53 protein-coding genes, 1 tRNA gene and 1 pseudogene (2 of these 55 cut by a window edge) are annotated in these 55,118 nt (G+C 72.8%); 31 read left to right on the top strand and 24 right to left on the bottom strand.

All coding sequences use genetic code 11. The annotated features are described in order from the left end of the window. On the top strand, positions 1-670 hold the 3' portion of the coding sequence (locus TAE01_RS20895; protein WP_246111308.1) for an SGNH/GDSL hydrolase family protein. Its footprint begins 224 nt before the window's first position; only the last 670 of its 894 coding nucleotides appear in the window; the start codon falls outside the window, past its left edge; its stop codon occupies positions 668-670. Positions 671-723: 53 nt separating this feature from the next. On the opposite strand, the pseudogene TAE01_RS12450 reads toward TAE01_RS20895, so the two are convergent. Next, positions 724-4,545: pseudogene (locus tag TAE01_RS12450) on the bottom strand (Pls/PosA family non-ribosomal peptide synthetase); the annotation flags it as partial. Between the two features lie 448 nt (positions 4,546-4,993). On the opposite strand from TAE01_RS12450, the gene ectB reads away from it, so the two are divergent. Together ectB and TAE01_RS20540 are read left to right on the top strand one after the other, a co-directional pair. Then, positions 4,994-6,346 carry a diaminobutyrate--2-oxoglutarate transaminase gene (gene ectB, locus TAE01_RS12445; RefSeq protein ID WP_147066885.1) on the top strand — a complete coding sequence of 451 codons (1,353 nt, stop codon included), beginning with the start codon at positions 4,994-4,996 and terminating at the stop codon, positions 6,344-6,346. Beyond that, the gene (locus TAE01_RS20540; RefSeq protein ID WP_186815182.1) at positions 6,339-6,479 is read left to right on the top strand and encodes a hypothetical protein; all 141 of its coding nucleotides are present in this window, start codon (positions 6,339-6,341) and stop codon (positions 6,477-6,479) included. The genes ectB and TAE01_RS20540 overlap by 8 nt, the downstream gene beginning before the upstream one ends. A gap of 75 nt (positions 6,480-6,554) precedes the next feature. Here the strand turns inward: TAE01_RS20540 and TAE01_RS12440 are convergent, their stop codons facing one another. From TAE01_RS12440 to TAE01_RS12430, 3 genes are all read right to left on the bottom strand, one after another. After that, entirely contained in the window at positions 6,555-6,761 is a 207-nt protein-coding gene (locus TAE01_RS12440) for a hypothetical protein (RefSeq protein ID WP_147066883.1), read from the bottom strand. Positions 6,762-7,061: 300 nt separating this feature from the next. After that, complete coding sequence (locus TAE01_RS12435; protein WP_147066881.1) at positions 7,062-8,108, bottom strand: hypothetical protein; 1,047 nt, start codon at positions 8,106-8,108, stop codon at positions 7,062-7,064. Positions 8,109-8,234: 126 nt separating this feature from the next. After that, positions 8,235-8,870 carry an antitoxin gene (locus tag TAE01_RS12430; protein ID WP_222594121.1) on the bottom strand — a complete coding sequence of 212 codons (636 nt, stop codon included), beginning with the start codon at positions 8,868-8,870 and terminating at the stop codon, positions 8,235-8,237. Positions 8,871-9,053: 183 nt separating this feature from the next. Here TAE01_RS12430 and TAE01_RS12425 point away from each other — a divergent pair, with 183 nt between their 5' ends. The 3 genes from TAE01_RS12425 (at position 9,054) to TAE01_RS20535 (ending at position 11,194) form a co-directional block, all read left to right on the top strand. Next, a complete protein-coding gene (locus TAE01_RS12425) occupies positions 9,054-9,572 on the top strand; it encodes a peptidylprolyl isomerase (RefSeq protein WP_147066877.1) in 519 nt (172 codons plus the stop codon). A gap of 80 nt (positions 9,573-9,652) precedes the next feature. After that, positions 9,653-10,603: a rhomboid family intramembrane serine protease gene (locus TAE01_RS12420; RefSeq protein WP_186815181.1), complete on the top strand. Its 951-nt coding sequence runs from the start codon at positions 9,653-9,655 to the stop codon at positions 10,601-10,603. 6 nt (positions 10,604-10,609) lie between these two features. Continuing rightward, positions 10,610-11,194 carry a DEAD/DEAH box helicase family protein gene (locus tag TAE01_RS20535; protein ID WP_186815180.1) on the top strand — a complete coding sequence of 195 codons (585 nt, stop codon included), beginning with the start codon at positions 10,610-10,612 and terminating at the stop codon, positions 11,192-11,194. 336 nt (positions 11,195-11,530) lie between these two features. Here TAE01_RS20535 and TAE01_RS12410 read toward each other — a convergent pair whose 3' ends face one another. Beyond that, positions 11,531-11,782 (bottom strand): cell division protein CrgA, encoded by a 252-nt coding sequence (locus TAE01_RS12410; RefSeq protein WP_147066875.1) that lies wholly within the window; start codon positions 11,780-11,782, stop codon positions 11,531-11,533. Positions 11,783-12,184: 402 nt separating this feature from the next. Here TAE01_RS12410 and TAE01_RS12405 point away from each other — a divergent pair, with 402 nt between their 5' ends. The 3 genes from TAE01_RS12405 to TAE01_RS12395 are packed head-to-tail and all read left to right on the top strand — an operon-like array spanning position 12,185 to position 14,541. Then, entirely contained in the window at positions 12,185-13,021 is an 837-nt protein-coding gene (locus TAE01_RS12405; protein ID WP_147066872.1) for a helix-turn-helix transcriptional regulator, read from the top strand. Between the two features lie 52 nt (positions 13,022-13,073). Continuing rightward, on the top strand, positions 13,074-13,871 hold the full coding sequence (locus TAE01_RS12400; protein WP_147066870.1) for a DUF881 domain-containing protein: 798 nt from the start codon (positions 13,074-13,076) through the stop codon (positions 13,869-13,871). Between the two features lie 40 nt (positions 13,872-13,911). Beyond that, entirely contained in the window at positions 13,912-14,541 is a 630-nt protein-coding gene (locus TAE01_RS12395; protein ID WP_147066868.1) for an aminodeoxychorismate/anthranilate synthase component II, read from the top strand. Positions 14,542-14,625: 84 nt separating this feature from the next. Here TAE01_RS12395 and pknB read toward each other — a convergent pair whose 3' ends face one another. From pknB to TAE01_RS12360, 7 genes are all read right to left on the bottom strand, one after another. Continuing rightward, positions 14,626-16,479: a Stk1 family PASTA domain-containing Ser/Thr kinase gene (pknB, locus tag TAE01_RS12390; protein WP_147066866.1), complete on the bottom strand. Its 1,854-nt coding sequence runs from the start codon at positions 16,477-16,479 to the stop codon at positions 14,626-14,628. Positions 16,480-16,585: 106 nt separating this feature from the next. Then, positions 16,586-17,941: a serine/threonine-protein kinase gene (locus TAE01_RS12385; protein ID WP_147066864.1), complete on the bottom strand. Its 1,356-nt coding sequence runs from the start codon at positions 17,939-17,941 to the stop codon at positions 16,586-16,588. Beyond that, positions 17,938-19,398 carry a peptidoglycan D,D-transpeptidase FtsI family protein gene (locus TAE01_RS12380; protein ID WP_147066862.1) on the bottom strand — a complete coding sequence of 487 codons (1,461 nt, stop codon included), beginning with the start codon at positions 19,396-19,398 and terminating at the stop codon, positions 17,938-17,940. The genes TAE01_RS12385 and TAE01_RS12380 overlap by 4 nt, the downstream gene beginning before the upstream one ends. After that, positions 19,395-20,792 carry an FtsW/RodA/SpoVE family cell cycle protein gene (locus TAE01_RS12375; protein ID WP_147066947.1) on the bottom strand — a complete coding sequence of 466 codons (1,398 nt, stop codon included), beginning with the start codon at positions 20,790-20,792 and terminating at the stop codon, positions 19,395-19,397. The genes TAE01_RS12380 and TAE01_RS12375 overlap by 4 nt, the downstream gene beginning before the upstream one ends. After that, complete coding sequence (locus TAE01_RS12370; protein ID WP_147066860.1) at positions 20,789-22,213, bottom strand: PP2C family protein-serine/threonine phosphatase; 1,425 nt, start codon at positions 22,211-22,213, stop codon at positions 20,789-20,791. Before TAE01_RS12370 ends, TAE01_RS12375 begins: the two co-directional genes overlap by 4 nt. A 4-nt stretch (positions 22,214-22,217) precedes the next feature. Then, positions 22,218-22,793, bottom strand: a complete 576-nt coding sequence (locus tag TAE01_RS12365; protein WP_147066858.1) for an FHA domain-containing protein FhaB/FipA — start codon at positions 22,791-22,793, stop codon at positions 22,218-22,220. A gap of 94 nt (positions 22,794-22,887) precedes the next feature. Next, positions 22,888-23,658, bottom strand: a complete 771-nt coding sequence (locus TAE01_RS12360; RefSeq protein WP_147066856.1) for an FHA domain-containing protein — start codon at positions 23,656-23,658, stop codon at positions 22,888-22,890. A 243-nt stretch (positions 23,659-23,901) separates the two neighbouring features. Between TAE01_RS12360 and TAE01_RS12355 the strand changes: the two genes are divergently transcribed. Both TAE01_RS12355 and TAE01_RS12350 read left to right on the top strand, forming a co-directional pair. Beyond that, complete coding sequence (locus TAE01_RS12355; protein WP_147066854.1) at positions 23,902-25,443, top strand: P-loop NTPase family protein; 1,542 nt, start codon at positions 23,902-23,904, stop codon at positions 25,441-25,443. Between the two features lie 46 nt (positions 25,444-25,489). Then, positions 25,490-26,314: an NAD-dependent epimerase/dehydratase family protein gene (locus TAE01_RS12350; RefSeq protein ID WP_147066852.1), complete on the top strand. Its 825-nt coding sequence runs from the start codon at positions 25,490-25,492 to the stop codon at positions 26,312-26,314. A 12-nt stretch (positions 26,315-26,326) separates the two neighbouring features. Here the strand turns inward: TAE01_RS12350 and TAE01_RS12345 are convergent, their stop codons facing one another. Continuing rightward, positions 26,327-26,809, bottom strand: coding sequence for a MarR family winged helix-turn-helix transcriptional regulator (locus TAE01_RS12345; RefSeq protein ID WP_186815179.1), 483 nt, complete (start codon positions 26,807-26,809; stop codon positions 26,327-26,329). Positions 26,810-26,864: 55 nt separating this feature from the next. Between TAE01_RS12345 and TAE01_RS12340 the strand changes: the two genes are divergently transcribed. The 4 genes from TAE01_RS12340 (at position 26,865) to TAE01_RS12325 (ending at position 30,735) form a co-directional block, all read left to right on the top strand. Further along, positions 26,865-28,568 (top strand): DHA2 family efflux MFS transporter permease subunit, encoded by a 1,704-nt coding sequence (locus TAE01_RS12340; RefSeq protein WP_147066847.1) that lies wholly within the window; start codon positions 26,865-26,867, stop codon positions 28,566-28,568. 94 nt (positions 28,569-28,662) lie between these two features. Next, positions 28,663-28,745 (top strand) — tRNA-Leu (locus TAE01_RS12335). Positions 28,746-29,023: 278 nt separating this feature from the next. Beyond that, positions 29,024-30,025, top strand: a complete 1,002-nt coding sequence (locus TAE01_RS12330) for a serine/threonine-protein kinase (RefSeq protein ID WP_147066845.1) — start codon at positions 29,024-29,026, stop codon at positions 30,023-30,025. A 59-nt stretch (positions 30,026-30,084) separates the two neighbouring features. Beyond that, entirely contained in the window at positions 30,085-30,735 is a 651-nt protein-coding gene (locus TAE01_RS12325; protein WP_147066843.1) for an LON peptidase substrate-binding domain-containing protein, read from the top strand. A gap of 214 nt (positions 30,736-30,949) precedes the next feature. Here TAE01_RS12325 and TAE01_RS12320 read toward each other — a convergent pair whose 3' ends face one another. Both TAE01_RS12320 and TAE01_RS12315 read right to left on the bottom strand, forming a co-directional pair. Beyond that, complete coding sequence (locus tag TAE01_RS12320) at positions 30,950-31,657, bottom strand: M50 family metallopeptidase (RefSeq protein ID WP_147066841.1); 708 nt, start codon at positions 31,655-31,657, stop codon at positions 30,950-30,952. 11 nt (positions 31,658-31,668) lie between these two features. Then, positions 31,669-32,640 carry a 2-dehydropantoate 2-reductase gene (locus TAE01_RS12315; RefSeq protein ID WP_147066839.1) on the bottom strand — a complete coding sequence of 324 codons (972 nt, stop codon included), beginning with the start codon at positions 32,638-32,640 and terminating at the stop codon, positions 31,669-31,671. 142 nt (positions 32,641-32,782) lie between these two features. Here TAE01_RS12315 and TAE01_RS12310 point away from each other — a divergent pair, with 142 nt between their 5' ends. The 3 genes from TAE01_RS12310 to TAE01_RS12300 are packed head-to-tail and all read left to right on the top strand — an operon-like array spanning position 32,783 to position 36,806. After that, entirely contained in the window at positions 32,783-35,380 is a 2,598-nt protein-coding gene (locus TAE01_RS12310) for a molybdopterin-dependent oxidoreductase (RefSeq protein ID WP_147066837.1), read from the top strand. After that, positions 35,377-36,315 (top strand): FAD binding domain-containing protein, encoded by a 939-nt coding sequence (locus tag TAE01_RS12305; RefSeq protein WP_147066835.1) that lies wholly within the window; start codon positions 35,377-35,379, stop codon positions 36,313-36,315. The genes TAE01_RS12310 and TAE01_RS12305 overlap by 4 nt, the downstream gene beginning before the upstream one ends. Then, positions 36,312-36,806 carry a metallophosphoesterase family protein gene (locus tag TAE01_RS12300; protein WP_147066833.1) on the top strand — a complete coding sequence of 165 codons (495 nt, stop codon included), beginning with the start codon at positions 36,312-36,314 and terminating at the stop codon, positions 36,804-36,806. Before TAE01_RS12305 ends, TAE01_RS12300 begins: the two co-directional genes overlap by 4 nt. An 18-nt stretch (positions 36,807-36,824) precedes the next feature. Here TAE01_RS12300 and TAE01_RS12295 read toward each other — a convergent pair whose 3' ends face one another. From TAE01_RS12295 to TAE01_RS12285, 3 genes are all read right to left on the bottom strand, one after another. Then, positions 36,825-37,322 (bottom strand): DUF427 domain-containing protein, encoded by a 498-nt coding sequence (locus tag TAE01_RS12295; protein ID WP_147066831.1) that lies wholly within the window; start codon positions 37,320-37,322, stop codon positions 36,825-36,827. Beyond that, entirely contained in the window at positions 37,319-38,542 is a 1,224-nt protein-coding gene (locus tag TAE01_RS12290) for a cysteine desulfurase-like protein (protein WP_147066829.1), read from the bottom strand. Before TAE01_RS12290 ends, TAE01_RS12295 begins: the two co-directional genes overlap by 4 nt. Positions 38,543-38,628: 86 nt before the next feature. After that, complete coding sequence (locus tag TAE01_RS12285; RefSeq protein ID WP_147066827.1) at positions 38,629-40,044, bottom strand: FAD-binding oxidoreductase; 1,416 nt, start codon at positions 40,042-40,044, stop codon at positions 38,629-38,631. A gap of 217 nt (positions 40,045-40,261) precedes the next feature. On the opposite strand from TAE01_RS12285, the gene TAE01_RS12280 reads away from it, so the two are divergent. Beyond that, a complete protein-coding gene (locus tag TAE01_RS12280; protein WP_147066825.1) occupies positions 40,262-40,783 on the top strand; it encodes a mycothiol transferase in 522 nt (173 codons plus the stop codon). Between the two features lie 92 nt (positions 40,784-40,875). Continuing rightward, positions 40,876-41,703, top strand: a complete 828-nt coding sequence (locus tag TAE01_RS12275; RefSeq protein WP_246111307.1) for a CPBP family intramembrane glutamic endopeptidase — start codon at positions 40,876-40,878, stop codon at positions 41,701-41,703. A gap of 56 nt (positions 41,704-41,759) precedes the next feature. Here TAE01_RS12275 and TAE01_RS12270 read toward each other — a convergent pair whose 3' ends face one another. The 3 genes from TAE01_RS12270 to TAE01_RS12260 all read right to left on the bottom strand — a co-directional run bounded on the left by TAE01_RS12270 (position 41,760) and on the right by TAE01_RS12260 (position 44,186). Next, on the bottom strand, positions 41,760-42,338 hold the full coding sequence (locus TAE01_RS12270; protein ID WP_147066823.1) for an SOUL family heme-binding protein: 579 nt from the start codon (positions 42,336-42,338) through the stop codon (positions 41,760-41,762). Between the two features lie 65 nt (positions 42,339-42,403). Next, positions 42,404-42,697 (bottom strand): hypothetical protein, encoded by a 294-nt coding sequence (locus TAE01_RS12265; protein WP_147066821.1) that lies wholly within the window; start codon positions 42,695-42,697, stop codon positions 42,404-42,406. A 169-nt stretch (positions 42,698-42,866) separates the two neighbouring features. Continuing rightward, positions 42,867-44,186: a S53 family peptidase gene (locus TAE01_RS12260; protein ID WP_147066819.1), complete on the bottom strand. Its 1,320-nt coding sequence runs from the start codon at positions 44,184-44,186 to the stop codon at positions 42,867-42,869. 216 nt (positions 44,187-44,402) lie between these two features. Between TAE01_RS12260 and TAE01_RS12255 the strand changes: the two genes are divergently transcribed. Further along, the gene (locus TAE01_RS12255) at positions 44,403-44,948 is read left to right on the top strand and encodes a GNAT family N-acetyltransferase (protein ID WP_147066817.1); all 546 of its coding nucleotides are present in this window, start codon (positions 44,403-44,405) and stop codon (positions 44,946-44,948) included. Here the strand turns inward: TAE01_RS12255 and TAE01_RS12250 are convergent. Next, entirely contained in the window at positions 44,885-45,742 is an 858-nt protein-coding gene (locus tag TAE01_RS12250) for a hypothetical protein (RefSeq protein WP_147066814.1), read from the bottom strand. The genes TAE01_RS12255 and TAE01_RS12250 overlap by 64 nt on opposite strands. 201 nt (positions 45,743-45,943) lie before the next feature. Between TAE01_RS12250 and TAE01_RS12245 the strand changes: the two genes are divergently transcribed. Further along, the gene (locus TAE01_RS12245) at positions 45,944-46,291 is read left to right on the top strand and encodes an MmcQ/YjbR family DNA-binding protein (RefSeq protein ID WP_147066812.1); all 348 of its coding nucleotides are present in this window, start codon (positions 45,944-45,946) and stop codon (positions 46,289-46,291) included. A gap of 76 nt (positions 46,292-46,367) precedes the next feature. Here TAE01_RS12245 and TAE01_RS12240 read toward each other — a convergent pair whose 3' ends face one another. Further along, positions 46,368-46,775 (bottom strand): VOC family protein, encoded by a 408-nt coding sequence (locus tag TAE01_RS12240; protein ID WP_147066810.1) that lies wholly within the window; start codon positions 46,773-46,775, stop codon positions 46,368-46,370. A gap of 109 nt (positions 46,776-46,884) precedes the next feature. Between TAE01_RS12240 and TAE01_RS12235 the strand changes: the two genes are divergently transcribed. From TAE01_RS12235 to TAE01_RS12195, 9 genes are all read left to right on the top strand, one after another. Then, positions 46,885-47,871, top strand: a complete 987-nt coding sequence (locus tag TAE01_RS12235) for a carbon-nitrogen hydrolase family protein (RefSeq protein ID WP_147066808.1) — start codon at positions 46,885-46,887, stop codon at positions 47,869-47,871. After that, positions 47,828-48,385 carry a hypothetical protein gene (locus tag TAE01_RS12230; protein WP_186815178.1) on the top strand — a complete coding sequence of 186 codons (558 nt, stop codon included), beginning with the start codon at positions 47,828-47,830 and terminating at the stop codon, positions 48,383-48,385. The genes TAE01_RS12235 and TAE01_RS12230 overlap by 44 nt, the downstream gene beginning before the upstream one ends. A 97-nt stretch (positions 48,386-48,482) precedes the next feature. Further along, the gene (locus tag TAE01_RS12225) at positions 48,483-48,770 is read left to right on the top strand and encodes a hypothetical protein (protein WP_147066803.1); all 288 of its coding nucleotides are present in this window, start codon (positions 48,483-48,485) and stop codon (positions 48,768-48,770) included. Next, the gene (locus TAE01_RS12220) at positions 48,770-49,714 is read left to right on the top strand and encodes an FAD:protein FMN transferase (RefSeq protein ID WP_147066802.1); all 945 of its coding nucleotides are present in this window, start codon (positions 48,770-48,772) and stop codon (positions 49,712-49,714) included. Before TAE01_RS12225 ends, TAE01_RS12220 begins: the two co-directional genes overlap by 1 nt. Further along, complete coding sequence (locus TAE01_RS12215) at positions 49,714-50,277, top strand: ferric reductase-like transmembrane domain-containing protein (protein WP_147066800.1); 564 nt, start codon at positions 49,714-49,716, stop codon at positions 50,275-50,277. The genes TAE01_RS12220 and TAE01_RS12215 overlap by 1 nt, the downstream gene beginning before the upstream one ends. Beyond that, positions 50,274-51,662 carry an NADH-quinone oxidoreductase subunit NuoF family protein gene (locus TAE01_RS12210; protein WP_147066798.1) on the top strand — a complete coding sequence of 463 codons (1,389 nt, stop codon included), beginning with the start codon at positions 50,274-50,276 and terminating at the stop codon, positions 51,660-51,662. The genes TAE01_RS12215 and TAE01_RS12210 overlap by 4 nt, the downstream gene beginning before the upstream one ends. A gap of 172 nt (positions 51,663-51,834) precedes the next feature. Beyond that, positions 51,835-52,740, top strand: a complete 906-nt coding sequence (locus TAE01_RS12205) for an ROK family protein (protein WP_246111313.1) — start codon at positions 51,835-51,837, stop codon at positions 52,738-52,740. After that, positions 52,737-53,693 carry a 1-phosphofructokinase family hexose kinase gene (locus TAE01_RS12200; protein ID WP_147066794.1) on the top strand — a complete coding sequence of 319 codons (957 nt, stop codon included), beginning with the start codon at positions 52,737-52,739 and terminating at the stop codon, positions 53,691-53,693. The genes TAE01_RS12205 and TAE01_RS12200 overlap by 4 nt, the downstream gene beginning before the upstream one ends. Beyond that, positions 53,690-54,523, top strand: coding sequence for a class II fructose-bisphosphate aldolase (locus TAE01_RS12195; protein ID WP_147066792.1), 834 nt, complete (start codon positions 53,690-53,692; stop codon positions 54,521-54,523). The genes TAE01_RS12200 and TAE01_RS12195 overlap by 4 nt, the downstream gene beginning before the upstream one ends. Before the next feature lie 5 nt (positions 54,524-54,528). Here TAE01_RS12195 and TAE01_RS12190 read toward each other — a convergent pair whose 3' ends face one another. Beyond that, positions 54,529-55,118, bottom strand: partial view of an SIS domain-containing protein gene (locus tag TAE01_RS12190; RefSeq protein ID WP_147066790.1) — the 3' portion only. Its footprint extends 310 nt past the window's final position; 590 of the gene's 900 nt are visible here — the last part of the coding sequence; the start codon falls outside the window, past its right edge; the stop codon is at positions 54,529-54,531.

The following is a 55,118-nucleotide window of genomic DNA, read 5'->3' as shown; positions in this document are numbered from 1 at the left end:
CGCCCACGACATCGCCGCGATGACGAAGCCGTCGTCGTTCACCGACGTCACGTGCAGCGGCGCCAGGACGTCGGACTTCTTCTCCTCGCAGGCACCGGGCGTCGCCCCGCAGCTCGACGCGGTCACCAAGGACACTCGCCTCGTCACCATGACCATCGGCGGCAACGACGAGGGAGTCTTCGTCAACTCGTTCTTCGGCTGCGCCACCGTCTCGGCGTCCGACGTCACGGGCAACCCGTGCCAGCAGAGGTACGGCACGACGTTCACCGACCAGATCACGAACCAGACCTACCCCCACCTCGTCGCGGCGCTGACCGCGGTGCGCAAGAAGGCCCCGGCCGCGACGGTCGTCATCGTCGGCTACCCACGGATCCTGCCCTCCACCGGTGTGCTGTCCTGCTACCCCTCCATGCCGATCGCCATGGGGGACGTCCCGTGGCTGGCCCACGAGGAGGACGTGCTCAACGATGCCGTCCGCCGCGCGGCGAGCAAGACGGGCGCGCGGTTCATCGACATGTCGGCCAGCTCCCTCGGGCACGACGCCTGTGCGCCGGTCGGGCAGCGGTGGATCGAGCCGGCGGTGGGGCCGATCAACGCCTTCCCCGTGCACCCGAACGCCATGGGTGAGGCCGCCATGGCCGCGCAGACCCTGCTGCAGCTCGGCCACTGAGCCCGGCCGCCCACCCGCACGCCCTCGAGCTTGAAGGCGCCGTCCTCCATCGAGTGGCACTGGATGATGCTGCCCGGGTTGAACGTGCACCCGTCGCCGATCGTCACGATGGTCTTCTCCGGCACGGCGAGCCCGTCGTCGAAGACCCGTCGGCCCATGCGCACGCCTTGGACCCGCCACAGCAGCGGCCGGAAGGGGGTGCCGTTGAGCGCGGGCGGCGGTGCCCCGAGGAACTTCCAGTAGCGCTCGTGCCGCCAGAACTGCCGGTCGTAGATGGAGCAGAAGCGCGGGACGAGGCGGCGGAAGCCCAGTGCCGTCCACTCCCACAGCAGCATGAGCAGCAGGCGCAGCAGGGCGAAGCCGAGCAGCGCGGCGAGGAGCACGGCCGCGCTTCCGCTGCTGAGGGCAGGGGCGGCATACGACGCGAAGACCAGACCGCACAGGACGAGGAACCAGCGACTCGTCATGAACAGCGCGATGGTGACCCCGTTGTGGACGTTCTTGTGGTGCAGGCGATCTCGGAAGACGACCGGGTCGCGCTGGTCGTCGAAGACGGCGTCGCGCTCGACCGACCGGGGGATCTCGAAGGGCGGGGAGCCGAGGAGCCCGACGTTCTCGCGGACGGGCCCGTCGACCGGGACCATGGTCTTGGTGCCGAAGAGGACGTTCTCCCCCGTGCGGCCGCCGGCCGGGTAGGCGACGCCGTTGCCGAAGAAGTTGTTGCCCCCGATCGTGACCGGGGAGATGCGGAACGACGTGCTCGAGTAGTCGGCGTCGACGATCGACAGCCCGTCGGACACCATCGTCCCGGAGCCGACCGTGACGGCGAAGGGCGTGTCGTGCTTGAGCGCGACGCCGAAGTTGGAGCCCGTCTGGACGAGGCCGGGCTGGCGGTAGCCGAGCAGCCGGAGGTAGTGCACGATCAGCGAGCTGTCGCCCGTGAGGGTGAAGAACACCTTGAGGTTGGTCAGTCGCGTGATGGTGCGGTGCACCCCGTAGGGGAAGCCGTAGAGCGGGTAGGTGCGCCCGACCGCGAGGAAGCGGTGGAGCACCCTCGGCAGGACCAGCACCGTCGCCAGGCCGGCGAGCAACCCGCCGAGGTAGAGCACGAGGGACACCACGACGACGTCGCGGTAGAAGAGCGGGTTGCCGTGGTCGAGGTGCCCGCTGCCGAGGTACGTCGGCAGTGCCAGGGCGAGGAGCGTGATCCCCGCCGGCCCGACGAGCACGAGGCGGCCCAGGAGCACGAGGATGCTGTAGGTGACGCGGCGGCGCCGGCCGCAGTCGGCCTCGGGCACCGTGCGGTAGTCGGCCTCGGTCGGTCGCGCCGGTGAGCCGTGCCACCGGCTCCCGGGCGGCACCTCCTGTCCCGTCTGGAGGGAGGACGCGTGGCCGAGCTGCGCCCCGTCCCCCATCGAGGTCCCGATGTCGAGCACCGACGTCTCCCCCACGAGGACGTCGGAGCCGAGGGTGACCGGCCCGGTCTGGATGCGCCCGTCGTAGGCGCGGTAGCACGCGTACCGCGTGTCCTTGCGGATGGCGGTGCCCGCGCCGATGGTCAGCAGGTCGGTGCACACGGGCACCGAGGTGGAGAAGATCGACACCCCCGGGCCGATCCGCGCGCCGAGCGCCCGGAGGTACACGACGTAGATCGGCGTACCGACGAAGAGCCGAAGCGGGTTGGTGTTGACGAGCGCGTGGACGAACCAGAAGCGCAGGTAGGCGAGCCCCCAGACGGGGAACTCGGTCTGTGTCCACCGACCGACGAGCACCCACTTGAGCAGGACGGGGACGGTGCTGAGGAGCACGAACGTCCCCACCCCGAAGGCGATCGAGCGCCCCCAGACGAGCAAGGGTGCGGTGACGGCGGTGGCCCACCGGTAGCCGACGAGCGTGACGGCAAGCATGAGGTAGGAGTAGCCGAGGAAGATCAGCACCTGCAGCAGGCCGCAGAGGGCGACCTGGGCTCCGTTGGCCTCGCCGCGTCTGACCCCCTGGCCGGATGTCGCGGGCGGGCGTGGCGCCCAGGTCTCGGTGTCGGTGATCGAACGGTGCCGGCTCACGGCCGCCGCCAGCTCCCGAACCGTGGGGTGCGTGTACATCTCCTGCATGGCCAGCGGTGGCAGGTCGGTGTCCCTGCGCACCCAAGCGGACAGCTGCGCGAGCAGGAGCGAGTTGGCCCCGAGGTCGTCGAAGAAGTGTGCGGTGGCCGACACCTGCGGCACGCCGAGCACCGACTCGAGGGCGCGGGCCAGCGCCCGCTCGGTGTCGGTGGCGGGTTCGGCGTGGGGTGCCGTCGACGCCGGCCCGAGCCGGTGGGTCGGCGCGGGAAGGCGTTTGCGGTCGGCCTTGTCGCTCGGCAGCATCGGGATGGCGTCGAGGTGCTCGTAGTACGCCGGGACCATGTATGCCGGGAGGTGTCGTCTCAGACGCTCGTGCACGACGCGGTCGGTGACGTCACCGACCCCGGGCCGCAGCGTGTAGTAGGCGACGAGCTCCTGGGTGGTGCCCCCGACCGGCTCGTGCACGTCGACGACGGCCTGCGCGACTCCGGGCACCTCGAGCACGACGGACTCGATCTCGGTCAGCTCGATGCGGTAGCCCCGGATCTTGACCTGGGTGTCGATGCGTCCGGCGTACTCGATGAGCCCGTCCGGGGTGAACCGGCCGAGGTCGCCGGTGCGGTAGATCCGGCCACCGGGGTTGTGCTCGATGCCGACGAAGTCCGGGATGAAGGCGGCCGCGGTCTGCTCCGGGCGGTTGACGTACTCGCGCGCGAGGCCGACGCCGGCGATGCCGATCTCGCCGAGCTCTCCGACCGGCACGGTGCGCGGCTCGTCCGGGTCGAGGATCACGGCGGCATACGTCGGCAGCGGGACGCCCAGCGTGACGGGCTTGTCGGGGTGCACGACGTCCCAGCTCGCGGTGACCGTGGCCTCGGTGGGGCCGTAGACGTTGAGGAAGCGCAGGCCCGGCCGGTGCCAGCGGCTGACGAGGTCCTTCTGGCAGGCCTCGCCCGAGACGAGCAGGAAGCGGAGGTCGGCCAGCTCCGGGTCGAGCGTCGCCAGCAGCGTCGGGACGCAGCACAGGGCGCTGACCCGGTGGCGTTCGAGGTAGTCGGCGAGCTCCCGGCCGAGCAGGCTCGTCCGGGGTGGCTTGGGGACGAGGGTCGCCCCGGCCGCCCAGGGCACCCACATCTCCTCGACGGAGAAGTCGAAGGCCGTGGTCATGCCCTGGTAGACGCGGTCGTCGGGACGGTAGCCGTAGACCTCACCGGCCACCCGCACGAAGTTGCAGATGCTGGCGTGCTCGACGGCCACGCCCTTGGGCCGGCCGGTCGAGCCGGAGGTGTAGATGACGTAGGCGAGGTCGTCACCGGGGTCGGGCTCGGGCAGACGGGAACCGTCCTGCCGGTCGACCGCGCCGTCGTCCCCGTCGAGCCGCAGGACGGGGACGGTGACCTCCGCGAGCGGCTCGACGAGGTGCTGCAACGACAGCACCGCGCCGACGCCGGCGTCCTGGACGATGTAGCCGATGCGGTCGGCCGGGAAGGCCGGGTCCATGGGCACGTAGGCCGCGCCCAGCTTGAGGACCGCGAGGATGGCCGCGTAGGACCACACCGGGTCATCGAGCACGAGACCGACGCGGTCGCCGGCCGAGAGTCCCCTGGCCCGCAGGTGCCGGGCCAGGCGGTTGGCACGCTGGTCGAGCTCGGGGTAGGTGAGGCGCACCGACCCGTTGTCGACGGCGAGGTGGCCCGGATCGTCACGGCGCAGCACGTCGCACCGCTGCTCGAAGACGTGCTCGAGCCGCTCCCCCGGGCGCCAGCGCACGCGCTGGTCCCGCGCCGCGAGCACCGGCCCGGGGCGCAGCATGGCATCGGGGGCCGCCCCCGGTGTGACGGGCCGGTTGTCGGGCGGGGTGCTGGGTGAGCGGTGAAACGTCACGGGGCCGCGCCCCCTTCACGATGAAAGACGTCGATATTCACCGACATAAACCCCGTCGGGCCGTCGGCCGTCCTTTTCACTATGCGCGGCGGTCATCCAGTCGTCCTGCGAATGCAGCACTTTCCGTGTGAACGTGCTGTGATCTCACATTGCGCTGACGCAATCTTCGGACGGGGTTAGCGTTTTAGAGGAAGTAGGGGTCTTCCGGGTCGGAAGTCGTGGCCCGATTCCCGCATTCTGCTGGCCGTCTCGACGTCCGCCCGATGCCGCGCCGAGTGCAGGACCTTCACCTCCACCACCTCCCGTGGAGCGGTTTGGATCGGGTTCGATCAGGGGGCATCGGAGCCGCCCGCACGGGTCCGTGACGGGAGCGGACATGTCCACAGCAGAGACGACGGCGCAGGCGGGCGGCCCGGCCCAGGAGTGCCATCTCGGTGACGTCTTCGACACGCAGGAGTCCCGGGTCCGCAGCTACTGCCGCTCGCTCGACGCCGTCCTGACCACGGCCCTCGGCAGCGTCGTCAGGGACAGCCGGGGCCGCGAGTACATCGACTTCCTCGCCGGTGCCGGATCGCTGAACTACGGCCACAACGACCCCGATCTCAAGCGGGCGCTGCTGGCCTACATCAGCAGGGACGGCATCACGCACAGCCTGGACCTGCACACCACGGCCAAGCGGGACTTCCTCGAGTCCTTCGAGGCCCTCGTCCTGGCCCCGTGCGGTCTGGAGCACCGGGTGCAGTTCACCGGTCCCACCGGCACGAACGCCGTCGAGGCCGCGCTCAAGCTCGCCCGGAAGGTCACCGGCCGTCGCAACGTCATCGCGTTCACGCACGGCTTCCACGGGGTGTCGCTCGGTGCGTTGGCGGCGACCGCCAACGGCCACCACCGCATGGCGGCCACGACCTCCCTGCCCGACGTGACGCGGATGCCCTACGACGGCTGCTTCGGCGAGGGCGTCGACACGGCAGAGCTGCTCGCGCAGCTGCTCGACGACCCCTGCAGCGGCATCGACCCGCCGGCCGCCATCCTGCTCGAGACCGTCCAGGGCGAAGGCGGCCTCGACGTGGCCTCGCCCCGGTGGTTGCGACGGGTCGCGGCCATCGCCAGGCGCCACGGCTCCCTCCTGATCGTCGACGACATCCAGGCAGGGTGTGGTCGCACCGGCACCTTCTTCAGCTTCGAACCGGCGCAGATCGTGCCGGACCTCGTCACCTTGTCCAAGTCGTTGTCGGGGATGGGGTTGCCCCTGTCGGTGGTGCTCATCCGGCCCGACCTCGACGTCTGGGAGCCGGGCGAGCACAACGGCACCTTCCGTGGCAACAACCATGCCTTCGTGACGGCGCGCGCGGCTCTCGAGAAGTCCTGGGCGGACGACGTGCTCAGCACCGCCGTCGCTGCACGGGCCCGGACCGTGAGCCGGGAGCTGGCGCGGATGGCGGAGTTCGTGCCCGGCGCACGCCTCAAGGGGCGCGGCATGATGCAGGGCCTCGACGTCGTGAGCGGGACGGTGGCCACCGAGGTGAGGCGACGCTGTGTGGCCGACGGGCTGATCATCGAGTCCTCCGGATCGGACGACCAGGTGCTCAAGGTGCTCGCCCCGCTGACCACCCCCGACGAGGTCCTGGCCCAGGGGCTGGCCATCCTCTTCGACGCGGTCGTCACCTCGTCGTACCTGGCGGGGGACTTCCCCCGGGCGTCGACCGAAAGGTCTGCGGCCCATGGGTGACATCGCCGCTCATATGACCATTCGGTCGACAGAGGAGGCGTGCGGTGAAAAGGCCGAAATCACGACCATCACGACCATCACGGCCATATGGACGAATTCTTCGGTGAATTCCTCGCGTGAATTCGTCGAGTGAATTCGTCGAGTGAATTCGTCGCGTGAATTCGTCGAGTGAATTCCTTGGGTGAGTACCGGGCCCCCCGGCGACGGCTCAGCCCGCGGCCGGCAGGTGGATCTTCAGGTGACGGTCCTCTCCCTCACGCAGGCGCACGAGGGTGGCACCGGACTCGGTGGAGGCGCAGAAGGTAGCAACGGGGACCGACCTCGAGGGGCCTCTGCGGGCCGGCGACTTCGGGAGGCCCTGGCGGCCGTGGATCGACAGGATCTTCCTCTGGCGCAACGCGGCCGCAGGTGCCATGCTCGATGGAGCACCCCGACCTACGTCCCTCCCGGACGCGCGTCCCACGGGTGTCGTGCGTGGAAGGAACACCACTGACGCGCTTGATGTGATGGAAAGTTCATCGAGCCCCTCGCGCAACCAGTCGGACAGGGTCTAGACTGGTGGAAGCGAAGGGTTGGGCACGCACGAACCGCGCCCAGCCCTTCTGCATGTGCTGGCTCGCGCTGTCCCCCTGTCGGTGCGAGCCAGCTCATGCAGAGAAGGACCCGGATGCCCACGGCATCCGGGTCCTTCTGTCTGTGCTCTGCGAGACTCGGGCTAGCTCGCGCTGTCGCCGTTCTCCTCGGCGAGCTTGGCCTTGGCCGAGCCGCGCGGGGAGGACTTCGTCGAGGCGCCGTTGATGGTGCCGCCCTCGACCGCGTCGGAGGTAATGGCGTCGGAGTCGGGGGCCGGGTCGACGGCCGTGACCTCTCCCGCCGCGGCGCTCGCGGTGTCACCGACGGCCTCGGCGGCCTCGCCCGAGCGGTCCTTGGCGTCGGCGATGGCGGCCTGGCCCTTGGCGGCGAGGTCACCCGCCTTGTCCTTGGCCGTGTCGGCGAGCTCGGAGCCCTTCTCCTTGGCCTTGCTCGCTGCGTCGGCGACGGCGTCCTTGGCGTGGCCGACCTGCTCGGCTGCCTTGTCCTTGAGCGTCGACGCGTCGGAGCCCAGCGTGCCGTTGCGCGAGTCGAGCGGCGTGGCCCACGGGTCGTCGGCCTGCTTCTGCTTGCGGAAGGCGGCGACCGCGGCGACCGCGGCGGCGGTCAGACCGACGGCGATGAGCCACTTGCCCTTGCCGCCGCGCTTCTTGGCCACGGCGTCGCCCTTGAGCACGGAGTAGGCGTCCTGGGCCCGGTGCCCACCGACGGCGGCGCTCTCCTTGGCCTGGGCGGCTGCCTGCTCGAGGTGCGGCTGGGCCGCCTCACGAGCCTGCTCGGCGCCGGCGGCGAGGGCCGCGGCGGCGGTCGCGATGGCCGCGCCCACCTTGGGCAGCACGTTGTCGACGAGCGTCGACTGCGCGTGCTCCACCTTCGGCTTGGCGCGGTCGGCGGCCTCGTGCAACGCGTCACCGGCGACGTCCTTGGCCGTGGCCGCAGCGTCGTAGAGCCGCTCGCGCGCGGTCTCGGCCGCGTCCTGGAGGACCGGGGTCGCGGCCTCCTTCGCGGCGTACGCGCGGTCCTTGGCGCTCGCGGCCGCGTCGCTCGCGGTGTCGGCGGCGCTGTCGCGCAGCGACCCGAGTCGGTCACCTGCTGCGGAGCCGAGGTCGGCCGCCGCGGAACGGGCCTGGTCTACGGCAGCCTCCGTGCGGGACTGCTTGGTTCGGAACATACGTCCTCCTAGGTCCTCTGGTCCTTACCCATCCTGCCAACTTCGGCCACGCGCCGCACGGACTCCGGTCGGGGTTCCCGACGTCGGGGCCGGTGTCGATCGCGTATGCCGGGTCGGGTCGTTCGTTCAGCTCGTGCCCTCGGGTGCCCCGTGCGTGTCACGAGGGTGCTCGGGGACGCGGGGTGCGGCGTCGGCGTCCTCGGGGGTGGGCCCGTCGTGGTGGGCGCCCGCGGCCGTCGGCGGGTGGTCGAGCCCGAGGACGGTGTCCTCGAGCGTCGTGTCGCTCAGGGCCTCCTGCACCGGGACGGGTACGTCACCGGCCGCCGCGTCGTAGCCGCTCTCGTGCACGGGCGTCGGCCGTTCGATGGGCGACGGCGCCTCGAGGGGGCTCGCGGTCACCGGCGTCGGCGCGTCGGGGTCGACGGGGAACGGCTGTCCTCCCGTGACGTCGGTGGCGCCGGCCGCGGCGGCAGCGCCGGTCGCGGTCGTCGGGCCCGAGGTGTGGCCCTCGGCGACCTTGTCGACGCCGCGGTCGACCTGCTCGCGCACCTTGGCGACCTTGTCGGAGTACTTGCCCTCGGTCTTCTCGTCGATCTTCGCGCTCGCGGTCTCGACGTAGCCGTCGATCTTGTCGCGGTTCTCGACGGCGAAGTCACCAGCCTTCTCGCGGGCCTGCTTCGCGGCCTGGGTGGCCGCCTCCTGCAGCTGCCTGGCCTTGGCGTCGAGGTCGAGCTCCTCGGCCTTCTTCTTCAGCTTGTCCATGAACGACATCGGCACTCCGTCCTGAACCGGCTCCGTGCCGGCTACTCATCGGGTCGCGTTCCCCACTGCTGTGGGGATGATCCTTCTCCTAGGCCAACGGTGGGTCCACCCCCAGCGTTCCGCTTCGGCGGGTGCATACCCGGCCGCGCGGCATACGTGCACGGTCGTGCGAGGATTGGGCCCATGAAGGCAACCCTGCACACGAACCACGGTGACATCGTCATCGACCTCTTCGAGCACCAGGCACCGAAGACGGTGGAGAACTTCGTCGGCCTCGCCAAGGGCGAGAAGGAGTACAAGGACGACGCCGGGCGCACCAACCCGACCCCGTTCTACGACGGCCTGATCTTCCACCGCATCATCCCGAACTTCATGATCCAGGGCGGCTGCCCGATCGGTCAGGGCTTCGGTGGGCCCGGCTACGCGTTCGACGACGAGATCAGCCCCGACAAGGACTTCACCAAGCCCTACATCCTCGCCATGGCCAACGCCGGCAAGCGCATGGGCAAGGGCACGAACGGCTCGCAGTTCTTCATCACGACGGCCCCGACCACGTGGCTGCAGGGCAAGCACACGATCTTCGGCGAGGTCGCCGACCAGGCCTCGCGCGACGTCGTCGACAAGATCGGCGCGGTCGCGACCGGCGCCAACGACAAGCCCCTCGAGGACGTCGTCATCAACTCGGTCACCGTCGAGAGCTGACGCGCCCGCGCACCGAGCTCCACCGCACCACCGCTTCACCGCTTCATCGCCCACGGACGTGACCGGCAGGGGGAACCCCGTTGTCTGACAACCCACCCAGCGGCCAGCCCGGCCAGCCCCCGCTCGAGCCGGGGGTCCCGCAGCCCGCTGCCGGTCCGTCCGTGTGCCCGCGCCACCCCGACCGGGAGGCCTACGTCCGCTGCCAGCGCTGCGGACGTCCGGCCTGCCCCGAGTGCCAGCGGCCCGCCGCGGTCGGCATCCAGTGCGTCGACTGCGTCCGCGAGGCCGCCCGCACCACGGCCGGCACGCGCACGGTCTTCGGGGGACGCGCGACCGACGGCATGCCGGTCGTCACGTACACGATCATCGCGATCTGTGCCGTCGTCTACCTCGCGCAGCGCGCCAGCTCGAGCGTCACGGAGAACTTCGCGTTCGCGCCCTACCTCGGGTGGACCGAGCCGTGGCGCTTCGTCACCGCGGCCTTCCTGCACTCGCCGACGACGTTCTTCCACATCCTGCTCAACATGTTCGCGCTCTGGTCGCTCGGCCAGTACCTCGAGCCCATGCTGGGTCGCGCCCGCTTCGCCGCCCTCTACCTCATCAGCGGCATCGGCGGCCAGGTCGCCGTGACGCTCCTCGCCGGCGCCCCGAGCATCGAGTCGCTGCGCGCCGGCGACGGTGGCGCCTGGTTCGGTGCGGTCGTCGGGGCCTCCGGTGCGATCTTCGGACTCTTCGGCGCCCTCCTCGTGCTCAACCGGCACCTCGGCCGCTCGTCGACGGCGATGTACGCGACGATCGCCATCAACGCCGCCTTCGGGTTCCTCTACCCGGGGATCTCGTGGCAGGCCCACCTCGGCGGCCTCGTCACCGGCGTCATCTGCGCCGGCGCGATCGTCGTCTTCCGGCGGCAGGGCGTGCGCCACCTCGTGTGGGCGGCGCTCGGCGCCGTGCTCGCGCTGCTCGTCGTCGTGACGGTGGCGAAGTACCTCACCGTGCCCCAGGACATCCGCGATCTGAGCATCTTCGGCTGAGGGCCGGTGCACCTCCTCTGCGTCACCGGGCCACCGGCCGTCGGCAAGATGACGGTCGGTCGGGCGGTCTGTGACCTCACGGGCTTCCGGCTCTTCCACAACCACATGTCGATCGAGCCGCTGCTCGGCGTCTACGACTTCGGCACCCCGTCGTTCCGCCGGATCAACACGATGATCCGGCGCGAGGTCATCGCCGAGTCCGTCGTCGCCGACCTGCCCGGACTCGTCTTCACCTTCGCGATCGACCTCGACCACCCTGGCGACCTCGCCCACCTGCGTGAGCTCGTCGCCCCGGTCGAGGCGGCCGACGTCCCGATCGACGTCGTCGAGCTCTACGCGCCGCAGGACGTGCGCCTGGCCCGGGAGGGCGGCGCCGACCGGATGGACCACAAGCGCAGCAAGCGTGACGTCGAGTGGGCCCGCTCGCACGTGCTCGACCTCGAGTCGCGCGCGAGGTTCAACACCGACCCCGTCCGCGACGGCGAGCAGCTGCTGCCGCCGCACCGGCACCTGCGGCTCGACAACGACCACGGGGACGCGCGTGCGACGGCGGAGCGGGTCGTCACCGAGCTCGGCCTCCCCCGGCGCTGACGGCCGGCCGAGAGCCGTGGATGCGGGGGTGGGTGGGGCTCGCCCCTGCTTCTCCACATCCAGGGCTCGGAGTTGTCCACCGGCTGTGGACAAGCCTGTGGACGTAGTTACACAGATGTCATTCATCCCCAGCTGGGGACAACGATGTGGATAACTTCGCCGGAGCGCGCTGGAGGTTGTGCACGGCCGTCATCCACAGCTGTGGACCGGGAAAGACGCGGCCGGCCGTCCACAGCTGTGGACGGCCGGCGCAGGGTGGGGTGTGTGCAAAAGGGCCGCTCCGTCGTGTCGACGGGAGCGGCCCTCCGGTGCAGGTGCGTGCGGGGTTCGGTACGGTCAGCGCCACCGCATCGTCATGATGAACCCGCCCATGAGCAGGACGAACCCGACGCCGAGGTTCCAGACCCCGATGGAGCCGATGGGGTACTTGTACTCGGACACGTAGTAGACGACGATCCACAGCAGCCCGAGGACGAGCAGCGTGATGAAGACGGGCGCCCACCAGGTGGGGTTGGGCTCGGCGGCCTTGCTCGTGCGGGGCGGGGTGTATGCCGCCGCCTTGTGGTCGCGGCCTTTGGACTCGGGCACTGCGTTCTCCTTGCTCTGAGTTGAGGCAAGGGTAACCAATGACCAGCGCGGCGTCCCTGCCTGCGCGGACGGCATACGCGGGGGTCGGGACCCGACGCCGCCCGGGGTCGCCGGCGGGCCCGCGTCCACGGCGGGCGGACGCGCCCCCTGTCTGCGCTCCGCCCGCCGCCGCCACCCCCCGGCGACCGCGCCGAGGATGACATCCCGCCCGCTCCCGTGTCGCCTTTCCCCGGGGTCGGTTGCATGAACCTGCAGTCGCTGCACCGGGCCGGCGGTGGGTCGGGGTCCACGGCGCACGGAGCGGTACGAGGCCGCGCGAGCCTGCACGAGGGTGGACAGGAGTTGACCCACGCCGGGAACCCGGCATGCTGGCAGCCGGGACAGGAGAACAGGGGACGAGACGTGAGGGTCAACCGGCAGGATGCCGCGCAGGGTTCGCAGGAGGAGACGCAGGACGGCTCCCCGCCGCGCGAGGGCGCGCACGGTGACGCCGACCTCGCCGCGTCGGCCGTCGAGCTGACCGCCCTCGTCAACACCTTGGCCGTCCGGTCCGTGGCCGGCGGGCACACGCCCGGCTTCCGTCGGCTCGGCACCGGCAACGAGGAGATCGGGCGCAACCTCGCCGAGGCCGTCGAGCCGACCACCCGCCGCTCGGTCTGGTCGATGCAGCCGATCATGCACTTCGACCCCGGCGACGAGCTGCGCTCGACGAACGCCCGCTCGCTCGCACGCGGGCTCGACATGCGCACCATCACCACCGAGCGCACCCTGCGCCTCAACCCGCTCTGCTCGTCCGAGGACCCGGAGCTGAGGATCGGCCCGGCCCTCTTCCAGTGCATCCTCGTCGACGAGGCCACGGCCGTCGTCGCCGGACCACTCAGCGCCCAGGGCTTCCCCACCGCCTGGCTCGCCACCCGCTCGGACGTCGTCGCCCACGTCACCGACCTGTGGCACGAGACGTGGGCCCGGTCGCGCCCTGCGGTTCCGCCCGGTGCGTCGCCGCTCTTCACACCCCGGCAGTGCCTCGTGGCGCGGCGCCTCGTCGTCGGCACCAAGGACGCGGCCATCGCACGAGAGCTCGGCGTCTCCCTGCGCACGGTCGCGGCCGAGATCTCGCACCTCGTCAGCACGCTCGGCGCGAGCAACCGTGCGGCGGCGACGCTCGCGCTCCGGGGTGGGACGTTCCAGGGCGAGATCGCAGCGCTCCAGCCGTACCTCCAGTCGGGCCCGACCCCGTGACGAGGCACAATGGAGGCGGCGCGGAGGGTCCGCGCGAGCGAGGTCACCCGTGATGCAGGACGCCCAACCGCCCGAGCCCACCGAGTCGACCGAGCCCACGGCCCCGACGGCCCCTGCTCCGGCCAAGTCGCGTCGCCGCCTCACCTGGGGCGTGCTCGTGCCGGTCGTCATGGGCGCTGCGGGGCTGATGTTCGCGATGAGCTTCCAGGCCGCCCAGGGCCGTGACCTGCGCGCCGACCGCGACCTGCCCCAGCTCATCATGGAGGGCGATGCCCGCGTCGCCGAGCGGGCGAGCACCCTCGACGAGCTCCAGAAGGAGGTCGAGTCGCTGAGCCGCACCAACGCACCGACCGACGACCGCCTCTCGAGCCTGACCCGGACGGCCGACCAGCTCGCCCCGACGGCCGCCACGACGAAGGTGCGCGGCGCCGCCCTCGAGGTCACCCTCGACGACGCGAAGCGCTCCGCCGACTCCCTCCCAGACGGCTTCACGGCCGACGACATCGTCGTGCACCAGCAGGACGTGCAGGCCGTCGTCAACGCCATGTGGGCCTCGGGCGCCGAGGCGATGATGATCCAGGACCAGCGGGTCATCTCCACCAGCGCCGTCCGCTGCGTCGGCAACACCCTGATCCTGCAGGGCCGCGTCTACTCCCCGCCGTACCGGATCACCGCCATCGGCGACATCGACCGGATGGAGCGCGGACTCGACGCCGACCCGTCCGTCACGATCTACAAGCAGTACGTCGACGCCGTCGGCCTCGGCTACGGCCTGCACACCCTCAGCTCGATCGAGTTCCCCGCCTACTCGGGCACGGTCGACTTCCAGTACGCCTCGCCGATCCGCTGAGCGCCGCCCACCCCTCGACGGCCCCTCCCGAAGGACTCGCATGACCCGCATCCTCGTCATCGACAACTACGACAGCTTCGTCTACACGATCGTCGGCTACCTCGAGCAGCTCGGCGCCGAGTGCACCGTCGTGCGCAACGACGCCGTCGAGGCCACCGAGGTGGCCCGCTACGACGGGGTCCTCGTCTCTCCGGGTCCGGGCACGCCCGAGGGCGCCGGGGTCTCGATGGACGTCATCCGCGAGTGCGCCCGCCTCCGCACGCCGATGTTCGGCGTCTGCCTCGGGCACCAGGCCCTCGGCGTCGTCATGGGCGCCACCGTGGGGCGCGCGCCCGAGCTGCTCCACGGCAAGACCTCCCTCGTGCACCACGACGGGACCGGCGTCCTCGAGGGACTGCCCAGCCCGTTCACCGCGACCCGCTACCACTCGCTGACGATCGACCCGGCGACCCTCCCCGACGAGCTCGTCGCCACCGGCCACACCGACTCGGGCCTCGTCATGGCGGTGCGTCACCGCGACCTGCCGCTGCACGGCGTGCAGTTCCACCCCGAGAGCGTGCTCACCGAGGGTGGCCACCGGATGCTCGCCAACTTCCTCGCCCTGTGCGGCGACGCCCGCGCCGTCGAGCGGTCCGTCGGCCTCAGCCCCCTCGTCACCGCGGCCGTCTGACAGCCCCGGCGGCACGGCATACGACCTCGGACACGACAGGGCCCCTCCCGCTCGGGAGGGGCCCTGTCGTATGCCGCGTGCGACCTAGGGGGTCGGGGGTGGGGTGGTGCCGGTGTCGGTCGTCGCCGGTGGGGTCGTGGGCGGCGGGGTGACGGTGACCGTCGACGGGGTCGGCGTGGGGGTGCGGGCGACCTTGACCGTGATCTGGGTGCCGACCTTGACGACGTCGCCCGCGCGGTCGACCGAGAGCACCTCGTCGGGGGTCTTGGCGGAGTCGACCGTCTCCTTGCGCGGGTCGAGGCCGGCGTTCTGCAGGGCCACGGCCGCCAGTGCCCAGTCCTGCCCGACGAGGTTGTCGGGCACCTTGACGTTGCCGGTGGCGTAGAAGATCTTGATCTTCGACCCCTTGGCGACGATCGCCTGGGCCGCCGGCTCGGTCTTGGTGACCTTGTCCTTGTCCTGGGTCGAGACGTTCTCCTGCTGGAAGCCGGACACGACGAAGCCCTGCTTCTCCAGCTCCGCCCGTGCCGCGTCCTTGTCGAAGCCCGTGACGTCGGGGACGGCGAGGTTGTCGGGGCCGGTCGAGACGACGTACTTGACGACCGACTGCTCGGCGATCCGCGCGCCGGACGTCGGGTCCTGGCTGATGACCTGCCCCTGGGCGACGGTCGTGCTCGCCGCCGTCGACTTCTCACCCCGCAGGTTGCTCGTGGCGAGGGCGCGGGCCGCGGCGTCCTCCTGCAGGCCCGTGAGCGTGGGGACGGACACCATGGTCACGGCGGGGGTCTGGTTGCCGAACCACGTCACCGCCCCCCAACCGACGAGGGCCAGCAGGGCGATGACGAGCGCGGTGATGAGGAAGGCCTTGCCCTTGCCGCCCTTCTTCCCGTCGCCGTCACCCTCGTCACGACCCACGGCGGGCAGCCCGGCGGTGTTCTCGTAGCGGTCGCCGCGAGCGAGCACCGGGGCCTGCACGGCCGTCGGGGTGCCGGCGACGGCATACGCCTGCGGGAGGGTCTGGGTGGCCGCGGCGCCGACCGCGGCAGCCGTCCCGAGCGCGGCCGCGCTGATCTCGCGCCCGAGGCGGACGTTCTCGAGGTCGGCCCGGAAGGCCGTGGCGTTCTGGTAGCGCGCCTCACGGTCCTTGGCGAGGGCGTGCAGCGTCACGGCGTCGAGGTCGCCGCCGACGGCGTCGTTGAAGACGCTCGGCGGCTGCGGCAGCTCGCCGACGTGCTGGTAGGCGATGGCCACGGGTGAGTCACCGGTGAACGGCGGCCGGCCCGCGAGCAGCTCGAAGAGCAGGCAGCCGGTCGAGTAGAGGTCGGAGCGTTCGTCGACCGTCTGGCCCTGCGCCTGCTCCGGGGAGAGGTACTGGGCCGTGCCGACGACCGACTGGGTCTGGGTCATCGTGGCGGCGGTGTCGGCGATGGCACGAGCGATGCCGAAGTCCATGACCTTGACGTGCCCGCTGCTCGTGATCATGACGTTCGCCGGCTTGATGTCACGGTGGACGATGCCCATCCGGTGGCTGTAGGCGAGGGCGTCGAGGATGCCCTCCGTGACCCGGATCGCCTCGGCCGGGTCGAACTGCTCGTGCTCGGTCAGCTGCTGGCGCAGCGTCTCGCCGTCGACGTACTCCATGATGATGTAGGGCAGGGTCGTCCGCGTGCCGTTGGGGCCCTCGACGGCGCTGTCGTCCTCACCCGAGTCGAAGATGGCGACGATCGCCGGGTGGTTCAGGCCGGCCGCCGACTGGGCCTCACGCCGGAAGCGCATGAGGAAGTTCGCGTCGCGCGCGAGGTCCGAGCGCAGCATCTTGATGGCGACCTGCCGCCCGAGACGGGTGTCGTGACCGAGGTGCACGTCGGCCATCCCGCCACGTCCGATCAGCTCGCCGACCTCGTAGCGTCCGCCGAGGACACGGGGTGCGGTGCTCACGTCGTTCGCCTCTGCTCGTTCGGGTGCTGGGTCATCCTGGTCCGCTCGTCGGGCGCCTGCTTCGCGCTGCTCGGGCTGGTCGGGCTGGTCGAGCCGGTCGGTCATCTCACTTCGCCTTGCCCTTCCCGTGGCCCTTGCCGGGGTGGGCGGGCTGGGCGGCCGTCGTGCCGGCCCGGACCGTCGTGGCCGCCGGCCGCGTCGTGGCCGAGGTGGCCGGCGTCGTGGTGGCCGGGCTGGGTCGGGTCGTCGTCGCGGTGCTGCTGGGGGCGGAGGTGGCCGGTGAGCTCGCGCCCGAGGGCTGCGTGGCGGGTCCGGCGTCGGGCCCGTTCACCGCACCACCGAGGGCGAACGCGCCCCACGCGACGAGGCCGACCAGGGCGAGGGCGGGGACCGCCAGCCACGCGAGCCGCCGCTGACCGGTCCGATGTGTCGAGTGGATCGTGTGGGTCGAGCGAGCCGGTGCCGTCGGGCGTGACCCACCTGGTGGGAAGGCGCCGGCCGCGGCGAGCATCCGGGTGCCGGTTCGGCGCGCAGGCTGGTCGGAGCGGCCGGTCGTGGCCGGGCTGAGCTCGCCCGGGCCGGTCACCTGCGGCAGCAGCGCGGTCGTCTGCATCGGGGTGACCCCCGGCAGCGCGCCGAGCGGCATACCGGCGGCCTCGGCGACGGTGCGGGCGTCGACCGGGCGGTCGGACGCCGACTTGGCGAGGCAGGCGTCGACGACCTCGCGCAGGTCGAGCGGCACCGTGCCGGGCAGCTCCGGCGGCGCGTCGTTGACCTGGGCGATGGCCGTCGCGACCGGCGTGCCCATGTCGAACGGCTTGCGGCCGGTGAGCATCTCGTGCGCCACGACGCCGAGCGAGTAGAGGTCGCTCGAGGCGGTCGCGGGCTCGCCGAGCGCCTGCTCGGGGCTGATGTAGTCGGGCGTGCCGAGCACCTCACCGGTGAGGGTGTGCCCCGACCCGTCGCCGAGCCGGGCGATGCCGAAGTCGGTGAGCTTGGCCTGCCCCTCGGGCGTCACGATGATGTTGGCCGGCTTGACGTCCCGGTGCACGACGCCGGCCTCGTGGGCCGCCGAGAGGGCGAGGGCCGCCTGGCCGAGCACCGAGCGCACGTCGTCGGTCGGCATGCCGCCGTCGCTGTCGCGGATGATGTCTCCGAGGGTGCGGCCGGGGACGAGCTCCATGACGAGGTATGCCGTGCCGTCCTCCTCGCCGTAGTCGAAGACGGTCGCGATGTTGGGGTGGTGCAACGACGCGCTGCCGCGCGCCTCGTCACGGAACCGCTCGAGGAAGAACTCGTCGTCGGGGCCCTGCGGACGCATGACCTTGACGGCCACCGGGCGCTGGAGCACGTCGTCGGTGGCCTCCCAGACGTCGCCCATCCCGCCCGAGGCGATGGCGGCTCCGAGGGTGTAGCGGCCCCCGAGCGTGTCGCCGGTCCCGAGACTCGCCTGCCGCGTCATCGGCCCAGCACCGCCTGCATGACCGCGCGGGCGATGGGGGCGGCGACGCGGCCGCCGCCGATCTCGCTGCCGGTCACCCCACCGTCCTCGACGACGACGGCCACGGCCACCTTGGGGTCGACGGCCGGCGCGAACGAGATGAACCACGCGTGCGGAGGCTTGCCGGGGTCGTGCTGCGCGGTGCCGGTCTTGCCCGCGACGTCGACGCCGGCGATCCGGGCCCGCGCACCGCTGCCGTTGTCGACGACCGAGACCATCATCTTGGTGAGGATGCTCGCGGTCTGCTCCGAGACCGCCTGCGACAGCTCGACGGGGTCGGGGGCCGACTGGATGATGTCGAGGTTGGCGCTGCGCACCGACTGGATGAGGTAGGGCGTCATGACGCTGCCCTTGTTGCCGATGCCGGCCGCGACCATCGCCATCTGCAGCGGCGTCGTGCGCACGTCGTACTGGCCGATCGCGGCCTGGGCGGCCTGGGGGGCGTTGAGGTCGGCCGGGACCGAGCTCGTGGAGACGCGCATCGGGATCTGGAGCGAGTCACCGAAGCCGAACTTGGCCGCCTGGGCCCGCAGCTTCTCGCCGCCGAGGTCGAGACCGAGCGAACCGAAGGTCGTGTTGCACGAGATCTCGAGCGCGTGGATGAGCGTCGTCTCGTTGTTGGGGCCGCAGGCCCGGCCGTCCTCGTTGGGCAGGTTGGTCGTCGTGAGCGGCAGGTCGAGCTGGGCAGGACCGGGCACCTTGGAGTTCTCGTCGCTGACGACGCCGTCCTCGAGCGCGGCCGCAGCCGTGATCACCTTGAACGTCGACCCGGGCGGGTAGATGCCGCTGATCGCACGGTTGAGGTAGGGCTTGTCCGCGTCGGTCGAGAGGGTCTTCCAGGCCTTGGCGGCCTTGGTGAGGTCGTGGCTGGCGAGCGGGTTGGGGTCGTAGGACGGGTGGCTCACCATCGCGAGGATCGCGCCGGTCTTGGGGTCGAGGGCGACGACGGCGCCCTTGCTCGCGCCGAGGGCCTGGTCGGCAGCCGCCTGGACCTTGGGGTCGATCGTCAGCTCGACGGTGGCGCCGGCCGTCTTGCGGCCGGTGATGAGGTCGGTGACCCGCCGCACGAACAGCTGGTCGGCGTCGCCCGAGAGCAGGTCGTCGGCGGCGTGCTCCAGACCGTAGGGCGCACCGACGGAGTAGGAGTAGAAGCCGGTCAGGTGGGCGTACAGCTTGTTCTGGGGGTAGGTCCGCAGGAAGCGGTACTGGTCCTGGACGGGGACCGACTTGGCGACGGCCTGGCCCCCGACGATGATCGAGCCGCGCTCGCGCGCGTAGCTGTCGAGCAGGGAGCGCTTGTTGCTCGCCATGGCCCCCAACGTCTTGGCCTGCGCGAACTGCACGATCGTCGAGGCGACGAGCAGCGTCGTGAAGAGCGCGGCGATGAGGATCGACAGGCGGCGGATCGGGGTGTTCACGACAGCCTCACCACCTGGGTGACCTCGGCGGGCGACGGGTCGTCGGCGGCCACCCCGACGGGGATCTCGGGCATCGGCCGTCGGGCCTGGTCGGAGATGCGCAGCAGCAGCGCCATGATGACCCAGTTCGCGAGGAGGGACGAGCCACCGAGCGACATGAAGGGCGTCGTGAGACCGGTCAGCGGGATGACCCGGGTGACGCCGCCGATGACGATGAAGAGCTGGAAGGCGACCGAGAAGGCCAGGCCGATCGCGAGGAGCTTGCCGAACCCGTCCCGCGCCCCGAGGGCGGTGCGGACACCGCGCTCGCAGAAGACGAGGTAGAGGACGAGGATGGCGACCGAGCCGAAGAGCCCGAGCTCCTCGCCGAGGCTCGGGAAGATGAAGTCGCTCTCGGCGAACGGAGTCAGGTAGGGGCGTCCGGCGCCGAGCCCGGTCCCGGTGAGGCCACCGGAGGCCATGCCCCACAGCCCGTTGGCGAGCTGGTTGGACCGGTCGAGGCTCTGCTGCGAGAAGGGGTCGAGCCACAGGTCGACGCGCTCGTGGAAGTGCGCGAAGGCCGTCAGGGCGAAGACCACCGCGGCCGCGAAGAGCAGCAGGCCGATGATGATCCACGAGACGCGCTCGGTGGCGACGTAGAGCATCGCGACGAAGAGCCCGAAGTAGAGCAGCGAGGTGCCGAGGTCGTTCTGGAAGACGAGGACGACCACGCAGAGGGCCCAGGCGACGACGATCGGACCGAGGTCCCGGCCGCGCGGGAAGGTGAAGCCGAGGATCTTCTTCCCGGCGAGGGAGAGCACGTCGCGGGTCTGCACGAGGTAGCCGGCGAAGAAGATGGCGAGGGCGATCTTGGCGAACTCGCCCGGCTGGAAGTTGAGGGGACCGATGCTGATCCAGATCTGCGAGCCGTTGATGGAGCGGCCGAGGCCAGGCACGAGCGGGAGCAGGAGCAGGACGAACGCGGCCGCCATGCTGACGAAGGTGTAGCGGCGCAGCAGGCGGTGGTCGCGCAGGGCGATGAGCACCGTCACGGCAAGGACGACCGCGAGGGTCGTCCAGATGAGCTGGCGGTAGGCGTCGCCGTCGCTGCCGAGCTTGCCGCGCGCGAGGTCGAGCCGGTGGATCATGACGAGGCCGAGCCCGTTGAGCACCGTGGTGATGGGCAGCAGCACCGGGTCGGCGTAGGCCGCCTTCCAGCGGAGCACGAGGTGCACGGCGAGCACGAGCACGGTGAAGCCGCCCGCGACCGGGACGATGTTGGTCGGCACCGTGCCGTTGCGGTTGAGGTCGGTGGTGACCCAGGCGAGCAGCACGATGGCGATCGCGAAGAGCAGCAGGAGCAGCTCGGACCCGCGGCGGGTGCGGGGGGTCAGGGGCTCGACGGTCGTCGTCACGCGGCCACCCCCGTCACGAGCTTCTCGGGGCCGGCGGCGCTCGCGCGGGGCGTCGACGTGCCAGGCGACGGCGTCGGCGAGCTGGGCGCGGGCGAGGTGGGCGACGTCGAGCCCGTGGTCGGCGGCGTCGTGGGCACGGGAGTCGGCGCCGGGCTCGTGCCGCACGGCGTGCCGGTGGCGGCGAGGTGCTGGCAGCGCATCGCCTCGCCGCGCAGGGCTGCGATCTTGACCTCGGCGTCGGCGAGGTCGCGGGCGGGGATCGAGTTGTCCACCGAGGCCTGGACGTCGGTCGGCAGGTCGGAGACGAGGACGTCGGACATCGTCTCGACGTGGGAGAGCCGGATCGGGCCGAGGTCCTGCGAGACACCGCGGAACAGGGCGACGTGCCCGCTGTCGGCCGCGACGAAGAACTGCTTCTGCGACCACGCCCAGGCGGCGTAGCCACCGCCGCCGAGGATGGCCGCGACGACGACGACGCCGATGGTGCGCAGCACGATCTTCGAGCGGCGCGAGCGCTTGCCGTCCTCGGCGAGCTCGAGGGGGTCGTCCTCGGGCTCGGCGCGGCCGGTGGCCTCGCGCGAGAGGGCCGCGGCCTTCTCGGCGGGGCTCGTCGGGATGGCACGGGTGCGGCCGCGCATCCGCTTGCCGGCGGCCCCCACGACCTGCGGCACCGTGGTCGGCAGGTCGTCCCCGTCGGCGTCGACGACCTCGGCGACGATGACGGTGACGTTGTCGCGGGTGCTGGCCTTGAGGGCGATCTCGATGCAGCGGTCGGCGGCCTCGTCCGGGGTGCGTGCCTCGCGGACGATCTCCTCGATGACGTCGGCGCCGACGAAGTCGGACAGGCCGTCGGAGCACAGCAGGAAGCGGTCGCCGATCTTGGCCTCGCGCAACGAGGTGTCGGGCTCGTCGTCGGGCTGTCCGGTCATGACGCGCGTGACGACGGAGCGCTGCGGGTGGTGTCCGGCGTCCTCCTTGGAGATGCGGCCCTCGTCGATGAGCTGCTGGACGAAGGAGTGGTCCTTCGTGATCTGCGAGAAGGTGTCGCCGCGGAGCATGAAGGCGCGTGAGTCACCGATGTGCGCCATCGCGAGCTTGTTGCCGGTGCGGAGCATGACGATGGTCGTGCTGCCCATGCCGGCGAGCTCGGCGTTCTCGTGCATCGCCTTGGTGAGCTTGGCGTTGGCGGCGTGCAGCGCCTCCTCGAGCAGCGGGATCGCCTGGTCGGCGGTCACGTCCTCCTCGTCGAGGGGTGCGAGCTCGCCTACGATCATCGAGCTCGCGACGTCGCCCGCGGCGTGCCCGCCCATGCCGTCGGCGAGGACGAGCAGGTTGGGACCGGCATACCCCGAGTCCTCGTTGCGGGACTTCGGGCCCAGGCCGAGGTCGGAGCGCGCGGCGTAGCGCAGGGCGATCGCCATCGGGTCAGCCTCGCAGCTCGAGGACGGTCTTGCCGATCCTCAGGGTGGTGCCGACCTCGACGGGCCGCGACCCGGTCAGGCGGTCGCGACCGATGAAGGTGCCGTTGGTGGAGCCGAGGTCCTCGACGGCCCAGCCGTCGCGCCCCGACGGGTCGGGGTAGATGCGGCAGTGGCGGCCCGAGGCGTAGTCGTCGTCGAGCACGAGCGCGCACTCCGGGTTGCGACCGACGAGGATGCCGCCGCTGCGGAGCGGCAGCGACGTGCCGGCGAGGGGGCCCTCGGTCACGACGAGGGTCGTCGGGACGCCCTTGCCGCGGGCCTTGCGCCCGGGGCGCGACGCGACGGCGGCACCGGCCGCCCCGGCCGCGGCGCCTGCCCCGGCGGCGGCGGGCACCGGCGTGCGGGCCGGACCGCGCTGCCGGTCCTGCTTCTGGGCCTCCTTGGCGGCCTTGCGCTTGCCTCGGCGGGTCACGGCGGTGCCGTAGATGTCGGTGCGCAGCACGCCGACGACGCTGAAGATGAAGACCCACAGCAGCGCCAGCAGACCCAGCCGCAGCAGGGTCAGGGTGAGCTCACTCATGCGCCACCCGTCGTCGCCGGGACGATGGCGCTCATGGCGCTCATGGCGCTCATGGCGCTCATGGCGCTCACGGCGTGGAGGGTGCTCACGCGGCTCACCGGCGACCCGCGCGGAACGTCGCGGACGTGCGGCCGATCGTCAGGCGGTCGCCGTCCTGGAGCCGCTGGCTCGAGACGCGGTCGCCGTTGACGAAGGTGCCGTTGGTGGAGTTGAGGTCGCGGATCGAGGTCACGAGGTGCGGACCGTCGGTCGTGACCCGGATCTCGCTGTGCCGGCGGGAGACCCCGGGGTCGTCGATGACGATGTCGGCGGTCTCGTCGCGGCCGAGGGTCGTGATGCTGCCGAGGAGCGGGTAGCGGTCGCCGCCGATGTCGAGCCACGGGCGGGCCGAGGGGTTCGAGCGCGGTGCGGGTCGCTGGACCGGGGCCTCGTCGATGACGGTGCCGGCGCTGGTCTGGGGCCGCGGCGCGGCGGGGGCCGGCTCGCGGGCGGCTGCCTTGGCGGTGGCGGGGCGCACCCGGAAGACGCCCGTCTCGAGCCCCTCGCCCTCGACGAGCTGCACCTCGAGCGGACCACCGGGCTGGTAGCCCTGCGAGTCGGCGTGCTCCTGTGCCGCGGCGACGAGGTCGTCGGACAGGTCCTCCTCGTAGTCGCCGAGCCGGTCGTAGTCGGTCTGGCTGAGCTCGATCGTGTAGAGGTTGGGGACCATCGCCCGGCCGTGGCCGAGCAGCGCGGCACGGTCGTCCATGGCGCGGCGGATCGCCGAGGCGATCTCGACGGGCTGCACCTCCGACTTGAACGCCTTGGCGAAGGCGCCGTGGACAGCCTTGGCGAGACCGTGCTCGACACGGTTGATGATTCCCACGCCGTCGCCTCCTCCGTGTTGAGCGCTCGTGCTGGGCGCTTCATCGTAACCGGGTCACCCCCTACAGCCTCCAACCGACAGTCGGTGGCGGCCCGTGGAAATGCCCCGTTCGCCCCGGTCCGCGGGTCGTCGGCGGGTTTGATGTGTGGCGCAGTCGTGGGACGATCACACGGATCCCGCCGCGGGATCCGGCACAGCGTCGCGCCCGCGATCCCGCAGCGTCAGGCCAGCAAGGAGCGCTCGATGAGCAACAACGAGACCGGTAGCACCGAGAGCCAGGGCATCCCCGGCTGGTCGGCGAACCACAGCATCCCGGGCGGTTTCGCTCTTCCCATCCCCACGGCCGGCGCCGGCGCGACCGAGCCCGAGCAGCCCCCGGCCGACCCGTGGAGCTCGACGTGGGACGACACGTCGTGGCAGCCGACCGACCCGGGCGTCTCCGACGAGACGGCTGCCCACGGCCTCTCCGAGCTGAGCGGCAGCACCGCGAGCAACGGCCACGACGTCAACGGCGCCTCCGACACCTCCTCCCACACCTCGTCCGACACCTCCTCCCACACCTCTGGCTCGGCGAACACGTGGACCGACTGGCAGCCCTCCGACCCGGGGACGACGACCGACTGGTCGGCGACCACCGACGACGCGACCGAGACGTCCTACACCGGCTGGACCCCCGCCGGCAGCACCGACGAGCACCGCTCCGACGCCGCGAGCTCCCTGACGACCGACCACACCGCGGCCCGGCAGGCGTATGCCGCCCGCCCCGCCGTCGACCCCGACGTCGCCGCCGCGGCGGCCGAGGGTGGCTACGAGCCCGAGCCCACGGCATACGACCTCACCCCCGCGCCGCGCACCGGCAACTCCGACCGCCCGAGCGCCGAGGACCTCATCACGGCCCGCTCCAAGGGTGAGCGCCAGAAGGTCAAGGCCAACTCGGGCCTGCGCAAGGCCTTCGGCCTGGGCCCGAGTGTCCGGGAGATGCAGGAGCGCGACCGCATCGACCGCATCGCCCGCCCGCTCGGCGGCCGCAAGACGATCATGGTCATCAACACCAAGGGTGGCGGCGGCAAGACGCTCGTCACCCTCATGCTCGCCAGCTACCTCGGCCGCTACCGGTCCGGCTCGGTCCTCGCGTGGGACAACAACGAGACCGAGGGCACGCTCGGGATGCGTGCCCCGTCGCAGAGCCACCACCGCACCGTCGTCGACCTGCTCGGTGCCCTGCCGACGATCGCCGGCGACCCCAACGCGGGCACCTCCGAGCTCGAGCACTGGGTGCGCGAGCAGCGGGGCCTGTCCTTCGACGTGCTGGCCTCGGCCGACGACGACGAGGCGATGCGCATCATCGGCGAGCAGGAGTTCGAGGACCTCCACACGCAGCTGTCCCGCTTCTACCGGATGATCGTCGTCGACACCGGCAACAACCGCCTGTCGCCGAACTGGCTCGCCGCCGCCGCCCGCGCCGACATGCTCGTCTTCGCGACCTCGCTCAAGGACGACACGTCGGTCGTGGCCGCCAAGAACCTCGACGCGCTCGTGGCGATGGGCCGCGGCGACCTCGTGCGCAACGCCGTCTGCGTCATCTCGCACACGTCCGCCAAGGGCAACGACGTCGGCGCCGGCGTGCACACGCGCGAGCACTTCGAGCAGTGGGTGCGTGCGGTCGTCGACATCCCCTACGACCCGATGCTCGCGCCGGGCCTGCACCTGGACCCGCTGAAGATCGGCCGCAAGACCCACGAGTCGTGCATGGAGATGGCTGCCGTCGTCGTCGACGGTCTCTGAACCGCGGGTCGCGGGACCGGTCGGCCCGGACGGGTACGCCGCCGCCATGGCACTCATCGCCCTGACCGGCGCCTCGGGCCGCATCGCCACGGCCGTGCGTCCGCGCCTGCGCGCGGCCGGCCACCGGCTCGTCCTGTGTGACGCCCCCGGCGTCGTCGTGCACGACGTCGACCCGGCGACCGAGTCGACCGTCGAGGCCGACGTGCGTGACGTCGACGTGCAGGCGGAGGCCTTCGCCGGCGCGGACCTCGTCGTGCACCTCGGCGCCTTCTCCGACGAGCGGTCGTGGGCCGAGATCCTCGCCGTCAACATCGACGGCACCCGTGCGGTGTGCGAGGCGGCCCGGGTCGCCGGCGTGCGCCGGATGCTGCTCGCGAGCTCGGTGCACGCGGCCGGATACGTGCCCGTCGACTCCACGCTCGCCCGGCAGGGCATGCCGCTGCCGGCGCCCGACACGTACTACGGGGTGAGCAAGGCGGCGCTCGAGGCCATCGGGGGCTTGTATGCCGGCCGCTTCGCCATGACGGTCGTCAGCGCCCGCATCATGACCTTCGACGACCGGCCGGGCGGCCCGCGCTCGCTCCAGTCGTGGCTCTCCCCCGGCGACATGACACGGCTCGTCCTGGCCGCCCTGACGACCGGGGCGCAGGGCCACCACGTCGTGTGGGGGGTCTCGAGCAACACGCGCCGGGTCGTCGACCTGACGCCCGGGCTGGCGATCGGCTTCGACCCGCAGGACGACGCCGAGGTCGACGCGGAGGTCGTCGAGCGTCGTGACCCCAGCCGCCCGCCAGGGGTGCTCGGCGGCGGCTTCGCGGACGCGGCATACGTCCTCGGTGAGCCGCACGGGGGCGCTGGCGACAGGCCGTGAGTGCCCGGCCGGTCAGTCGGCCGTCGGGTCGTCGGCGGCGAAGCGGTGGTAGACCTCGGTCGCGGACCGCAGGTAGCGGTGGATGGCGTCGCGCTCGCCGTCGCTGAACTCATGGGTCAGGGCGTCGAGCCGGTCGAGGAGGCTGCGCAGCTGCCCCCGCACCTCGGTCGCGGCGGACTCGGTGGGCACGAGGCGCACGCGACGCCGGTCGGCGGTGTCGCGCTCGCGCAGGAGGTGCCCCGCGGCCTCGAGCCGGTCGACGACGTCGGTCATGGCGGCGGGGGTGATGCCGAGGCGGGTGCTCAGCTCGCGGGGGCCGAGGTGGCCGTCCGAGGCGGCGACGTGGCTCATGGCGGACAGGTCGGTCGGGTGCATCCGCATCCGGCGGGCCAGGGCGCCGGACGCCTCGGCCGTGGCGGCTCCGAGCGCGCGCAGGGCCCAGGTCTCGGGCTCGTGGGCCCGCGGCGGGGTGCTCTCCGGAGGTGGGATTGCCATGGGCTGATGATACTGCTTCCATATGTTTAGGAGATCTAAACATCTTGGAGGAACCATGGGTCAAGCAACGGCTCAGGAGGGCGCCCCCGCCGGCGGTGGTGACCGGCGTCGGTGGCTCGGCCTCGTCGCGATCAGCGTCGCGGTGGCCCTCATCATCGTCGACTCGACGATCGTCAACGTCGCCGTGCCCTACATCGTCGACGACCTCGGCCTCACCTCGTCCCAGGTGCAGTGGGTGCAGGAGTCCTACACCCTCGTCTTCGCCGCCACCCTGCTCATCTGGGGCACCGTCGCCGACCGCATCGGACGACGCCGGATGCTGCTCATCGGCGTCGTCGTCTTCGTCGCGGCGTCGGTGCTCGCAGCCGTCGTCGGCTCGGGCGAGGCGCTCATCGGCGCCCGGATCGTCCAGGGCTTCGGCGGCGCCATGATCCTGCCGACGACGCTCTCGCTCATCAACGCCGGCTTCACCGGGCGCGAGCGCGGGATCGCCTTCGCCGTCTGGGGCTCGACGATCGGCGGCATGGTCGCGGTCGGCCCGCTCCTCGGCGGCTGGCTCACGACGTCGTTCTCGTGGCGCTGGGCCTTCGGGATCAACCTGCCGATCGGGCTGCTCATCGTCGTCGGCGTCCTGCTCTTCGTCGACGAGTCGCGCTCGCCCCGGGCCGGTCGCATCGACCTCGTCGGCGCGCTGCTGTCGGCCGTCACCTTCGCCACCCTCGCCTTCGGCCTCATCGAGGGCCGCACCTACGGCTGGTGGACGGTGACGAAGCCCTTCCAGCTCGGCCCGTGGACGTGGTCGAGCGGCCTGTCGCCCGTCGCCGTGGCCTTCGCCGTGACGCTGCTGGCCGGGACCGTCTTCGTCGTGCGCACGCTGCGTCGCACCGCGGCGGGGCGGCCGACGCTCTTCCGCTTCGACCTCTTCGGCATCCGGTCGTTCCGCAACGGCAACATCGCCGCGATGATCGTCAGTCTCGGCGAGTTCGGCATCGTGCTGTCCCTTCCGCTCTGGCTGCAGAACGTGCTCGGCTACACGGCCTTCCAGACCGGCCTCGTGCTGCTGGCGCTCGCCATCGGCTCGTTCGCGGCCAGCGGGCTCGTCACCGTGCTCAGCGCCCGCCTCACCGCCGCCGCCATCGTCCGGACCGGCATCGTCGCCGAGATCGTCGGTGTCGCCGGCCTCGGCCTCGTCATCGGTCCGTCGACCTCATGGGCGGCGGTCGCCCCGTGCCTCTTCGTCTACGGCTTCGGCGTCGGGCTCGCGACCGCCCAGCTGACCGGCGTCGTCCTCGTCGACGTGCCCGTCGAGCGCAGCGGCGAGGGCTCGGGCCTGCAGTCGACGGCCCGGCAGGTCGGCTCGGCCCTCGGCATCGCGATCCTCGGCACCGTGCTCTTCACGACCGCCGGGGCCCGGCTCGACTCCGGGCTCACCGACCTTGGGGTCCCCGCCTCGGCGCGCACGGCCGTGGTCAACGCGGTGGTCGAGAGCGCGGGCGGCGCCATCCCCGGCCTCGCCAAGGACCCCCGGACGGCCGCCGCCGCGCCCGTCGCCGAGCAGGCCTTCTCCGACGCGACGCGGTATGCCGCGTTCACCGCCGCCGGCTTCCTCGTGCTCGGCCTGCTTGCCACCCTGTCGCTCGGCGATCCGCGCGGGGGCCGTCACCGCGAGGGGTATGCCGCGAGCCGCGGGCCGTCGGACGGCCGCCCCGAACCGGTGGCCGAGGACGTCCCCGAGACGGACGCACCCGCGGTCCCGTAGCGCGCCACCCGGCATACGCCAGGGGTGGCGGCGTCCGACGACGTGCCCGGTTTGGCGATACCGGGCCTGATACAGCACACTGTCTCCTTGTCACGCGCGAGTGGCGGAACGGCAGACGCGCTGGCTTCAGGTGCCAGTGTCCGAAAGGGCGTGGGGGTTCAAATCCCCCCTCGCGCACGCGATGACGAAGGGCCCCGGTTCACGCGACCGGGGCCCTTTCGCGTACGGCTGACGCGCCCCGACCGCGTCGGCGAAAAGCGTCCGAATCGGCTGTTCGAGCCGGTCCGGGGAGGGGTATGTAGGCGGGAGCCGTTCGCCCGGGGGACGGTTCAGCAGAGACCAGAAGCGTGAATTCTCAAACCTTCACGTCCTCCCGTACCATGACCGCTGACGAAGGCCCCTAGAGATGTCAACTGACGCGCACCTTCAGTCCGAAAGCCGCAGGTGCCCCTGACATGAACCGTCTGCAAGAAGGGTTCATGCTCGGTGAGCGCTACCAGCTGGACCGGCGCATCGCCTCCGGCGGGATGGCCGACGTCTGGGCCGGCACCGACTCGGTGCTGCAGCGCGAGGTGGCCGTCAAGGTCATGCGTCCCGACGCCGACCACGAGCGGCTCTTCGCGCTCCGGTTCCGCGACGAGGCCGTGCATTCGGCCGGCCTCATGCACAACAACATCGCGACGGTCTTCGACTACGGCGAGGACGACGGACTCGCCTTCCTCGTCATGGAGCTCGTGGCCGGCGAGCCGCTCTCGGCGGTGCTCAACCAGCGCGGGACGCTCCCGCCGAGCGAGGTCCGCTCGATCATGGGCCAGGCGGCGCTCGCGCTCGGCGTGGCCCACGAGGCCCGGGTCGTGCACCGCGACGTCAAGCCGGCCAACATCATGGTCCGCGACGACGGCCTGGTGAAGCTCACCGACTTCGGCATCGCCCGCGCCCTCGACGCCTCGGGGCACACCCAGCACGGCGAGATGCTCGGCACGCCCAACTACATCAGCCCGGAGCAGGCCCTCGGCCACGCGGCCACGGGCGCGAGCGACCTCTACGCCCTCGGCGTCGTGGCGCACGAGATGCTCGTCGGGCGCCGCCCCTTCGACCGCGGCACCCCCATCGCGACGGCGCTCAGCCACGTCAACGAGCCGCCCCCGCCGCTGCCCGACGACATCCCCGAGGACCTGCGCGACCTCATCGCCGAGTGCCTCGAGAAGGACCCCGAGAAGCGGCCGGTCAACGCGGCCGCCGTCGCGGTCCGCCTCGGTCTCGGCGACCAGGAGCTGCGCGGCCTGGCCCTCGGGCTCGCGACCGCGATCAACGGCTCGCCAGCCGAGATGCTCGACGAGGTCGAGGAGCTGCACGGCGAGGTCCGCGAGGGCTCGATCACCGGCTCGCGGCCCGCGGTCGTCGACCCCGACGAGCTCGGTGCGACGCAGGCGATGCCGTCCGGGGTCCCGGACTGACCGCTCCGGGGTTCGACAGCGTCTCTGGCGCCCCGCGCGATCCGACCTAGGCTGGACACATGGCGACCCTGCCGCTCTTCCCCCTCGGCACCGTGCTCATGCCCGGTGGTCGACTGCCGCTGCAGATCTTCGAGCCGCGCTACGTCCAGCTGCTCAAGGACCTCATCGACGGCCAGGACGAGCGCTCGCCGGTCTTCGGGGTCGTCGCCATCCGTGAGGGTTTCGAGGTCGGCGACGACGGCGTGCGCGCCCTGCACCCCGTCGGCTGCGGCGCCCTCGTGACGCAGGCCGCCGCCCTCGAGGGTGAGCGCTTCCTCGTCATCTCCGAGGGGACCGACCGCTTCCGGCTCGACGACATCGACGAGTCGGCCGGCACGCCCTACACGACGGCCCGCATCACCTGGCTGACCGAGCCCGACGGGGACGCCGCGACCGTCGTCGAGCTGGCCGCGCGCCTGCGCGCCGAGCTCACCTCGTTCGCCGACGCCACCGGGGGCGAGGCCGAGATCCCCGACGACGACCGACTGCTGGCGTATGCCGTGCCGGAGACCGTGAGCCTCGACGTGGCCGACCGCCAGCGCCTCCTCTCGAGCAGCGACACCGAGTCGCGCCTGCGGCTGGGGCTCGGGCTCGTCCGGCGCGAGCGTGAGTTCGCGGACGCGCTCGGCGCCGTCGGGAGCGCCCAGCTGCCGCCCTTCAGCCCCAACTGACGCGCCGCTCGGCCGACCCGGCGACACGCCCTGTCCTCCCCTGCGTGCCGCCGGGCGGCGCCGCGGCCGGTCGGATCTGGACCGCGACCTCCCCCGAGGGGTGTGCCGGATGGTCCCCCACGGCCACCCGCCCGACCCTTACCCATCCGGGCGCGACTCGACCATCGCGAGCTCAGCCGACAGCACCGGGGCACGACCCGGCATACGCCGCCGGTCAGCGCAGGGTGGCCACGACCTCGGCGCCGACCACCCACGTCGACAGGGCGCAGACGATCGCGAAGGACAGGTTCCACGCGAACCGGGGCAGCGGCGTGAGCGACGCGAGGACGCCCGGGTCGCTGCCGCGGCTGCGGTCGCGGAGCACGGCCGACAGGTGGCGCCACGCGCCGACGAGCAGCACGACGCCGAAGCCGACGAGCACCTGCGTCTGGAGCGCGTCGTCGCGCCACCACCACAGCGCGGCGGAGGCGGCGATGGAGACGACCATGACGACCACGGTGAGGGCCGAGCGCACGCGGACCAGGGCGAAGAGCAGCACCGCGAGCCCGGCGGTGATGACCGGAGCCGCCCAGCCGAGCCCGGCCGTCCACACGAGGACGGCCCCGAGGAGCGCGGGCATCGGGTAGCCGGACCACGTCGAGGCGACGCGACCGGGACCGCGCACCGGCCCGCGGGTCACGGCGTGGCCGGACATGTCGCCGCGCAGCACGAAGCCGGTGAACTGGCGGCCGACGAGGACCCCGACGACGGCGTGACCGAGCTCGTGCACGAGGGTGACGGCGAGGCGCACGACCCGCCAGAGCGGTTCGACGGCGACGAGCACCAGCGCGACGCCCAGCACGACGAGCAGTCGCGGCGCGGTCAGCGCGACGTCGCCGGTCGCCGGCACCACCCGGTCACGGACCGCCTCGAACCATGTCACGGACGCAGAACCTAGCCGACCTCCTTGTGCGCCGGACGCACCGACCGCGAGGGTGCGACGGCCGCCGGGTGGCGCGCGGTCAGCACCTCGAGGAGCAGGCGGTGCAGGGGCACGTCCACCCCGGACTCGCCGGCGAGGCGCACGACGGCGCCCGTCCACGCGTCGAGCTCCGACGGCCGACCCTCGAGCAGGTCGCGCTGGAGCGAGGTCGTCGCGTCGGCGGGCTGGTCGTCGACGAAGGCCATCGTGCCCGCGATGACCCCTGCGGGCAGGTGGATGCCGCGGGCCCGGGCCAACGCCTCGACCTCGCGCATGGCGTCCCCGAGGAGGGCCCGGCTCGACGGCTTCGAGCGCAGGTCCCCGATGGTCGCGTCGAGCGCGGCGCCGAGGCCGCCGAAGGGGACGACGAAGAGCATCTTCGACCACAGCTCGGCCCAGATGTCCTCGGGCACGGGTGACACCGCGCCGGAGGCGGTGACGGCGTCGCGCAGCCGGGTGACGCGCTCGGAGGGCGCGCCGGGGGTCGGGGCCCACTCGTCGAAGGCCAGCGACGCGGGACCGCCGGCGTGCGTGACGCGACCGGGTCCGTCGATGAACGCGAAGATCTTGGCGATGCCGGGCAGCACCGCCCCGCGCCCGACGGCGGCCGCCGCCTGGTCCGGGGCCTCGACGCCGTTCTGCGCGGTGACGACGGCCGTGGCGGGACCCACGAGGGCGGGCAGCGCCTCGAGGACCGGGGGCAGCTGCCACGTCTTGACCGCGAGCAGGACGGCCTCGACCTCGCCGATCGAGGCGAGGTCATCGGTGGCCCGGGCGCCCTCGACCGTGAAGTCGCCGGCGACGCTCGTCACGACGAGCCCGTGCTCGCGGATGGCCGCGAGGTGCGCTCCGCGGGCCAGGAAGGTGACGTCGTGCCCCGCCATGGCGAGCCGCCCGCCGAAGTAGCCGCCGATCCCGCCCGTGCCCAGCACCGCGATGCGCATGACCGTGCCTCTCGTCGTCAGGGCGTCGCCGGTCCGTCCTCAGACCGTCGAAGAGCCCTCGACACCATCATCGCGCGAGCGCCGCCGCCGGAGGTAGCGTCAGTGCGCACCGTCTCGTCGAGACGCAGCCGCAGGAGGTCCGATGGAGCTCACCACCACGGTCAACGACGAGACCCGGGTCGTCGAGGTCGAGGGCACCGAGTCCGCCGTCGACGTCGTGCGCGACGGACTCGGGCTGACCGGCACCAAGCTCGTCTGCGGCAGCGGTGTCTGCGGCGCGTGCACGATGCTCGTCGACGGGGAGCCCGTGCTCGGCTGCCTGACCCCCGCGACCCGGCTGCGCGACGCGGACGTCACGACGGTCGAGGGCGTCGCCGACGGTGACGACCTCCACCCGGTCCAGCGCGCGCTCGCCCACCACGACGGGCTCCAGTGCGGCTACTGCACCCCGGGCTTTGTCGTCGGCGCCGCCGCCTTCCACGACCGGTGGCGCGCCGAGCACGGCGCCGCCGAGCCGGACCGCCGGACCATCGCCGAGGCGCTCGCCGGCCACCTGTGCCGGTGCGGCTCCTACGAGGGGATCTACCGTGCCGTCGCGGCCGCGTGCCGCGGTGAGCACGATGCGGGCGAGGGCACCGTCGAGCGCGTCGAGGCTCCGGCCAAGGTGACGGGCGCGGCGGTCTACACGACCGACGTCGTGCTGCCCGGCATGCTCCACGCGGTCATCCGCCGGTCCGACCTCGCGGCCGGCTTCGCCGGGCCGGTCACCTTCCCCGACGGCGTCCTCGGCATCGACGTGCTGGGCGAGGACCGGCACGTGCGCTGGGCGGGGCAGCCGATCGCCGTGGTCGCCGCGGAGTCCCTCGCCGCCGCCCGCCGCGCCGCCGCCGGGCTGGCCGTGCCGTTCACGCCGCAGCCGTTCGTCACCGACCCCGCCGAGGCGGTGCGCCCCGGTGCCCCGCTCGTCTACGCGACGCGGGCCGAGCGCAAGGAGGCGCCGACCTCGAGCGAGGGGGGCGCCATGCCGGCGCCGTGGAAGGGCAACAGCCACGGGCCGTCACGGGCGCCCTACCTCGGCACCGTCGCCAAGCGCCGCATCGGCTCAGCCCGCACCGAGGGGCGCCGCGGGCTCGTCGACCTCGAGTTCCACACGGCCGCCCAGCTGCACACGGCCTTCGAGCCGCACGCCTGCGTCGCCGACTGGAGCGACCCGCAGTACCTCCGGGTGTGGCTCAGCACCCAGGGCGTCGGGGCGATGCGCCTCGAGATCGCCGACCACTTCGACCTCGACCCCACCCACGTCGAGGTCGTCGCCGAGCACGTCGGTGGCGGGTTCGGCGCCAAGCTCAGCCTGACGACCGAGGCCGTCGCCGCCATCGAGCTGAGCCGCCTCAGCCGCCGGCCGGTGCGTCTCGTGCTCGACCGGCACGAGGAGCTGACCGGCACGGGCAACCGCCCCGGCAGCCGCTCGCGCGTCTCGCTGCTCGTCGACGAGGAGACCCAGGCGGTGCGCGCCCTCACCGTCGACACCGACAGCCACGCCGGCGTCGCCGTCGGCAACAGCGTCGCGGCGCTCGCGATGCTCGTCTACGACCGCACGCCCCGCCTGGCGCGCGACGTCGACGTCGTGACGAACGCCCCGCCCGGTGCGCCGTTCCGCGGCCCCGGCGGACCGACGATCGCCTGGGCGCTCGAGCAGACGGTCGACGAGGCGGCCCACCGCTTCGGCCGCGACCCCATCGACCTGCGCGCCCAGTGGGACGGCAACCCGAAGCGCCAGGCGCTCTACCGCTGGGCCTCGGCCCTGCCGACGTGGCAGGGGCGCCCGGCGACGGGGAGCCAGACCGGGCGCTTCCGCCGGGGCGTCGGGGTCGCCGCGGCCAACTGGATGTACTTCGTCGACCCAGACTGCGAGGTCGTCGTCCGGGTCGAGTCCGGCCGCCTCGTCGTCTCCACCGCCGTCCAGGACATGGGGACGGGCAGCCGCACCGTGCTCGCGCGGGCGGTCGCCGGTGTCTTCGGCATCGACCCGACGACGGTCGACGTCCACCTCGGACGCGCCCACAGCGGTGCCACCCACGGCCCCGCCTCCGGGGGCAGCCGCACGACGGTGTCGCTCTGGTCGACGGCCGTCGAGGCGGCCACGAGCCTGCGGGCCCGCATCGGCACCGACCTCGCCGGGGCCCCCGACGGCACCTCGGCCACGGCGAAGCGTGGGGGCGACCGGGGCCTGCGTGCGGTCCCCGTGACGATGGGCGGCATCCAGGTCGGACGCGGCTTCTCGGCCGCCGTCCACGTCAGCGAGGTCGAGGTCGACACCCGCACCGGGCGGACGCGCGTGCTGCGCGTCCACGGCGGCATCGCCGTCGGCCGCATCCACGCCCCCGTCTTGGCCCGCAGCCAGTGCGAGGGGTCGGTCATCCAGGGCGTCGGGCTCGCCCTCTACGAGAACCAGGTCCTCGACCCGCACACCGGCCTCACCCTGACGGCGAACCTCGAGGACTACCGCATCCCCCAGCTCGGCGACACCCCCGAGATCGACATCCACTTCCACGAGGAGGGCTGGGACCGGGTGCCCGGCGGTGGGGTGGGGCTCGGCGAGGTCGCGACGATCAGCCCGGCCGCGTCCGTCGGCAACGCCATCTTCAACGCCACCGGCTGGCGACCGCTGACCCTGCCGGTCCGGCCCGACCGCCTGCTGTCGGGGCTGTCCCGACGACGCGTGGAGCTCACGCGATGAGCCTCACGATGCTCACGGCATACGACGAGCGGCCCGAGGGCGCAGGCGATGCCGTCTACCGCGCCGGCGGCACCGACCTGCAGGAGCGGCTGCGCACGACCGGCGCGACGCCCCACGTCCTCGACCTGACGGGCGTGCCCGGGTTCGCCGCGCTCGAGCGCACCGACACCGGAACGATCCTCGGCGCGGGCGTCACCGTGGCCACCGTCGCGCGCGAGCTGGCCGACGCGTACCCGGCGCTCGCGCTGACGGCGGCCGGTCTCGCGACGCCGCAGGTGCGCGCCACGGCGACCGTGGGCGGCAACCTGCTCCAGCGCACCCGATGCTGGTACTTCCGCCACCCGCACACCTCGTGCCTCAAGTCCGGCGGCGACAGCTGCCCGGCCCGTGACGGGCGCCACCTCTACGGCGTCGCCTTCGACACCGCGCCGTGCGTCCACCCGCACCCGTCGTCCCTCGCGATGGCCCTGCTGACGTATGCCGCCACCCTCGACACGACCCGGAGTGGCGGTCTCGCGGTGGGTGACGTCCTCGGCGACGGGTCCGACCCGAGCCGCGACCACCTGCTCGCCGACGACGAGGTGCTGACCCGCATCACGCTGCCGCCACCCGTGGCGGGCGAACGCGCCGCCTACTTCCGGGCGATCAGCCGGTTCGAGGCGGAGTGGCCGCTCGTCGAGGCGGTCGTGCGCGTGGTCCGCGACGAGGCCGGCACGGTCACGTCGTGCGGTCTGGCCATCGGCGGCGTCGCCCCGGTTCCCTTGCGGCTCAGAGCGGTCGAGGCCCTGATCACCGGGTCGACGCTCGACGACGACACGGTGTCGGCGGCTGCGGCCGCCGCCACCGATGGCGCCGACCCGCTGCCCGAGACCGGCTACAAGGTGGCGCTCGTCGAGGCGACCGTTCGTGAGGTCCTGGAGCGCGTGCGGTCGTGAAGGTGCTCGTCCTGTCCGACACCCACGCACCACGGCACTGGAAGGCGTGCCCGCCTGCCCTGCTGCCCCGTCTCGAGGCGGCCGACGTCATCCTGCACGCCGGTGACGTGTGCACCCCCGACGTGCTCGACCTGCTCGCCAGTTTCGCGCCGGTGCACGTCGTCCTGGGCAACAACGACGGGCCCGAGGTCGCCGCGTGGGGCGCGCCGGAGACGCTCGAGCTCGAGCTCGAGGGGGTGCGCATCGGGATGGTCCACGACAGCGGCCAGAAGCAGGGCCGGCTCCCGCGCCTGCGACGGCGCTTCCCGGCGGCCGACCTCGTCGTCTTCGGTCACTCGCACATCCCCCTCGACGAGTCCGGCGACGGCCTGCGCATCCTCAACCCCGGCTCGCCCACCGACAAGCGGCGCCAGCCCGTCGGCACCGTCGCGGCGCTGGACCTGCGGGACGGGCAGGTCGTCGACGCCCGCATCGAGCCGGTGCCCCGCTGAGCGTCCCCGGCTCGGGCGTCACCAGCCCCAGGAGCCCGGGCCGCCCTTGAACGGGCCGACGACGCGGTCGGTGATCCAGCCGCCGTAGAAGCCGCCGTCCTGGGGCCGCACCCGCTCGCCGTCGACGAAGCAGGCGTCGACGAGCCCGGGCATCACGGCGACGTGACCGGTGAGGACGGCATACGTCGGCACCGGCTCGGGGTAGGTCCACGCGGCCCGCGCCGCACGTCGCCCACCGCCGACGACGTCGAAGTAGGCCGCCCGACCCTTCCACTCGCAGACGGTGCTGCCCTCGACGGGCACGAGCGCGCCGTCGACGAAAGCGTCGAGCGGCAGGTAGTACGTCGGCGGGTGGCTCGTCTCGAGGACCCGGAGCGCCGCCCGGGTGCGGGCCACGACCTCGCCGCCGAGGTGGACCTCGACGAGCTCACCGCTGGGGTCGACGGCCGGCGGTCGGGGGTAGTCCCACACCGACTCCTGGCCCGGTCCGGCGGGCAGCGGCACGGGCCGGCTCATCGCCCGCCCCCGCAGATCTGCTCGAGGCCGGTCGCGAGACGGTCGACGTCGTCGGCGTTCGTGTAGGGCGCGAGCCCCATGCGCAGTCCGCCGGTGGCGCCGAGGCCGAGGTGGTGGCTGCACTCCCACGCGTAGAAGTGGCCGGCGGGCGCGTTGACGCCGCGCTCGGCCAGGCCGGCGCGCAGCTCCTGCGGGTCGTGGCCCTCGACGGTGACGAGCAGCGTCGGCGTGCGGAGCTTCGCGTTGCTGTGTGCCGTGAGGCCGGGGATGGCGCGCAGCCGCTCCTCCAGCGCCGCGAGGAGCGACTCCTCGTGCTCCTCCAGGGCCGCGAACGAGCTGACGAGCCGGTCGCGGCGCGCGTGGGACGGGTCGGTCAGGGCGAGGTCGGCGAGGAAGTCGACGGCCGCGGTAGTGCCGGCGAGCAGCTCGTAGGGCAGCGTGCCCAGCTCGAACCGCTCGGGCACCGCGTCGGACGACGGGAGCAGCTTGGCCGGGTGGAGCGTCTCGAGCAGCTCGGGTGCGGCGGCCAGCACCCCGTGGTGCGGTCCGAGGAACTTGTACGGCGAGCACACCCAGAAGTCGGCGCCGCTCGCCGGCACGTCGGTGAGCACGTGGGCGGTGGCGTGCACGCCATCGACCCAGAGGAGGGCTCCCGCTGCGTGGGCGACCTCGGCGACGGCCGGGATGTCGGGCCGGGTGCCGATGAGGTTGGACGCGGCGGTCACCGCGACGAGCCGGGTGCGGTCGCTGACGACGGCGTCGACCGCGTCGGCGGACAGCTCGCCCGAGGCGGGGTCGAAGTCGGCCCAGCGGACCGTGGCGCCGGCGGCCTCGGCGGCGATGACCCACGGGCGGATGTTGGCGTCGTGGTCGAGCCGGCTGACGACGACCTCGTCGCCGGGGCCCCAGCCCTGCGACAGGGTGCGGGCCAGGTGGAAGGTCAGCTCGGTCGCCGACCGGCCGAAGACGACGCCGCCGGGGTCGACCGCGAGGAGGTCGCCCATCGCGGCACGCGCCTCGACGACGATCCGGTCGGCGCGGCGCTCGGCCGGCGTCACCGTGCCGCGGTTGGAGATGGCTGCGGTGAGCGTCTCGACGACCGCCGTCGCGACGGTGTCGGGCACCTGCGAGCCACCGGGCCCGTCGAAGTGCGCGGCACCCTCGTGGAGGGCCGGGAAGTGCCACCGGATCCGGTCGACGTCGTAGCCGGGATGTGTCATGCCCTGATTCTCACCCACGCCTCCGGGTCGAGGTGATCCCGGCTCCGCCACGGGTGCCGGGACCACCTCCAACCGAGCGCGGGATCTCAGTCGGTGACGCGACCGTCCTCGAAGAGGCGCGGGACCCGGTGGTTGGCGACGAAGCGGTCGTCGGGGTCGTAGGCCGACCGGATCCCCTTGAGCTGCAACCACGCCGACTCGCCGTAGCCGGTGCGCGCATCGACCTCGTTCTCGGCGAAGTTGAGGTAGCTGCGGCCCGTCGACCACGGCTCGAGCGCCGCCGTGAGCTGGTGCGCGTCGAGCTGTCCCTGCATCGCCATCTCCGGGGTGGCCGCCACGGCGACGGCGAAGACGGCGTATGCCGCATCGATCGTCGCCAGGGCTCCGTGGCCCTCGGGCGCCCGGCGGAGCGCGCCCCCGAGCTGGCGCAGCTCGGCCGCCAGCAGCGACGACGTGGAGCCGGGCCCGACCTGCTCGAGGATCGTGTCGACCGTCGCATCCGCGAGCTCGCCGACGAGGGTGCCGTCGGAGACGGCGGGCGTCGGGCCCTCCGGGTCCATGTGCAGCCGGGTCAGGGACCGGGCCGGCACGCGTCCGAAAGTGTCGATCTCCGGGTCGAGGCCGCGCAGCAGGCGCAGCATCGAGCAGGCCTCGTCGTCGGAGCCGAGCACGGCGCCGTCGATGACGACGAGCGACCGGCCACGCAGCGGCTCGGGGATCGCCGGCAGCGGCGGCAGGTTGAGGAACCGGAACGAGGTCGTGACAACGTCGGGGGCCTCGGGCGCCCAGTCGGCCCAGCGACGCAGCACGCGCTCGGCCTGGTCGCGGTCCCAGACGAGCATGCCGGCATACGCCGTCTCGATGGGGTAGAGGCGGAACTCGAGGGCGGTGACGACCCCGAAGTTGCCGCCGCCGCCGCGCAGCGCCCAGAAGAGCTCGCGGTTCTGCGTCGAGTCGGCGCGCACGTGCTCGCCGTCGGCCGTCACGAGCTCGACCGCCGTGAGGCTGTTCGAGGCGAGCCCGAGCTGGCGGGCGTACCAGCCGATGCCGCCACCGAGGCTGTAGCCGGCGATGCCGACGTCCGGCGAGCTGCCGTGCAGGGCCGCGAGCCCGTGGTCGGCGGCCGGCTCGGTCGCGTCGGTCCAGAGCGCGCCGCCCTCGACGCGGGCGATGCGTCGGGTCGGGTCGATGGTGACGCCGCGCATCCGCTCGGTGCGCACGAGGACGACGTCGTCGAGGCCCTGCGCGAAGAGGGGCCCGGCGTTGTGACCGGTGCTCTGGGGCGCGACGCGCAGGCCGGCCGCCGCGGCGGCGCGGACGACGGCCTGGACGTCGGCCACGGTGCGCGGCAGGGCGACGGCTGCGGGCCGCTGGTCGATGGCGACGTTCCACGGCAGGCGGCCGGCGTCGTAGCCGTCGTCGCCGGGCAGGTGGACCGCACCGTCGCAGAGTCCGGCGAGGCTCGTGGCCCGTCGGGCGGTGGGGGTGAGGTTGAGGGTCATGCTGCTCTCCTGTGTCAGGGCACCCCGCGTCGTTGCGTGTGTGGTGGGCGCGGCTGTTCAGAGCGCAACGACGCCGCCCAGATACACGCCGGCCGGAACGTCCCTTTCGTCCGGCGTGTCTGTCGTGCAGGCAGGTCCGGGGGAGCGGCTGGGCGCGGGTCTGGAGCCCTCGCCGGTGCCGCGCGCCCCTCGGGTGCATGCTGGGTAGGTGGACCACATGACGACCGAGACCGCGCGTGACCTCCTGCTCGACGGCTTCGGCCGGATCCACGACGGCGTGCCGGAGGTCGTCGACGGGCTCTCCGTCGACGAGCTGCTGTGGCGACCGGACGCCGACGCCAACCACGTCGCCTGGCTCGTCTGGCACCTGAGCCGTCAGCAGGACGAGCAGGTGGCGCACCTCGCGGGAGAGCAGTCCGCCTGGCACGCAGACGGCTGGGTCGACCGGTTCGGGCTGCCCTACCCGCCCGACACGCTCGGCTTCAGGATGAGCTCGGCCGACGTGGGGCGCTTCACGGTCGTCGACCCGGGGCTGTTCGGCGACTACCAGTCCGCCGTGCACGACCGCACCGCCGCGCTGGTGCAGGGACTCGACGCCGAGGCCTACGAGCGGGTCGTCGACGCGCGCTGGGACCCGCCGGTGACCGCCGGCGTCCGCATCATGTCGGTGCTCGCTGACGCGACCAAGCACCTCGGCCAGGCGGAGTACGTCCGGGGGCTCGTCGAGCGTCGCCGCTGACTGGTGGGGCCGGTGGGACGGGCGTGGTCGACGTGGTCACGCCGTGGCGGGAGCATAGGACCCGCACAGGAAGTTCTGCGAAAATGGAGGCAATGAGCCTGCCAGTCCTGCGTCCTGCCGTCGCCGTCGAGTCGTCACCCGACGGCGTCGTGACGTCCCTGCCGGAGCCGGGTCACGACGCGGTCCGCCGCCACCGTCTGGCGCTCATCGCCCGCGGTCGCCCCGCGCGGCTGGCCGCGACGGTCGCCGTCGTGCTCACCCTCGTGGGGCTCAACGTCGCCGACCACGTGCTCGGCTGGGACACCATGTGGCTCGGCCCCGTCGGCGCGCTGGCCCTGCTCGCCTTCGCGCGGTGGCAGGGCCTGACGTGGCACCAGCTCGGACTGGCGCGACACACCCACGCCCGGGGCATCCGCTGGGGCCTCGGCGTCATCGCGGTCGTGGCCTTCGTCTACCTCGTCGGCATCCTGCTGCCGTCGACGCGCACCGCCTTCCTCGACGTGCGCTACCACCTGCCCCCGGCCGGCGCGCTGCTCACCGCCTTCGTCATGATCCCCGTCGGCACGATCCTGCTCGAGGAGGTCGCCTTCCGCTCGGTGCTCTGGGGCTTCCTCTCGCGCCACGCGCGGATGTGGCAGGTCGTCGTCGGGTCCTCGGTCCTCTTCGGGCTGTGGCACGTCCTGCCCGCCATGGCGTCCGCGACCGGCAACGCGGCCATCGGCTCCGCGGTCTCGGGGCTCGGCCCCTTCGCCAAGGTCGCCGTCGTCGGTGGCACCGTCCTCTTCACGGCCCTCGGTGGGATCCTCGCCGGCGAGCTGCGCCGGCGCAGCGGCAGCCTCTTCGCGAGCGTCGGCATGCACTGGGCGACCAACGCGCTCGGCGTCCTCTTCGGCGTCCTCGCCTGGCGTCTCGCCGCCTGACGCTGCCCGCTGGCGCCTCGCCCGGAGCGGGCGCGGGTTGGCGCGGGTGGGCGTCGTCAGGACGACGCGGTCGCTGCGTCCGTCTCGGCGACGTCCTGGACGACCTCGTTGCGGCGCAGCAGCCACGGCATGAACGGTGGGTCGAACCGCGCCCACCGCGGCGCCCCGACCGGGGTCAGGCCGGCGGCCCGGACCGCCCGGTCCAGCGCCTCACGGTGCTCCTCGAACGAGTCCTCGGTCCACCGGCCGCGGTAGCGCCGCGCGGCAGCGAGTGCTGCGGGCCGCTCGTGGAGGTGGACGTCGGGACTCGTCGGGACCGGGGCGTCCGCGAGCGTCAACGACGCGGGCAGGACGAACGCCACGGCATACGACCCCTCGGCCGTCCGGGCCTGCTGCACGGGGGCGGTCATCGGGATCGTCGTCGACGCGCCCTGGATGACCGGCGCGGTCATGGCGACCGTGGTCGACGAGGCGTTCTGGCCCGTGATGTAGCCGAACAGGATGCGGAAGGCCCGGTTGCCGGCCTCCTCGAAGGGCGCGGTCACGACGACCTCGGCCACGACGTGAGGTGCGTAGCGCCGCAGCTCGAACTCCGGGTAGCTGCGCACGATCTCGTAGACCTGTTTCTCGGTCACGACACCGACGCTACGCCGGCCCGGGCGGTGCGGACGTCCCGAGTGGGACTGCTCGCCCCGAGAGGTCAGACGGCGACGGCCTCGCGGGCGCCGTGCCGGTGGGTCTCGTGACCCGGCTGGCGGATCTCGTCACCGCAGTGCGAGCAGCACCACCCGGTGGCGTCCTTGAGGTAGTGGTGTCCGGCCGTCCGGCAGGTGCGGCCCGTGTCGGACCCGGTCGCTCCGAGGCCGGCGCGACGTCGGCGCGGGCGTCCGGCCCGGACGAACGCCGGTCCGACGATCGCGGCGAGCGTGAGAGCGAGAAGCACGAGAGGCCAAGCCGCCAGCAGCGAGGCTGCGTCGAGGGTCATCGAGTTCATGTCCTCGACTGTGCCGGGCCGCGCGCAAGAGATCTGGTCGCAGAACGACAAGAACTCCGCAAGAACGGCACAAGCCGCACCCCCTCCCACACCCGCCGGAATGCCGGTGAACGCCGGCGTGGCCACCCAGCGAGGTGCTGGGTGGCCACGTCACGGCATACGTCGTCGGTCAGTGGATGAGCTGACCCACGAGCCCGGAGACGTCGGGCGAACCCAGCCCGGTCGGGTCGTCGTAGCCCGCCCTGGCGTCGAGGCCGGGACCCTGCCAGGCGTTGTTGCCCGACGTCACGTCGTGGAAGGCGAGCGCGTGGGTCGAGCCGGTCCCGATCGCGTAGAGCGCCGGGTTGAGCTGGCCGAGGCGGTGGCCCGCCTGCTGGTCGGCGAGAGCCCCGATCGCGGCCCACTGCGGGGAGCCCGAGCTCGTGCCGCCGTAGAAGTAGAAGCCGTTGTCGGCCGGGTTGGCGTTGAAGCCCTCGTAGACGAACACCGACGTGTAGACCGACGCGTTGTAGGACACGTCCGACGTCGTGCGCATCGGGTTGCCGTTGACGCCCGCCTGGTACGACGGCGCCGGGAAGATCGTGCTCGGGGCACCGCCCGTGGCACCGATGGGGCCGAGGGTGCAGCCGAACGGCTGGTGGACGGCGCACGACGCCTGGTCGCCCCACACCGTCTCGCCTTCGTAGGCGCCGGTGTCGCTCGCGAAGAGGTTCGTGCCACCGACCGCCGTGACGAGCGGGTCGGATGCCGGGTAGCCGGCCGCGAGTGCCGGTCCGCCGTTCGAGGCGCCGTTGTCGCCGGAGGAGGCGAAGAGCGAGATGCCCTTGGCGGCCGCGGCGACGAAGTTCTCGTGCGACTGCTTGAGCTGCAGGTTGTTGCCCTTGCCCTTGATCGCGGCCTCGTCGGAGCCGTAGCTCATCGACAGGACGTCACCGAGGTCGTGGTCGACGGCGTAGCGCACCGCCCCGTTGAGGGCGTTGCCGTAGTTGTTCGGGGCGACGACGAGGTTGATCGTCGCGTCCGGCGCGATGGCGTGCGCCCACTGGACGTCGAGGCTCGTCTCACCGGCCCAGCCGAGCGGCTGGCCCTTGTGGGCCGTGCTCGTCTGCGGCGCGCCGCCCGGGTAGTAGACGTTGAGGTCGGCCTTGGGCAGGCCGAAGGTCTGGCTGAAGACGTCGAGGTCCTGGCGCACCGTCGGGCTGCCGTAGGCGTCGACGACGACGATGCGCTGACCCTTGCCGGTCCAGCCGTCCGGGATGTCGTAGGCCTTGCGGATGAGCGCGGGTGTGTAGCAGGCGAGCCCGATGCGGGCCACGCACTGCGACGGCGTCGGCAGCGCGCCCGGCCTGGTGCCCGTGGAGAACTGCTTCGTCAGCGGGTGCACGGTGTAGACGATGTCGCCCCCGTCCGAGCCGGCCGCCGTCGCTGCGGAACCCGCCGCGAACGTCGTCCCGAGTGCGAGAGTCGTCGCTGCGAGACCCACCCCCATGTATGTCCGCCTGCGCGTGGAGTGCGTGCGCATGGTGCCCCTTTCCCTGTTCGCCCCGAGATGGCCTGCTCGGGCCGTTTCGGAACGTAGGTACGATTTCTGGGAACCCGCTGGGTAAAGTCTGCCGAAGTCATGGGAACGTGTCGGCGCGGTCCGCGGGCGCGGTCCGTGGGCGTCGCGACGGGATCCGCGGGGTCGGCTGCGACACTGGCGCGCATGGACGGCTTCACGATCCGCCCGGTGCGGCCGGAGGACCACGAGCGGCTCGGCGACCTCACCGCTGCGGCCTATCTCGACGACGGCCTGCTCGACTTCGGCTCTGGCGACCCCTACCTCGAGGTGCTGCGCGACGTCGCCGGCCGGGCCGAGCACGCCGAGGTCCTCGTGGCGGTCGACCCCGACGGACGGGTGCTCGGTGGCGTCGCCTTCGTCGGGGGCCCGGGTCCGTTCGCCGACATCGCCCGTGACGGCGAGGCGGAGTTCCGCACCCTGGCCGTGGCTCCGGCGGCCCGTGGGCGCGGGGTCGGCGCCGCTCTCGTGCAGGGGTGCATCGACCGCGCCCGTGCCCTCGGGCGCCAGCGCGTTGTGCTGTCGACGCAGCCGACGATGCACGCGGCGCACCGTGTCTACGAGCGGTTCGGTTTCACCCGCGCCCGCGAGCGCGACTGGTCGCCGGTCGCCGACCTCCTGCTCCTCGTCTACGCGCTCGAGCTGGGCGCCGACCCTGCCGCCGACCCCGTGGTGGATCCGGCGCGCGACTGAGCGGCCGTCGCGGCGCGGCCGATGAGGTCCCGCACCGCGGCCACGATCGTCGGGTCGAGGTCGACGTGCGCCTCGAGCAGGCGCAGGAGCGTCGCCGCCGCGTGGGCGTTGCGCTCGTAGCCCGGCACGAGGTCGGCGAGCGGCAGCAGGTCGGGGCCGAACCGCCGCTCGACGCCACGGTCGACGACGAAGACGTCCTGCTGCTCGCCCCGACCGAGGCCGAGGTGGCCCAGCACGGTGACCCAGCGGTCCACGGCATACCCCTGGATGAAGCGGGTGGCGGTGAGGCGCTCGCCGCGCAGGTCGCGGTGCAGGCCGACGTAGAGGTTCGTGATCGCCTCACCGACCTCGTGCTCGAGCGAGGGCGCCTGCGGCAGAGGCGTCTTGGCCACCTCGAGACCCGTCGGCGCATCACCACGGCTCCAGTGGAGGCGCCCCGGCGGGTAGCCCGCGGTGTCCATCTCGGCGAGGGAGAAGACGGCGTACTCCGCGAAGAGGTCGCCCTCGAGCAGCGCCTTGCGGCCGGCGTCGCTGTTCTCGAATGACCACACGACCGGGTGCGCCGCCTCGAGCCAGTCGATGTCGGCGAGGTAGCGGTCACGGGCCTCCGCGTCGTCGACGACGACGAAGAAGTCCGCGTCGGAGTGCTCGTCGAGGCGGTGCAGGTCCCGGCCGACCGAGCCGAGGCCGAGCAGCGCGACGGCGTCGCCGCGACGGTCGAGCTCGGCGCCGAGGCGGTCGAGGAGGGCCAGCAGGCGCTGAGGGACGGAGGGCGGGGTGGGTGCTGACGGCATACGTCGTCTCCTTGTCGTAATGGAGTCGACGTTTCAGCCCGCCCGGCGCGTTGCCGTCGGGGTCGCGACAGACGCAGGGTATGCCGTCCCGTCCCTCGGCGGAAGGGTGTCGCGGGTGCGGGGCTGCGTCGCCGGGGCGACACCTCGGACGCAGAGGTTCCGGACGGTGTGTCTGGCGCGCGGTCGTGGCAGGCTGGGCTGGTGCCCGTGACCATCGAGGACGTGCGGCGCGTGGCCGAGCAGCTGCCCCGCTCCTACGAGGTGCTCGTCCGTGACCACGTCAAGTTCCGCGTCGGGCGGATCGTGTGGCTCGCCTTCTCCGCGGACGAGGCGCAGATGGGCTTCGCGTTCCCCAAGGAGGAGCGCGACGTGCTCGTCGCCAGCGAGCCCGACGTCTTCCTCATGCCGCGCCGATCGGACCTGCGCTTCAACTGGGTCGAGGTTCGGCTCGACGCGATCGACGAGGACCGGATGCGCGAGATCGTCGTCGACGCCTGGCGTCTCGTCGTGCCGAAGACGGTGGCGCTAGCCCACAGCGCGGACGGCTGACCCGGAGGGAGCGGCTCGGGGCGCCGTGTGTGCAGCCTTCGGTGCGGTGGCCCCGGATCCTGCACACGGCAGCGGGTCAGGTGGTGATGCGGAAGGCGCGCGACGGACGGGGGCCGGTCTCGGCGGCGCCGCGCTCGATGCAGAACTCGTTGCCCTCGGGGTCGGCGAGCGTCACCCAGCCGGTGCCCTCGGGCGTCCGGTGGTCGCCGACCGTCGTGGCGCCGAGGCCGAGAGCCCGCTCGACCCACTCGTCCCGGGTCCCCTCGTCCGGGGAAAGGTCGAGGTGCTGGCGGTTCTTGGCCGCCTTGCCCTCGGGAACGGGGATGAAGAGCAGACCGAGGCCGGAGCTGGGGAACGACGCGGCGACGACCACCTCGGGGTCGTCGTCGTAGTAGACGTTCCAGCCGAGCAGCTCGCCCCAGAAGGTGCCGAGGGCGCGGGCGTCGGCGCAGTCGAAGGTCACGTTGTGGATGTGCAGGCTCATGGCGCCCAGCGTCCTGCCGCTCACGCTGCGGGGCAAGCGGATTGCCCGGTCGCCAGGTGCTCCAGGTGTCGGCGGCGAGGCGGTCGTCGTGCGTCGTTAGGTTGCCGGGATGACGACGATGCGGTGGGCCGTGGCGCAGAGCCGGATGTCCGAGGACCCCGGCGACGCGGCGGCGGTCCGCGCGGCGGGCGCCGAGATCCGCGCCCTGATGCACGAGGCTGCAGCCGGAGGTGCCCGCCTCGTGCAGTTCCCGGAGGGCGCGATCGTCTACCCGAGCAAGCACGTCATGTCCTCGTCCGGCCCCGGGGACGTGTCCGACGCCGACTGGACCCGGGCCGACTGGGACCTGCTGCGCGAGGAGGCCGAGTCGATCGCCCGGCTCGCTGCCGAGCTGCGGATCTGGGTGGCGTTCGGCTCGATCCACCCGTTGACTCCGCCGCACCGTCCGCACAACAGCTACTACGTCGTGTCCGACCGCGGCGAGCTCACCGGTCGCTACGACAAGCGCTTCCTGTCCAACACCGAGCTGACGTGGATGTACTCGCCGGGCACGGAGCCCCTGGTCTTCGAGGTCGACGGTGTCCGTTTCGGGGTGGCCCTCTGCATCGAGGCGAACTTCCCGCACCTGTTCGAGGAGTACGAGCGCCTCGACGTGGACGCAGTGCTGCTCTCGGTCATGGTCGACGACGCCATGCGTGCGGAGATCGGCCGGTCCTACGCAGCCCTCTTCGGGTACTGGGTGGGCTACTCGGTGCCGGCCCGGTTCGGCTCGACGGTGCCCTCCGGCATCGCCGCTCCCGGCGGTCGGTGGGTGGCCCGGTGCCCTGCCGAGGACCGGTCGGTCGGCCTTGGGCGCGGGATGTGTGCACGGCGTGTGGTCAGGGGCCCGGAACCTGCACACGCCGCTGATCCCGACGCCGCGCGGAGGCGGTTAGGTTCGGGGCCTGCAGCATCAGGACGGGGACGGGGACCGGGGGGACGGTATGGGCACGGCGCAAGCCATCGCACAACGAGGCGGCACCGCGCTCCTGGCGATGACGACGGTGCTCGTCGTGGGCACTGCCGCGTGGCCGGCCGTGCTCGTCCTCGGCGATGACGTGACCAGCGCGGGCGACGCCGCAGTGGCCCTGCTGGGATGCGGCCTGAGCCTGCTCCTGCTCGCTCGTGTGATCGGCGGCCGCGACCGGCGACGGTATGCCGCCCGTCCCGAGGAGCCCCTCGAGCACGTCCCGCGCCGGTGGGCCTCGGGCCGACGGCTGGCTGTGGGTCTGCTCGTCGTCGGGGCAGGCGGGGCGACCGCCTTCGCCTTGGCCTTCGACGCCGGATCGGACGCGGTCGTGCTGTCACCGTCGAGCACCAACGGGTGTCGGGTCGTGGTGCAGGAGCGCTCGTTCCTCCTTGCCGGCAGTGGCACCGTGTTCGTCCTGGCCGCCGACGGGCTGGTGGCCCGACAGGTCAGCCGCTACACCACGGACGACGGCTATCGACCGGTCCGTGCCGGTTCGTTCTCCCTCACCTGGACGGGCGAGCGCGGGCATCTCGAGGTGTTCGGCTCGGGCTTCGACCCCGTGTGGCCGAGGGGTCACGAGATCGACTGCCCCGGCGCCTGAACCCGTCCCGGGCGATGCATGCCCCCGTCATCGGGATGGCACAGCAGCCCCACAGCGGCGCTCGCGACGGTGGAGTCATCCCACCGAAGGAGTTCCCATGAGCACCGTTCCCCGCGCCCTGCGCCGAGCCCGACTGTGGACCGCCGGTCTCATGACCGCCGCCACCGTCCTCGTCGGCGCCGTCGGCATCCACCTGGCCGACGCCCAGACCCAGACCGTCGCGACGCAGACCACGGCCCAGACCTCCTCGAGCTCGTCGGGCTCGTCGGTCTCCTCCAGCTCGTCCGGCTCGTCCGAGAGCTCCTCGTCGAGCTCCGGCTTCGGCGCCGTGGCCCCGGTGAGCGGGAGCAACGCCCAGGCGCAGACGAACTCGGGCGGGTCGTGATGGACACCATCGCCGGCCCCCAGGTCGCCTCGAGCACCTTCGAGGCCATCGGCACGAGGAATACCGTCCTCGTCACGCAACCCGAGGTCCTGCCCGAGGCCGTCGAGATCGCCCGGCGCCACCTGCGTGAGGTCGACCGGGCCGTGAGCCGCTTCCGGCCCGACTCCGAGGTGAGTCTCCTTGCGGCGCGGGCTCGCCGGGCACCCGCGGAGGCCTTCGTGTCACCGACCTTCGCGGCATACCTCCAGGCGGCGCTGCGCGTCGCTCGACTCACGGGAGGTCTCGTCGACCCGACCGTGGGCTCGGCGCTCGTCGCCGAGGGCTATGACGCCGACCTCGACGTCGTGCGCGGCCGGCAGGGCTTCCACCAGGTGCGCGTCGCGGGCGTGCCGCGCTGGCACACCGTGCATCTCAACGTCTCGGGTCGCCGCGTCTCCGTCGCTCCCGGCACCCTGCTCGACCTCGGCGCCTCGGCGAAGGCGTATGCCGCCGACTCCATCGCCGCCCTCCTCGCCGAGTCCCTGCCGGGCGGGTTCGTCGTCAACCTCGGCGGTGACGTCGCGGTGTCGGGCGAGCTGCCGCCGCAGGGCTGGTCGGTCGGCATCGAGGACGCGTCGGGCTCGGTCCGGCGGGTCGTCACGAGCACCGGGCAGGCCATCGCGACGTCCTCGACGCAGCTGCGTGTCTGGGACACCGACGCCGGCCCGCGCCACCACATCGTCGACCCCCGCACCGGCCACACCGCGCCCACCGTCTGGTCGCAGGTGTCGTGCGCAGCCGCGTCGTGTCTCGAGGCCAACGCCGCGTCGACGGCCGCCATCGTGCTCGGCGACGAGGCGCCGGAATGGCTGACGAGCCAAGGCATCCCGGCCCGGCTCGAGACGCCGACCGGTGTCGTGCTGACGACGCCCGGCTGGCCGGACGAGACCCGCAGGGCCGCCTGATGAACGAGCTGCTCTGGTACGTCTCGCGCGCCACCGGCGTCGTCAGCATGGTGATGCTCACCGTCGTCGTCGTGCTCGGCCTCGTCACGTCCGGGCGACGCCGGCCCACCGGCGACTCCGCGACCATCGTCATGGCGGTGCACCGCTGGCTCTCGCTCGGCACGAGCGTCTTCCTCCTGGCCCACATCGCGACGGCGGTCGCCGAGACGTACGTGTCGATCGACCTCGTCTCGGCGGTGCTCCCCTTCACGTCCGGCTACGAGACGCTGTGGGTCGGCCTCGGCACGCTGTCCTTCGACGTGCTGCTCGCCGTCGTCGTCACCTCGGTGCTCCGCCACCGCCTCGCCGAGCGCACCTGGCGCCGCGTGCACCTGCTCTCCCACGCGCTCTGGCCGATGGCGATCGTCCACGGCCTCGCGCTCGGCACGAGCGGCGAGTGGCTCCTGCGCGGCACGACGTTCGCGTGCGCCGTCGTCGGCGTCGGTGCCATCGCCTGGCGCTACACCTCCACCCACCTCGACCGAGAGCGGCGCGTCGCCGTCGCAGCCCAGGAGTGGTCATGACCATCGTGTCCCTGCTCGCCGAGGCCGGCCTCACCGGCCGGGGCGGTGCCGCCTTCAGCACCGCGACGAAGGTCGCGGCCGCCCACGCCCACGACGCCGAGCTCGTCGTCAACGCCTGCGACGGCGAGCTCGGCGCCGCCAAGGACGGCTGGGTCGTCGCCAACCGCCTGGGCGAGCTCGTCGACGGCGCCACCGAGATCGCCGACGGCGCCAGGGTGACGTATGCCGCCCACCGCGGCTCCGAGACGGCCCACCTGCTGCGCGCGGCCGGGCTGCGGCTGCTCGCCGTGCCGCCGCGCTACGTCTCGTCGGAGGAGTCGGCGATCATCTCGCTCGCCCAGGGCGGCCTCGCCCGGCCCATGACGAAGCGGCAGCCGTTCGTTCGGGGTGGCCGCGACTCCGAGGGTCGGCGGATCAGCCCGATGGTCGTCCTCAACGCCGAGACGGTCTGGCGCGCCTCGCAGATCTCGCGCCACGGCGCCGCCTGGTTCCGGTCGTACGGCACCCCCGACCAGCCCGGTCCGCGGCTCGTCTCGGTGAGCACCCCGAGCGCGCGAGGAGTCGTCGCAGAGACCGCGGCCGGGGCCCCGGTCGACGCCCTGCTCGACCTGGCCGGAGGCCGACCCGACACCTCGCCCGCGCTCCTGGTCGGCGGGCTCGGCGGCACGTTCGTCCGGACCGCCGACGTCGACGGGCTGCACTGGTCCGACGCCGACCTGGCGCGGGTCGGTGCCCGCACCGGGCCCGGAGTGCTCGAGGTGCTCGATCCGACCGACTGCCCGCTCGGCTTCGTCGACCGGTGCCTCACGTGGGCCGCGGGCGAGTCCGCCGGCCAGTGCGGACCGTGCATGTTCGGGCTTCCCGCCCTGTCCGCGGACTGGCGCGCGCTCGCGTCGGGGCGCGACGACACGGCATACGCCCGCGTGCGCTCACGGGTCGGGCTGCTGCCGGGGCGCGGCGCGTGCCGCTTCCCCGACGGGGTGGCCGGCTTCGCGTGGTCGGCGCTGCACGTCTTCGCCGAGCACCTCGAGCAGCATCGCGCCGGTCGGTGCGACGCCGCCGATCTGCGCACGACCGAGAGGAGGACGATGTCCACGCCCACTGACAGGACGAGTGGCGCCGGCGGTGTCGGGGGTGCCGGACGGACACGACGACCGGCCGACGACACGGGTCGGCGGCTCGGGCTGGTCCACGAGCCGCGCGTCGCGGTCGACCGCGTCGCCTGCACCGGGCACGGCGTGTGCGCCCAGCTGCTCGCCGGCGTCACGCTCGACGAGTGGGGCTACCCCGTCGTCGGCGACGACCGCGTCGTCGGTGAGGACGGGCGCGAGCTCGCCGACACGGCCGTGCGGCTGTGCCCGGCCCGGGCGCTGTACCTGCGCTGACGGGGGCCGGACGCACCGGCCCTGGTGGCCGGTTTCGTCCGGTTTGACCGGCATTCCGCGGGCGGTGCGGGGCGGGTGGTGGCAGGCTGGCCCCAGCGGCAGCGAGGGTGTGTCTGAATGTGATTGATCCGGTGTTCAAACGTGCACGATTGCTCATAGACTGCGCCCCGTGATGCGTGAAGCAGTGGTCGGGATCGACATCGGGGGGACCCGGGTCAAGTCGGTCCTCATGACCCCCGACGGCGGGGTGCTGGCCGAGACGGTGCACCCCACTCCCGACCGCGTCGGCGACCAGCTGGGCGAGCTCGCCGCCAAGGCGTTCGTCGAGCTGACGGCGCAGGCCGACGAGGCCGTCGAGGTGCTCGCCGTCGGCGTCGCGGTGCCCGGCCTCGTCGACGACGAGGCCGGCATCGGCATCTGGTCGGCCAACCTCGGTTGGCGCGACCTCGACCTGCGGGGCGCCGTCGCCGCCCACGTCGACGTGCCGGTCGCCGTCGGCCACGACGTGCGATCGGGCCTCCTGGCCGAGCACCGACTCGGCGCGGCGCGTGACGCCGACAACGTGCTCTTCGTGCCGCTCGGCACGGGCCTGGCGAGCGCCATCCTCTGCCGGGGCCGGCTCGTCACCGGGTCGAGGTGGACCGGCGAGATCGGCCACGTCGTCGTCGCGCCCGACGGTCCGCTCTGCGGGTGCGGCCAGAAGGGCTGCCTCGAGGCGGTGTCGAGCGCCGGCGCCATCGGCCGTCGCTGGTCCGAGGCGACCGGGCTCGTCGGCGACGCCGAGGAGGTGGCCCGCCGTGCCGAGGCCGGTGAGGCCGAGGCCGTCCGCGTCTGGCAGGAGGCCGTCGACGCCCTCGCCGTCATGGTCGCCCCGATCGTGGCTGCCGTCGGCACCGAGATGGTGCTCATCGGTGGCGGACTCGTGCACGCCGGCGACACGCTCCTCGAGCCGCTGCGCGCGGCGCTCCGGACCCGTCTCGGAGGGCGTGACGACGTCGTCGTCGAGGCCGCCGCCCTCGGCTCGCGCGCCGGCTCGCTCGGCGCCGCGACGATCGCCCTGGACCTCGTCGGTCGATGATCGTCACCGTCACCCCCAACCCCGCGCTCGACATCACGTATGCCGTGCCCTTCGTCGCTCTCGGCGACTCCCACCGCGTCGCCTCGGTGAGCGAGCGGGCCGGCGGCAAGGGCCTCAACGTCGCAGCGGTGCTCTCCTCGATGGGTCATCCGACCGTCGCGGTGGCACCGGCCGGCGGGACCGACATCGACCTCTTCCGCTCCGACCTCGCCGCGCGCCGGGTGCCGCACCGCCTCGTGCCCTCACCGTGCCCGACGCGGCGTTCGGTGGCGGTCGTCGAGGCGAGCGGCCGCGCGACCCTCTTCAACGAGCCCGGCGTCGGTCAGTCGCAACGGGTCTGGGACCGCGTCATCGACGAGGTGGCTGCCCTCGCGCCCCAGGCGTCGGTGCTGACGGTGTCGGGCAGCTTCCCTCCCGGCACGGATGCCGAGCTGGTGCGCCGTCTCGTGCGACTCGCCCACGAGGCCGGCCTGCGCGTCGTCCTCGACGTCAGCGGCGTCCACCTGTCGCGCGTCCTGGCCCTCGGCCCCGACCTCGTCAAGCCCAACCGGGTCGAGGCGGCGCAGACCCTGACCGGCCTCGGTCGCGGTGAGGTGCCGTCGGTGCCCGGTGCGGCTCGCGCTCTCGTGGCCGCCGGGGCGCGGGCCGCGGTCATCAGCGACGGCACCAACGGGCTCGTCCTCGCACACGACGACGTCCTGCTCCGCGCCTACCTGCCGCGTCCGCTCTCGGGCAACCCGACCGGTGCCGGCGACGCCCTCACGGCGGCGCTCGCCGCCGACCTCGACGAGATCGGCGACCTGCCGCGCGGGGTGCAGGAGTGGACGGCCGTGCTGCGCCGCGGGGTGGCGTGGTCGGCGGCCGCGGTGCTGCAGCCCGTCGCCGGGTCGGTCGACCCGGCGGACGTCGACCGCCTGCTCGCCGCTGTCGAGATCGAGGAGCTCCGTCCGTGACCCGTTCCGCACTGACGCCCGTGCTCGCCGAGGCGTCCGCCGCCGGCCGGGCCGTGGCGGCCTTCAACGTCATCCAGCTCGAGCACGCCGAGGCGTATGCCGCCGCAGCGGAGCGGGTCGGCCTGCCGGTCGTCATGCAGATCTCCGAGAACTGCGTGCGCTACCACGGCGCCTTGGCGCCGCTCGCGGCAGCGACGTTGGCCATCGCCGACGCCTGCTCCCAACCCGTGGTCGTGCACCTCGACCACGCCGAGGACGTGACCCTCGTCGAGGAGGCGGTCCGGCTCGGGCTGACATCGGTGATGTTCGACGGGTCGACGCTGCCCGACGACGAGAACCGTTCGGAGACAAGGCGCGTCGTCGACCTGTGCCGCGCGGCCGGCGTGTCGGTCGAGGCCGAGCTCGGTGAGGTCGGTGGCAAGGACGGCGTGCACGCCCCCGGGGTGCGCACCGACCCGGCCGACGCCGCTCGCTTCGTCGCCGACACCCGGGTCGACGCGCTCGCCGTCGCCGTCGGGAGCAGCCACGCGATGACCGACCGCACGGCAGAGGTCGACACGGATCTCATTGCGGCACTGAGGGACTCGGTCCCGGTGCCCCTGGTGCTACACGGCTCGTCCGGGGTGCCCGACGCGGGCCTCGTCGCGGCGGTGCAGGCGGGGATGACGAAGGTCAACATCGCGACCCACCTCAACCAGGTGTTCACCCGTGCCATGGTCGAGCGGCTCGAGCAGTCGCCGACGGTCGACACGCGCAAGTACCTCGGAGCAGCCCGCGAAGCCGTGACCGACGAGGCCGCCCGCCTGATGGCTCTCCTCGCCCACCCCTGACCGGGTCAGGTGAGGACGATGCTTCTCGTGAGGTTGCGGGGGGCGTCGGGGTCGAGGCCGGCGGCGTCGGCCTTGCCGAGGCAGAGGCGGTGCAGCCGGACGAGGTCGGCGAGAGGGTCGATGTCGCGGTGCTCGAACCGCGCTCCCGTCGCCGCCACCTGCTCGCGCAACCCCTCCGGCACCTCGCCGAACGCCCACACGACCCGCCCCGGCGCCGCGATGCTGATGGGGCCGTGGCGGTACTCCATCGCCGGGTAGGACTCGGACCAGAACTGCGCCGACTCGCGCAGCTTGAGCGCCGCCTCGTTGGCGATCCCGTTGGTCCACCCGCGCCCGAGGAAGGTCACCTGCTCCGCCCCGACGAGGGGGCCGTATGCCGTGTCGGCGTCCTCCGCGAGCACCGCGCGGGCCTGCTCCGCCGCCGCCCCGAGGTCCTCGCCGAGGGAGGCACGCAGCAGCGCGAGGGTCGTCGTGGCGAAGCGCGTCTGCACGACGCTCTGCTCGTCGACGTCGTCGAGCAGCACTGTGGCGTCGGAGCGCTCGGCCACGGGGGTGCCCGACGTCGCGACGAACGAGACGTGCGGGGTGCCGGCCG

This window comes from Terrabacter aerolatus (assembly GCF_007991735.1).
Classification (GTDB): domain Bacteria; phylum Actinomycetota; class Actinomycetes; order Actinomycetales; family Dermatophilaceae; genus Terrabacter; species Terrabacter aerolatus.
The sequence above is the reverse complement of the archived record's forward strand: the minus strand, read 5'-3'. Positions and strand labels throughout refer to the sequence as shown.

Coding starts and splice junctions, on each gene's coding strand:
- TAE01_RS12435 (WP_147066881.1), bottom strand. CDS start 8,108: ATGTTCCGAACCAAGCAGTCCCGCACGGAGGCTGCCGTAGACCAGGCC.
- TAE01_RS12315 (WP_147066839.1), bottom strand. CDS start 32,640: ATGCGCATCGCGGTGCTGGGCACGGGCGGGATCGGCGGCTACTTCGGC.
- TAE01_RS12250 (WP_147066814.1), bottom strand. CDS start 45,742: ATGCCGTCAGCACCCACCCCGCCCTCCGTCCCTCAGCGCCTGCTGGCC.
- TAE01_RS12235 (WP_147066808.1), top strand. CDS start 46,885: ATGACGACGATGCGGTGGGCCGTGGCGCAGAGCCGGATGTCCGAGGAC.
- TAE01_RS12285 (WP_147066827.1), bottom strand. CDS start 40,044: ATGACCCTCAACCTCACCCCCACCGCCCGACGGGCCACGAGCCTCGCC.
- ectB (WP_147066885.1), top strand. CDS start 4,994: ATGTCCACAGCAGAGACGACGGCGCAGGCGGGCGGCCCGGCCCAGGAG.
- TAE01_RS12200 (WP_147066794.1), top strand. CDS start 52,737: ATGATCGTCACCGTCACCCCCAACCCCGCGCTCGACATCACGTATGCC.
- TAE01_RS12205 (WP_246111313.1), top strand. CDS start 51,835: ATGCGTGAAGCAGTGGTCGGGATCGACATCGGGGGGACCCGGGTCAAG.
- TAE01_RS12385 (WP_147066864.1), bottom strand. CDS start 17,941: ATGACGCGGCAGGCGAGTCTCGGGACCGGCGACACGCTCGGGGGCCGC.
- TAE01_RS12255 (WP_147066817.1), top strand. CDS start 44,403: ATGGACGGCTTCACGATCCGCCCGGTGCGGCCGGAGGACCACGAGCGG.
- TAE01_RS12340 (WP_147066847.1), top strand. CDS start 26,865: ATGGGTCAAGCAACGGCTCAGGAGGGCGCCCCCGCCGGCGGTGGTGAC.
- TAE01_RS12220 (WP_147066802.1), top strand. CDS start 48,770: ATGGACACCATCGCCGGCCCCCAGGTCGCCTCGAGCACCTTCGAGGCC.
- TAE01_RS12275 (WP_246111307.1), top strand. CDS start 40,876: ATGAGCCTGCCAGTCCTGCGTCCTGCCGTCGCCGTCGAGTCGTCACCC.
- TAE01_RS12215 (WP_147066800.1), top strand. CDS start 49,714: ATGAACGAGCTGCTCTGGTACGTCTCGCGCGCCACCGGCGTCGTCAGC.
- TAE01_RS12305 (WP_147066835.1), top strand. CDS start 35,377: ATGAGCCTCACGATGCTCACGGCATACGACGAGCGGCCCGAGGGCGCA.
- TAE01_RS12345 (WP_186815179.1), bottom strand. CDS start 26,809: ATGGCAATCCCACCTCCGGAGAGCACCCCGCCGCGGGCCCACGAGCCC.
- TAE01_RS12430 (WP_222594121.1), bottom strand. CDS start 8,870: ATGGACAAGCTGAAGAAGAAGGCCGAGGAGCTCGACCTCGACGCCAAG.
- TAE01_RS12395 (WP_147066868.1), top strand. CDS start 13,912: ATGACCCGCATCCTCGTCATCGACAACTACGACAGCTTCGTCTACACG.
- TAE01_RS12295 (WP_147066831.1), bottom strand. CDS start 37,322: ATGAGCCGGCCCGTGCCGCTGCCCGCCGGACCGGGCCAGGAGTCGGTG.
- TAE01_RS12240 (WP_147066810.1), bottom strand. CDS start 46,775: ATGAGCCTGCACATCCACAACGTGACCTTCGACTGCGCCGACGCCCGC.
- TAE01_RS12265 (WP_147066821.1), bottom strand. CDS start 42,697: ATGAACTCGATGACCCTCGACGCAGCCTCGCTGCTGGCGGCTTGGCCT.
- TAE01_RS12355 (WP_147066854.1), top strand. CDS start 23,902: ATGAGCAACAACGAGACCGGTAGCACCGAGAGCCAGGGCATCCCCGGC.
- TAE01_RS12280 (WP_147066825.1), top strand. CDS start 40,262: ATGACGACCGAGACCGCGCGTGACCTCCTGCTCGACGGCTTCGGCCGG.
- TAE01_RS12210 (WP_147066798.1), top strand. CDS start 50,274: ATGACCATCGTGTCCCTGCTCGCCGAGGCCGGCCTCACCGGCCGGGGC.
- TAE01_RS12370 (WP_147066860.1), bottom strand. CDS start 22,213: ATGGCGATCGCCCTGCGCTACGCCGCGCGCTCCGACCTCGGCCTGGGC.
- TAE01_RS12325 (WP_147066843.1), top strand. CDS start 30,085: ATGGCGACCCTGCCGCTCTTCCCCCTCGGCACCGTGCTCATGCCCGGT.
- TAE01_RS20540 (WP_186815182.1), top strand. CDS start 6,339: ATGGGTGACATCGCCGCTCATATGACCATTCGGTCGACAGAGGAGGCG.
- TAE01_RS12425 (WP_147066877.1), top strand. CDS start 9,054: ATGAAGGCAACCCTGCACACGAACCACGGTGACATCGTCATCGACCTC.
- TAE01_RS12310 (WP_147066837.1), top strand. CDS start 32,783: ATGGAGCTCACCACCACGGTCAACGACGAGACCCGGGTCGTCGAGGTC.
- TAE01_RS12400 (WP_147066870.1), top strand. CDS start 13,074: ATGCAGGACGCCCAACCGCCCGAGCCCACCGAGTCGACCGAGCCCACG.
- TAE01_RS12260 (WP_147066819.1), bottom strand. CDS start 44,186: ATGGGGGTGGGTCTCGCAGCGACGACTCTCGCACTCGGGACGACGTTC.
- TAE01_RS12225 (WP_147066803.1), top strand. CDS start 48,483: ATGAGCACCGTTCCCCGCGCCCTGCGCCGAGCCCGACTGTGGACCGCC.
- TAE01_RS12330 (WP_147066845.1), top strand. CDS start 29,024: ATGAACCGTCTGCAAGAAGGGTTCATGCTCGGTGAGCGCTACCAGCTG.
- TAE01_RS12365 (WP_147066858.1), bottom strand. CDS start 22,793: ATGAGTGAGCTCACCCTGACCCTGCTGCGGCTGGGTCTGCTGGCGCTG.
- TAE01_RS12290 (WP_147066829.1), bottom strand. CDS start 38,542: ATGACACATCCCGGCTACGACGTCGACCGGATCCGGTGGCACTTCCCG.
- TAE01_RS12350 (WP_147066852.1), top strand. CDS start 25,490: ATGGCACTCATCGCCCTGACCGGCGCCTCGGGCCGCATCGCCACGGCC.
- TAE01_RS12440 (WP_147066883.1), bottom strand. CDS start 6,761: ATGGCACCTGCGGCCGCGTTGCGCCAGAGGAAGATCCTGTCGATCCAC.